The sequence below is a fragment of the Pantoea sp. X-Soil-YNGN-775 genome, assembly GCF_059730575.1.
The window spans coordinates 3,550,484-3,605,008 of record NZ_AP035945.1 but is presented as its reverse complement, the minus strand read 5'-3'; the positions used below and the strand labels follow the sequence as shown (position 1 = coordinate 3,605,008).

63 protein-coding genes, 1 tRNA gene and 1 riboswitch (2 of these 65 only partly in view) are annotated in these 54,525 nt (G+C 56.5%); of the genes, 45 read left to right on the top strand and 19 right to left on the bottom strand.

The window, feature by feature from the left end:
- The 4 genes from AC6I8I_RS16805 to AC6I8I_RS16790 form a co-directional block, all read left to right on the top strand.
- Positions 1-88, top strand: partial view of a hypothetical protein gene (locus AC6I8I_RS16805; protein ID WP_033755241.1) — the final stretch only. Its footprint begins 101 nt before the window's first position; only the last 88 of its 189 coding nucleotides appear in the window; its start codon lies off the left edge, out of view; the stop codon is at positions 86-88.
- A 14-nt stretch (positions 89-102) separates the two neighbouring features.
- Positions 103-336, top strand: a complete 234-nt coding sequence (locus AC6I8I_RS16800; RefSeq protein ID WP_497828114.1) for a DinI-like family protein — start codon at positions 103-105, stop codon at positions 334-336.
- Positions 337-1,102: 766 nt separating this feature from the next.
- Positions 1,103-1,339, top strand: a complete 237-nt coding sequence (locus tag AC6I8I_RS16795) for a hypothetical protein (RefSeq protein WP_497828113.1) — start codon at positions 1,103-1,105, stop codon at positions 1,337-1,339.
- A 3-nt stretch (positions 1,340-1,342) separates the two neighbouring features.
- Entirely contained in the window at positions 1,343-2,167 is an 825-nt protein-coding gene (locus AC6I8I_RS16790; RefSeq protein WP_497828112.1) for a hypothetical protein, read from the top strand.
- 35 nt (positions 2,168-2,202) lie between these two features.
- Here AC6I8I_RS16790 and AC6I8I_RS16785 read toward each other — a convergent pair whose 3' ends face one another.
- Positions 2,203-3,240 (bottom strand): phage portal protein, encoded by a 1,038-nt coding sequence (locus tag AC6I8I_RS16785; RefSeq protein WP_497828111.1) that lies wholly within the window; start codon positions 3,238-3,240, stop codon positions 2,203-2,205.
- Positions 3,240-5,006, bottom strand: a complete 1,767-nt coding sequence (locus tag AC6I8I_RS16780) for a terminase ATPase subunit family protein (protein WP_497828110.1) — start codon at positions 5,004-5,006, stop codon at positions 3,240-3,242. Before AC6I8I_RS16780 ends, AC6I8I_RS16785 begins: the two co-directional genes overlap by 1 nt.
- Before the next feature lie 142 nt (positions 5,007-5,148).
- Between AC6I8I_RS16780 and AC6I8I_RS16775 the strand changes: the two genes are divergently transcribed.
- The 11 genes from AC6I8I_RS16775 to AC6I8I_RS16725 all read left to right on the top strand — a co-directional run bounded on the left by AC6I8I_RS16775 (position 5,149) and on the right by AC6I8I_RS16725 (position 10,620).
- Positions 5,149-6,003, top strand: coding sequence for a GPO family capsid scaffolding protein (locus AC6I8I_RS16775; RefSeq protein ID WP_497828109.1), 855 nt, complete (start codon positions 5,149-5,151; stop codon positions 6,001-6,003).
- A gap of 15 nt (positions 6,004-6,018) precedes the next feature.
- Positions 6,019-7,080, top strand: a complete 1,062-nt coding sequence (locus AC6I8I_RS16770) for a phage major capsid protein, P2 family (protein WP_497828108.1) — start codon at positions 6,019-6,021, stop codon at positions 7,078-7,080.
- Between the two features lie 3 nt (positions 7,081-7,083).
- Complete coding sequence (locus tag AC6I8I_RS16765; protein ID WP_496177952.1) at positions 7,084-7,734, top strand: phage terminase small subunit; 651 nt, start codon at positions 7,084-7,086, stop codon at positions 7,732-7,734.
- A gap of 100 nt (positions 7,735-7,834) precedes the next feature.
- A complete protein-coding gene (locus AC6I8I_RS16760; protein ID WP_069728924.1) occupies positions 7,835-8,299 on the top strand; it encodes a head completion/stabilization protein in 465 nt (154 codons plus the stop codon).
- Positions 8,299-8,502, top strand: a complete 204-nt coding sequence (locus AC6I8I_RS16755; RefSeq protein ID WP_103794608.1) for a tail protein X — start codon at positions 8,299-8,301, stop codon at positions 8,500-8,502. Before AC6I8I_RS16760 ends, AC6I8I_RS16755 begins: the two co-directional genes overlap by 1 nt.
- A gap of 3 nt (positions 8,503-8,505) precedes the next feature.
- Complete coding sequence (locus tag AC6I8I_RS16750; protein WP_225322636.1) at positions 8,506-8,718, top strand: phage holin family protein; 213 nt, start codon at positions 8,506-8,508, stop codon at positions 8,716-8,718.
- Complete coding sequence (locus AC6I8I_RS16745) at positions 8,699-9,214, top strand: lysozyme (protein WP_497828107.1); 516 nt, start codon at positions 8,699-8,701, stop codon at positions 9,212-9,214. The genes AC6I8I_RS16750 and AC6I8I_RS16745 overlap by 20 nt, the downstream gene beginning before the upstream one ends.
- The gene (gene lysB, locus AC6I8I_RS16740; RefSeq protein ID WP_497828106.1) at positions 9,211-9,645 is read left to right on the top strand and encodes an Rz-like lysis system protein LysB; all 435 of its coding nucleotides are present in this window, start codon (positions 9,211-9,213) and stop codon (positions 9,643-9,645) included. The genes AC6I8I_RS16745 and lysB overlap by 4 nt, the downstream gene beginning before the upstream one ends.
- Positions 9,539-9,778: an Rz1-like lysis system protein LysC gene (lysC, locus tag AC6I8I_RS16735; RefSeq protein WP_497828105.1), complete on the top strand. Its 240-nt coding sequence runs from the start codon at positions 9,539-9,541 to the stop codon at positions 9,776-9,778. The genes lysB and lysC overlap by 107 nt, the downstream gene beginning before the upstream one ends.
- Positions 9,741-10,172, top strand: a complete 432-nt coding sequence (locus AC6I8I_RS16730; protein ID WP_497828104.1) for a phage tail protein — start codon at positions 9,741-9,743, stop codon at positions 10,170-10,172. Before lysC ends, AC6I8I_RS16730 begins: the two co-directional genes overlap by 38 nt.
- Positions 10,165-10,620: a phage virion morphogenesis protein gene (locus AC6I8I_RS16725; RefSeq protein WP_497828103.1), complete on the top strand. Its 456-nt coding sequence runs from the start codon at positions 10,165-10,167 to the stop codon at positions 10,618-10,620. The genes AC6I8I_RS16730 and AC6I8I_RS16725 overlap by 8 nt, the downstream gene beginning before the upstream one ends.
- 89 nt (positions 10,621-10,709) lie before the next feature.
- Here the strand turns inward: AC6I8I_RS16725 and AC6I8I_RS16720 are convergent, their stop codons facing one another.
- Complete coding sequence (locus AC6I8I_RS16720; RefSeq protein ID WP_497828102.1) at positions 10,710-11,633, bottom strand: hypothetical protein; 924 nt, start codon at positions 11,631-11,633, stop codon at positions 10,710-10,712.
- A 95-nt stretch (positions 11,634-11,728) separates the two neighbouring features.
- On the opposite strand from AC6I8I_RS16720, the gene AC6I8I_RS16715 reads away from it, so the two are divergent.
- Genes AC6I8I_RS16715 through AC6I8I_RS16690 form a run of 6 tightly spaced genes read left to right on the top strand, consistent with a single transcriptional unit; the run spans position 11,729 to position 15,913 of the window.
- Positions 11,729-12,307: a phage baseplate assembly protein V gene (locus AC6I8I_RS16715; protein WP_497828101.1), complete on the top strand. Its 579-nt coding sequence runs from the start codon at positions 11,729-11,731 to the stop codon at positions 12,305-12,307.
- Positions 12,304-12,660: a GPW/gp25 family protein gene (locus AC6I8I_RS16710; RefSeq protein WP_497828100.1), complete on the top strand. Its 357-nt coding sequence runs from the start codon at positions 12,304-12,306 to the stop codon at positions 12,658-12,660. Before AC6I8I_RS16715 ends, AC6I8I_RS16710 begins: the two co-directional genes overlap by 4 nt.
- The gene (locus tag AC6I8I_RS16705; protein ID WP_497828099.1) at positions 12,647-13,561 is read left to right on the top strand and encodes a baseplate J/gp47 family protein; all 915 of its coding nucleotides are present in this window, start codon (positions 12,647-12,649) and stop codon (positions 13,559-13,561) included. Before AC6I8I_RS16710 ends, AC6I8I_RS16705 begins: the two co-directional genes overlap by 14 nt.
- Positions 13,558-14,169, top strand: a complete 612-nt coding sequence (locus AC6I8I_RS16700; protein ID WP_497828098.1) for a phage tail protein I — start codon at positions 13,558-13,560, stop codon at positions 14,167-14,169. The genes AC6I8I_RS16705 and AC6I8I_RS16700 overlap by 4 nt, the downstream gene beginning before the upstream one ends.
- Positions 14,166-15,320 (top strand): phage tail protein, encoded by a 1,155-nt coding sequence (locus AC6I8I_RS16695; RefSeq protein WP_497828097.1) that lies wholly within the window; start codon positions 14,166-14,168, stop codon positions 15,318-15,320. Before AC6I8I_RS16700 ends, AC6I8I_RS16695 begins: the two co-directional genes overlap by 4 nt.
- Entirely contained in the window at positions 15,320-15,913 is a 594-nt protein-coding gene (locus AC6I8I_RS16690; RefSeq protein ID WP_497828096.1) for a tail fiber assembly protein, read from the top strand. Before AC6I8I_RS16695 ends, AC6I8I_RS16690 begins: the two co-directional genes overlap by 1 nt.
- A 74-nt stretch (positions 15,914-15,987) precedes the next feature.
- Here AC6I8I_RS16690 and AC6I8I_RS16685 read toward each other — a convergent pair whose 3' ends face one another.
- Complete coding sequence (locus AC6I8I_RS16685; protein ID WP_497828095.1) at positions 15,988-16,554, bottom strand: hypothetical protein; 567 nt, start codon at positions 16,552-16,554, stop codon at positions 15,988-15,990.
- Between the two features lie 145 nt (positions 16,555-16,699).
- Here AC6I8I_RS16685 and AC6I8I_RS16680 point away from each other — a divergent pair, with 145 nt between their 5' ends.
- From AC6I8I_RS16680 to AC6I8I_RS16645, 8 genes are all read left to right on the top strand, one after another.
- Positions 16,700-17,869 carry a phage tail sheath protein gene (locus tag AC6I8I_RS16680; protein WP_497828094.1) on the top strand — a complete coding sequence of 390 codons (1,170 nt, stop codon included), beginning with the start codon at positions 16,700-16,702 and terminating at the stop codon, positions 17,867-17,869.
- Positions 17,870-17,881: 12 nt separating this feature from the next.
- Entirely contained in the window at positions 17,882-18,397 is a 516-nt protein-coding gene (locus tag AC6I8I_RS16675; RefSeq protein WP_033752530.1) for a phage major tail tube protein, read from the top strand.
- 54 nt (positions 18,398-18,451) lie between these two features.
- Positions 18,452-18,754: a phage tail assembly protein gene (locus tag AC6I8I_RS16670; RefSeq protein ID WP_033752527.1), complete on the top strand. Its 303-nt coding sequence runs from the start codon at positions 18,452-18,454 to the stop codon at positions 18,752-18,754.
- Positions 18,751-18,891, top strand: coding sequence for a GpE family phage tail protein (locus tag AC6I8I_RS16665; RefSeq protein ID WP_072010443.1), 141 nt, complete (start codon positions 18,751-18,753; stop codon positions 18,889-18,891). The genes AC6I8I_RS16670 and AC6I8I_RS16665 overlap by 4 nt, the downstream gene beginning before the upstream one ends.
- Entirely contained in the window at positions 18,884-21,565 is a 2,682-nt protein-coding gene (locus AC6I8I_RS16660) for a phage tail tape measure protein (protein ID WP_497828093.1), read from the top strand. The genes AC6I8I_RS16665 and AC6I8I_RS16660 overlap by 8 nt, the downstream gene beginning before the upstream one ends.
- On the top strand, positions 21,565-22,050 hold the full coding sequence (locus AC6I8I_RS16655) for a phage tail protein (protein ID WP_293774513.1): 486 nt from the start codon (positions 21,565-21,567) through the stop codon (positions 22,048-22,050). The genes AC6I8I_RS16660 and AC6I8I_RS16655 overlap by 1 nt, the downstream gene beginning before the upstream one ends.
- Positions 22,047-23,144 carry a phage late control D family protein gene (locus AC6I8I_RS16650; RefSeq protein ID WP_497828092.1) on the top strand — a complete coding sequence of 366 codons (1,098 nt, stop codon included), beginning with the start codon at positions 22,047-22,049 and terminating at the stop codon, positions 23,142-23,144. Before AC6I8I_RS16655 ends, AC6I8I_RS16650 begins: the two co-directional genes overlap by 4 nt.
- A gap of 63 nt (positions 23,145-23,207) precedes the next feature.
- A complete protein-coding gene (locus AC6I8I_RS16645) occupies positions 23,208-23,426 on the top strand; it encodes an ogr/Delta-like zinc finger family protein (protein ID WP_072051019.1) in 219 nt (72 codons plus the stop codon).
- Between the two features lie 22 nt (positions 23,427-23,448).
- On the opposite strand, the gene AC6I8I_RS16640 is transcribed toward AC6I8I_RS16645, so the two are convergent.
- The 3 genes from AC6I8I_RS16640 to AC6I8I_RS16630 form a co-directional block, all read right to left on the bottom strand.
- Positions 23,449-23,823, bottom strand: a complete 375-nt coding sequence (locus AC6I8I_RS16640; protein WP_497828091.1) for a hypothetical protein — start codon at positions 23,821-23,823, stop codon at positions 23,449-23,451.
- Between the two features lie 125 nt (positions 23,824-23,948).
- A tRNA-Ile gene (locus AC6I8I_RS16635) sits at positions 23,949-24,024 on the bottom strand.
- Positions 24,025-24,226: 202 nt separating this feature from the next.
- The gene (locus tag AC6I8I_RS16630; RefSeq protein ID WP_497828090.1) at positions 24,227-25,018 is read right to left on the bottom strand and encodes an SDR family NAD(P)-dependent oxidoreductase; all 792 of its coding nucleotides are present in this window, start codon (positions 25,016-25,018) and stop codon (positions 24,227-24,229) included.
- A 138-nt stretch (positions 25,019-25,156) separates the two neighbouring features.
- Here AC6I8I_RS16630 and AC6I8I_RS16625 point away from each other — a divergent pair, with 138 nt between their 5' ends.
- Together AC6I8I_RS16625 and mug are read left to right on the top strand one after the other, a co-directional pair.
- The gene (locus AC6I8I_RS16625; RefSeq protein ID WP_312758599.1) at positions 25,157-25,741 is read left to right on the top strand and encodes a TetR/AcrR family transcriptional regulator; all 585 of its coding nucleotides are present in this window, start codon (positions 25,157-25,159) and stop codon (positions 25,739-25,741) included.
- Positions 25,738-26,250: a G/U mismatch-specific DNA glycosylase gene (mug, locus tag AC6I8I_RS16620; protein ID WP_312758597.1), complete on the top strand. Its 513-nt coding sequence runs from the start codon at positions 25,738-25,740 to the stop codon at positions 26,248-26,250. Before AC6I8I_RS16625 ends, mug begins: the two co-directional genes overlap by 4 nt.
- Positions 26,251-26,333: 83 nt before the next feature.
- On the opposite strand, the gene rpoD is transcribed toward mug, so the two are convergent.
- From rpoD to rpsU, 3 genes are all read right to left on the bottom strand, one after another.
- Positions 26,334-28,178, bottom strand: coding sequence for an RNA polymerase sigma factor RpoD (gene rpoD / locus AC6I8I_RS16615; protein ID WP_031376492.1), 1,845 nt, complete (start codon positions 28,176-28,178; stop codon positions 26,334-26,336).
- Positions 28,179-28,553: 375 nt separating this feature from the next.
- Positions 28,554-30,299 (bottom strand): DNA primase, encoded by a 1,746-nt coding sequence (gene dnaG, locus AC6I8I_RS16610; protein WP_312053138.1) that lies wholly within the window; start codon positions 30,297-30,299, stop codon positions 28,554-28,556.
- 118 nt (positions 30,300-30,417) lie between these two features.
- A complete protein-coding gene (rpsU, locus tag AC6I8I_RS16605; protein ID WP_001144069.1) occupies positions 30,418-30,633 on the bottom strand; it encodes a 30S ribosomal protein S21 in 216 nt (71 codons plus the stop codon).
- A gap of 278 nt (positions 30,634-30,911) precedes the next feature.
- Here rpsU and tsaD point away from each other — a divergent pair, with 278 nt between their 5' ends.
- Positions 30,912-31,925 (top strand): tRNA (adenosine(37)-N6)-threonylcarbamoyltransferase complex transferase subunit TsaD, encoded by a 1,014-nt coding sequence (gene tsaD, locus AC6I8I_RS16600; RefSeq protein WP_312053136.1) that lies wholly within the window; start codon positions 30,912-30,914, stop codon positions 31,923-31,925.
- Positions 31,926-31,955: 30 nt separating this feature from the next.
- Here tsaD and plsY read toward each other — a convergent pair whose 3' ends face one another.
- Positions 31,956-32,561 carry a glycerol-3-phosphate 1-O-acyltransferase PlsY gene (plsY, locus tag AC6I8I_RS16595; protein ID WP_046289254.1) on the bottom strand — a complete coding sequence of 202 codons (606 nt, stop codon included), beginning with the start codon at positions 32,559-32,561 and terminating at the stop codon, positions 31,956-31,958.
- Positions 32,562-32,669: 108 nt separating this feature from the next.
- Here plsY and folB point away from each other — a divergent pair, with 108 nt between their 5' ends.
- Positions 32,670-33,029, top strand: coding sequence for a bifunctional dihydroneopterin aldolase/7,8-dihydroneopterin epimerase (gene folB, locus AC6I8I_RS16590; protein ID WP_312053133.1), 360 nt, complete (start codon positions 32,670-32,672; stop codon positions 33,027-33,029).
- 193 nt (positions 33,030-33,222) lie between these two features.
- Complete coding sequence (gene bacA, locus AC6I8I_RS16585) at positions 33,223-34,041, top strand: undecaprenyl-diphosphate phosphatase (RefSeq protein WP_031376496.1); 819 nt, start codon at positions 33,223-33,225, stop codon at positions 34,039-34,041.
- Between the two features lie 15 nt (positions 34,042-34,056).
- Here the strand turns inward: bacA and AC6I8I_RS16580 are convergent, their stop codons facing one another.
- Positions 34,057-35,289 (bottom strand): multifunctional CCA addition/repair protein, encoded by a 1,233-nt coding sequence (locus AC6I8I_RS16580; RefSeq protein WP_497828089.1) that lies wholly within the window; start codon positions 35,287-35,289, stop codon positions 34,057-34,059.
- Positions 35,290-35,447: 158 nt separating this feature from the next.
- Entirely contained in the window at positions 35,448-36,068 is a 621-nt protein-coding gene (locus AC6I8I_RS16575) for a TIGR04211 family SH3 domain-containing protein (RefSeq protein ID WP_312053128.1), read from the bottom strand.
- Between the two features lie 272 nt (positions 36,069-36,340).
- Between AC6I8I_RS16575 and AC6I8I_RS16570 the strand changes: the two genes are divergently transcribed.
- The 3 genes from AC6I8I_RS16570 (at position 36,341) to hldE (ending at position 42,035) form a co-directional block, all read left to right on the top strand.
- On the top strand, positions 36,341-37,651 hold the full coding sequence (locus tag AC6I8I_RS16570) for a CYTH domain-containing protein (protein ID WP_312053126.1): 1,311 nt from the start codon (positions 36,341-36,343) through the stop codon (positions 37,649-37,651).
- A gap of 33 nt (positions 37,652-37,684) precedes the next feature.
- Positions 37,685-40,537 carry a bifunctional [glutamate--ammonia ligase]-adenylyl-L-tyrosine phosphorylase/[glutamate--ammonia-ligase] adenylyltransferase gene (glnE, locus tag AC6I8I_RS16565; protein WP_312053124.1) on the top strand — a complete coding sequence of 951 codons (2,853 nt, stop codon included), beginning with the start codon at positions 37,685-37,687 and terminating at the stop codon, positions 40,535-40,537.
- A gap of 70 nt (positions 40,538-40,607) precedes the next feature.
- The gene (gene hldE, locus AC6I8I_RS16560; RefSeq protein ID WP_312053122.1) at positions 40,608-42,035 is read left to right on the top strand and encodes a bifunctional D-glycero-beta-D-manno-heptose-7-phosphate kinase/D-glycero-beta-D-manno-heptose 1-phosphate adenylyltransferase HldE; all 1,428 of its coding nucleotides are present in this window, start codon (positions 40,608-40,610) and stop codon (positions 42,033-42,035) included.
- Positions 42,036-42,077: 42 nt separating this feature from the next.
- Here hldE and ubiK read toward each other — a convergent pair whose 3' ends face one another.
- Entirely contained in the window at positions 42,078-42,479 is a 402-nt protein-coding gene (ubiK, locus tag AC6I8I_RS16555) for a ubiquinone biosynthesis accessory factor UbiK (RefSeq protein ID WP_312053120.1), read from the bottom strand.
- A gap of 170 nt (positions 42,480-42,649) precedes the next feature.
- A riboswitch (FMN riboswitch) is annotated at positions 42,650-42,808 on the top strand.
- A 110-nt stretch (positions 42,809-42,918) separates the two neighbouring features.
- Here ubiK and ribB point away from each other — a divergent pair.
- Together ribB and ygiD are read left to right on the top strand one after the other, a co-directional pair.
- Entirely contained in the window at positions 42,919-43,575 is a 657-nt protein-coding gene (gene ribB, locus AC6I8I_RS16550) for a 3,4-dihydroxy-2-butanone-4-phosphate synthase (protein ID WP_046289251.1), read from the top strand.
- 250 nt (positions 43,576-43,825) lie between these two features.
- Positions 43,826-44,611 carry a 4,5-DOPA-extradiol-dioxygenase gene (gene ygiD, locus AC6I8I_RS16545; protein WP_312053117.1) on the top strand — a complete coding sequence of 262 codons (786 nt, stop codon included), beginning with the start codon at positions 43,826-43,828 and terminating at the stop codon, positions 44,609-44,611.
- 38 nt (positions 44,612-44,649) lie between these two features.
- Here the strand turns inward: ygiD and AC6I8I_RS16540 are convergent, their stop codons facing one another.
- The 3 genes from AC6I8I_RS16540 to tolC all read right to left on the bottom strand — a co-directional run bounded on the left by AC6I8I_RS16540 (position 44,650) and on the right by tolC (position 48,102).
- Positions 44,650-45,810, bottom strand: a complete 1,161-nt coding sequence (locus tag AC6I8I_RS16540) for a glutathionylspermidine synthase family protein (protein ID WP_312053115.1) — start codon at positions 45,808-45,810, stop codon at positions 44,650-44,652.
- Between the two features lie 7 nt (positions 45,811-45,817).
- Entirely contained in the window at positions 45,818-46,492 is a 675-nt protein-coding gene (locus AC6I8I_RS16535) for a DUF1190 family protein (protein WP_312053113.1), read from the bottom strand.
- Between the two features lie 143 nt (positions 46,493-46,635).
- Positions 46,636-48,102, bottom strand: coding sequence for an outer membrane channel protein TolC (gene tolC / locus AC6I8I_RS16530; RefSeq protein ID WP_312053111.1), 1,467 nt, complete (start codon positions 48,100-48,102; stop codon positions 46,636-46,638).
- A gap of 213 nt (positions 48,103-48,315) precedes the next feature.
- Between tolC and nudF the strand changes: the two genes are divergently transcribed.
- From nudF to AC6I8I_RS16500, 6 genes are all read left to right on the top strand, one after another.
- Positions 48,316-48,951, top strand: a complete 636-nt coding sequence (nudF, locus tag AC6I8I_RS16525) for an ADP-ribose diphosphatase (RefSeq protein WP_031376507.1) — start codon at positions 48,316-48,318, stop codon at positions 48,949-48,951.
- On the top strand, positions 48,948-49,373 hold the full coding sequence (locus AC6I8I_RS16520) for a DUF1249 family protein (protein ID WP_312053110.1): 426 nt from the start codon (positions 48,948-48,950) through the stop codon (positions 49,371-49,373). The genes nudF and AC6I8I_RS16520 overlap by 4 nt, the downstream gene beginning before the upstream one ends.
- A gap of 42 nt (positions 49,374-49,415) precedes the next feature.
- Complete coding sequence (gene cpdA / locus AC6I8I_RS16515; RefSeq protein ID WP_312053108.1) at positions 49,416-50,243, top strand: 3',5'-cyclic-AMP phosphodiesterase; 828 nt, start codon at positions 49,416-49,418, stop codon at positions 50,241-50,243.
- 3 nt (positions 50,244-50,246) lie between these two features.
- On the top strand, positions 50,247-50,828 hold the full coding sequence (gene yqiA, locus AC6I8I_RS16510; RefSeq protein ID WP_312053106.1) for an esterase YqiA: 582 nt from the start codon (positions 50,247-50,249) through the stop codon (positions 50,826-50,828).
- A gap of 49 nt (positions 50,829-50,877) precedes the next feature.
- A complete protein-coding gene (gene parE, locus AC6I8I_RS16505; RefSeq protein WP_031376511.1) occupies positions 50,878-52,773 on the top strand; it encodes a DNA topoisomerase IV subunit B in 1,896 nt (631 codons plus the stop codon).
- Positions 52,774-52,880: 107 nt separating this feature from the next.
- Entirely contained in the window at positions 52,881-53,780 is a 900-nt protein-coding gene (locus AC6I8I_RS16500) for a LysR substrate-binding domain-containing protein (RefSeq protein ID WP_497828088.1), read from the top strand.
- A 299-nt stretch (positions 53,781-54,079) separates the two neighbouring features.
- On the opposite strand, the gene AC6I8I_RS16495 is transcribed toward AC6I8I_RS16500, so the two are convergent.
- Together AC6I8I_RS16495 and AC6I8I_RS16490 are read right to left on the bottom strand one after the other, a co-directional pair.
- Positions 54,080-54,388 carry a putative quinol monooxygenase gene (locus AC6I8I_RS16495; protein WP_312053102.1) on the bottom strand — a complete coding sequence of 103 codons (309 nt, stop codon included), beginning with the start codon at positions 54,386-54,388 and terminating at the stop codon, positions 54,080-54,082.
- A 47-nt stretch (positions 54,389-54,435) separates the two neighbouring features.
- Positions 54,436-54,525 carry the 3' end of an NAD(P)H-dependent oxidoreductase gene (locus AC6I8I_RS16490; protein ID WP_497828087.1) on the bottom strand. 492 nt of this gene lie beyond the right edge of the window, so only the last 90 of its 582 coding nucleotides appear in the window; its start codon lies beyond the right edge, outside the window; its stop codon occupies positions 54,436-54,438.

Sequence of the window (54,525 nt, the reverse complement as noted above, 5' to 3'; positions counted from 1 at the left end):
GATTCAGTGGGTTTCAGAGCTGACTGATGAGCTGATGCGTAAGGTAAGAAGCCACGAATATTCACGATCTATACAAGTATCTGAATAATTAGGGGGGAGACTATGCGCGTTGAAATTATGCTTGATAAAAATCAAAAACTAAGCCAGTCAGTGATTGAAGCTTTTCATGACGAGATAAACAGGCGCGTAGTGGCGCTTTACCCCGAAGCAGTAGTGCGGGTACGGCAAGGAAGCCACACAAGAATAGAAATGCCTGGCTTTAAACTCGACGAGGACAGGCGGCGGCTAAATGATCTGCTTCAGAACGTCTGGGAAGATGACAGCTGGCTACACTGATAACCGTGCAGACGTCAAAAGCTTGATTTTGACGGCGGCAGGGTTGAACAACGAGCGAGCGAGGCGTTAGGTTATGGGGGGACGAGACTCTGAATTTCAGGTTGTTTACCGTGGTGAAACCCTCCCATATTTCCGTTCAGGTGGATGGGTTATGTTTCAACGGTCGCGCGAGTGTGGCGGCGGTTTCTGGCTAGGGCAGACTTTCGAAAATGCGTTTATTTTTGGCCGGCAGTTTCCCCTGACTTACCGGGAGGCTCTTCTGCTTGCCATGGATTTCACCAGGCGAAAAGTTGAAGTGCCAGAGTCAGAGCCTGATGACCAGTTGCCCCTGTTTTAATGTTGTCCGTCACTGCATGACTATGCCGCATGAATTCGCATGATCCCGAGAGGATCGTTTGTGCCCCGGCCCGCCAGTAATGCCGGGCTTTTGCTTATGCCATGCACCTGCATGAAAACCACTACATAAAGCGGGCAGGCGTGGCGGGGGTACGAGCGCGCGCTATAGTAGTGGATTGAAGCCATCAGCGATAAAATTTATCGGCTCGAGCAGGTTTGCAACTTGATAAAAAATGAGGTTGCAGCTTAAGTTAACAGACGGTTGAAGGAACCACTTGCATAAGAAACAGTCTATAAAAGTAGTAAGACAGCCAATTTCTTGAGGCAAATTCAGAAAGGTGGTAGTCTTCGCGGCCCCTTGTGGGCAGTACCTCTTGAGCTAGCGAGGTAAACTTCTCTTGCTCAGGCGGGAAGGTTCTAGGAGGTTAGTATGTCAGAATTAATGATGAGAATGTTTGGCCTGAAGAACTACGTGACTGGCGGCCAAGAAATGGCTGAGCGTCTTCGCGAGTCTGGTGTTGAAGACATTAGCGTTGTTGGTCGAGGTGGTTTGGTCGTTCGTAGTGTGAGTCGTAAAAAAGCGTCTCGTTACAGACAGGCAGCGAAGCGGATTGTTGCTCAAGATGCACCTGAAGTAGCAGCTGGAAACAAGGATGATGGCGAATAAGAAATGTTTGCATTGCTCATAATCCCATTACTGGTAAGTGGGCAAATTTTAATTTCCTCCCCCTACAGAATCAGCACCTACTACCGTTTGCATAGATATGATGGCCAGCTTCTTTATATGAAGGTGGCCACTTATGGCATATGGTGCCTTTTGATATCTTTACTCCTTTCTGCTGCTATCAAGTGGTGGCTGCCTGATCTAGGTGTCATATCATGGCTGACACACATGATTGAGCTGGCGCTTGAAATCGATTCTGCTCAGGCAGCAAAAGATAACCATCTGACTCCGTGGTTAGTGCTCATGTCCGTTACGATGGTTGGGGTTGCTGTGATATGGGTGCAGTTTGCAAGGCTAAGATTATATCTTGCCGCTCTTACTTTGAATCAATTTGGACGCGACAAAACGCAAATTGCTTATTACAAGCAAGTTATACGCCTGTCTGCACTTGAAGAACTTCTTGCAGAGGGAACGCTAGGACAACTTTTTTTCGACTCAGCTATTTCAGAGTCACCTGTTTTGGTTAGCCTTAAGAGTCGCAAGGTTTATGTAGGAACTGTAAACATGATTAGCGAACCTAACGAAAAACAGGGGCCAAATTTAGAAATCTCAATTGAGCCGATCATGTCTGGTTACAGAGATAAGGATAATCTGCGCGTTTTATTTTCTAACGACTACAACAACTTAGGGGACAATGACACAAGCGTTATTTTTCCGCTAAGTGAAGTGTCTCATGCATCTTGGTTTGATATGGATACCCATGAAAAAGTAGATAATAATCGTGAGAAAAAGCCGATGTCGAATAGAAAAGCAAAACGTCAGCGCCGTTAAAAGAAAAAGCCCAGTTAATCTGGGCTTTTTTGTTTCTATTGTTCAGCGTCTAGCACGTAAGGATTGAACCGGATCACCTCTTCACCCAGCCAGGCGTTCAGCTCTTCGAAGCGTTTTTGCAGCGGCATCAGTTCATTGCGTACGAACACGCGGCTGGCTTTCTCCACGTCACCGAAACCGCCGGTGTTGTTCGGGATAATGCCCATCATCTGCGGCGGCACCCGGTGCGCGGCCAGCATGTCATCCCGGCTCACGTTCTTGATGTTCAGAAACTCATCCTTTGCCGCTACCTCTGACAGTGGAATGATCTGGATACCGTCCTTTTTACCGCTCGGCGAGTACATAAACAGGTTGCGGAAGTTGCCAGGGCCTTTCGTGCTTTTCATAGCTTTGCGCATGGCGTCCACATCTTCCTGATTCTGCGCGGGGTCAGTAACGTACATGATGTAACCCGCGTGGCTGCCGTTAAGATAATACTTGCGGCGGAACAGCGTCGCCGACTCGTTCAGCAGCGTAGACGGGATGGCCGAAAGATATTCCGGCAGGCCGTACACCTCCTGATTAAGATCCGGCTCCATCAGGTGAAAGACGTTGCCTGGGGTGAACTGATAAGGCTGCGTGCTCAGGCCGTATTGCACAAACCAGTAGGTATCGAGATCGGTTCCGCGCCGCGTAAACTTCGCCAGGGCAGGCTCGAGCCCAATCACCCCGCCGAGGCGGTTGGTACGCTTCTCCAGATAGGCATTGCCGAATACCAGATAGTCCTGCACAAACCGGCTGAATGCCTGCTGGCTCAGCAGCGGGTGCGGGATAAACGAGCTGGTCAGAATGTTGCGCTTTACGTTGAGCGGCGAGCTGTGATGCACGGCCGCGCGGAACGTGCGCGCCAGCCCGTCAAAACTCACCGGCGGTTCATACCAGCGATCGTTAATGACGCACTCCACGTAGTCGAGCAGCTCGCGGCGGTCCAGTACCGGCACCGGGTCGCCGAAGGTAAAAGCCTCTGCCGCCGCGCCGCCGGTCATCTGCTGCTGCACGGGCTGGGTGCGCGTGCGGTTCCTGCGTTTGCTCATCAGTAAATCTCCATAATGTTGCGGCTGTGGGCGGATTCGCCCTGCAGCGGTTCGTTTGCCAGCGCGTGCATCGTCGCCCAGGCGAGATCGGCGTGGCTTGCCTCTTCGCTGCGGCTGGCTTCGTAGGTCGGTCGGTTGCCGCTGGCCGTGGTGGCGCGGCGGATTGCCATAAATGACTGTGCGATGTCGAGGTGCCCGGCATCGAACTCCAGGCGGCCGCTGCTGATGATGTCGAACGCCTTCAGCACCAGGGCGTTTTTCACGTTCGGGTTGTAGACGAACTCTTTCACCGCCGGGAAAAACATTTTCACGTTTTCATAGACGCCGAGGCCGACGCCGGTGGAGTCGATGCCGATATAGGTGACGTTATATTGCTGCGTGAGCTTTTTGATGGACTCGGCCTGCGCGCGGAAGTCCATACCGCGCCACTGGTGGCGCTCCAGAATGCGGAACTTACCGCCCGGCACGGCGGGCGGCGCGATAACCACGCACCCGGCGCTGTCACCATTCTGCGTGCCCTTCGCCGGGTCATAACCGATCCAGACCTCGCGCCAGCCGAACGGGCGCAGCGCCAGCGCCTCGAAGTCGTTCCAGACTTCCCAGCTGTCTACCATGCACTTCTGCAGCAGCTGCAGCGGGAACACGGACGCCAGGTCGTCCACGAATTCGCACATCAGCAGGTTCTGATATTCCGGCGGGCTGTACTCCAGGCGCAGCTGGTCGAGGTCGAACAGGTTACAGCCGCCGCGCACGGCGTCCTCAACCGTGACAATCTGGCGGAACTGGCCATCATCGCAGAAGCGGCCCGGCGACAGGTTGCCGTGGGTCAGGTCGATGTCCACGCGGTCCGCCTTAGCGCGCCCACGGTTGAAGAGCGCGCCGGACCAGAACGGATAGGCGCTGTGCGTCAGGCTGGACGGGGTGGAAAAGTAGGTCTGCCTCCATTTCTTGTGCAGGGCCATGCCGGACGCCACCTTGCGCAGCTCCTGAAACTTCGGGATCCAGAAATATTCATCCAGGTAGAGATTGCCGTGATAGCTCTGCGCGGTGCGGGCGTTGGTGCCGAGGAAGTACAGGCATGCGCCGTTGCTGAGCGTCATCGGGTCGCCTTTCAGCTCTACATCCACCTCTTTGGCGAACTCCATGATGTACTGCTTGAAGACGTGCGCCTGCGCCTTGCTGGCTGAGAGAAAAATCTGGTTGCGCCCGGTGGTCAGGGCATCGATCAGCGCCTCGCGGGCAAAATAAAACGTCGCGCCGATCTGACGGGATTTAAGCACGTTGCGGATGCGGTGCTTGTTGCCCGCATCCCACCACTGGCGCTGATAGCCGAACATTGAGCCGTGGAAAATCTCCTGCAGCTTTTCGATCTGCTCGTCGCTGAATACGTTCTTTTCCGGTGGCTTGCGTGGGCCGCTGTTTCGGTTTGCCACCTTCGGGTTAAGGTCCGCCTCGTTCCCGCCGTTGCTGAACTTGCCGATGCGGGCGTGGCGCTCGGACTGGCGCGCCAGCAGGTCAATTTCCTTGTAGTCCTTCCCTTCTTTCGTCTCCTTCATGACCAGCTGACAGTAGCGCGCGGCGGTGGTGAGCTGCATCTGGTCAAGCGGGCCGTAGTCGCCCCACTTGTCGCGCTTCTTCCAGCTGTGAACGGTTGCGGGTTTCTCTCCCAGCATTTCAGCAATGCGGGCGATACGGTATCCCTGAAAGTACAGGAGCAAGGCCTGCCTGCGGGGATCGAGGTCTTCGGGGGCGAGTGTCGTTGTCATGGCCCCAAAATACGGCCCCTGCGGTCCCTTTTCCGCCGCCCCTCATTGTGTGGTTTTCCGCACAATGGCCCCGCGTTGTTTCGATACCCCTCCCGCCGCAAACATAAGGCCTCACAGAGTTTTTCTAACCGGAGCCTGAACAATGGCAAAGAAAGCGAAGCGTTTCCGCATCGGGGTGGAAGGTGCCACCACAGACGGGCGCAACATCGAGCGCAGCTGGCTTGAGCAGATGGCGGCAAATTACGACCCGGCTGTGTATACCGCCGTCATCAACATGGAGCATATCAAGGGCTATACGCCTGACAGCCCGTTCCGTCGTTTCGGCGTTGTGGATGCGCTGGACACTGAAGAGGTCCAGGACGGGATGCTTAAGGGCAAGCTCGGTCTGTTCGCCACGATTACCCCGTCTGATGACCTGATCGATATGACCGGCAAAATGCAGAAGCTGTTTACCTCAATGGAGGTCAGCCTGAAGTTTGCCGACACCGATGCACCATATCTTGTTGGCCTAGCTGTCACTGACGATCCGGCGAGCCTCGGCACCGAAATGCTGGCGTTCAGCGCGTCGGCGGAAAAGAACCCGCTGGCAAACCGCAAGCAGCACCCGGACAACCTCTTTACCGCCGCCACCGAAACCGAGATCGAGCTGGAAGACGTGCCGGAGGAAAAGCCCGCCCTGTTTACCCGCATCAAGGCGATGTTTGCCAAACAAAAGCAGACCGATGACGACCGTTTCAGCGACGTGCATCAGGCGGTCGAGCTGATTGCCAGCGAGCAGCAGAACTATGGCACCCGCACCGATAGAACGCTGAGCGAGCAGGCCGAGCGCCTGAGCCAGCTGGAAAGCAGCCTGCAGTCGCAGCTGGATGATCTGTCGGCGCAGAAGGAAGCCTTTAACGAACTCAAAGGGCAGCTGGAGCGCGCAGACAGCCGCCCCGACTACCGCCAGCGCGCACCGGGCGGCGATGCGCCGGCCGCTCACCTGACCAACTGCTAAGGAGCAGTACACCCCATGAAAAAACAGACCCGTTTTGCCTTTAACGCCTACCTGAGCCAGCTGGCGCGCATCTATTCCGTGGAGATTGCGGAGCTTTCCAGCAAGTTCAGCGTGGAGCCGTCCGTGGCGCAGACGCTGGAGGACACCATCCAGCAGAGCACCGCGTTTCTGACGCTGGTTAACGTTATCGCCGTATCCGAACAGTCCGGCCAGCTGCTGGGCCTCGGCGTCGGCAGCACCATCGCGGGCACTACCGATACCAGCTCTAAGGACCGCGAGCCGACCGATCCAACGGCGATGACCGACACCGAGTACAAGTGCGAGCAGACCAACTTCGACACGGCCATTACCTACGCGAAGCTGGACATGTGGGCGAAGTTTCAGGACTTCCAGACCCGCATCCGCGACGCCATCGTGAAGCGCCAGGCGCTGGACCGCATCATGATCGGCTTCAACGGCGTGAAGCGCGCCAAAACCTCTAACCGCGCAGAGAACCCGCTGCTGCAGGACGTCAACAAAGGCTGGCTGCAGAAGCTGCGCGAAGACGCCCCGGACAACGTGATGGGCAGCACCACCAAAGACGGCGAAACCACCGCCGGATCGGTGAAGGTCGGCAAAGGCGGCGCATATCTCAACCTGGACGCGCTGGTCATGGATGCGGTTAACGAGCTTATCGATCCCATCTTCCAGGACGATGACGAAATGGTGGTTATCTGCGGGCGCGAGCTGCTGTCTGACAAGTATTTCCCGCTGGTCAACAACGAGCAGGCCAATACCGAAAAGCTTGCCGCCGATCTCATCATCAGCCAGAAACGTATGGGCGGCCTGCAGGCGGTGCGCGCGCCGTACTTCCCGGCTAATGCCCTGCTGATCACCCGTCTGGATAACCTGTCGATTTACTGGCAGGAGGACACCCGCCGCCGCTCGGTTATCGACAATCCGAAGCGCGACCGCATCGAGAACTACGAGTCGGTTAACGAGGCGTACGTGGTGGAGGATTACCGCTGCGCCGCGCTGATCGAAAACATCACCATCGGCGACTATAGCGCGCCCGCTGATGCCGGTGCCGGAGCGTAAACCATGAGCCTGAGTCCCGCACGGCAGCACCGCCTGCGCGTTCAGGCTGAGCAGGCCGCCCGCACGGGCGGCTCTGCCCGGCACGCGAACGGCTACGAGCTGATGCTGATGCAGCTGGGTGAAGACCGCCGCCGCCTCAAGGGCATTCAGTCCAACGTCAAAAAAGCCGAAATCAAGGTGGAAGTGCTGCCGAAATATGCCGCATGGGTAGACGGCGTGCTGGCCGCCGACGGCGCGCAGCAGGATGACGTGCTGATGTACGTGATGCTGTGGCGCATTGACGCCGGGGATTATGCCGGGGCGCTGGCCGTTGGCCGCCATGCCCTTAAGCACGGCTGGTCTATGCCGCAGGGGTTTAACCGCAACGTGCAGACCCTGCTGGCCGAAGAGATGGCCGACGCCGCTAAAAATGCCCTGATGGCAGAAAGCGACTTTGATCCTGCCCTGCTGATGCAGACGCTGGAGGCAACCGACGGGCTGGATATGCCGGACCAGTCGCGCGCCCGCCTGCACAAGTCTATCGGCTACGTGCTCACCGGCAGCCAGCCCGTGATGGCCCTGAATCACCTTAAGCAGGCGCTGCAGCTCGACGAGCGCTGCGGCGTGAAAAAAGACATTGAGCAGCTGGAGCGGAAAATCCGCAACGCCAGCTGATAACCGGACGTGCCCACGCGCGGGGCGGCACGGGGTGGCGACAGGCTGAGCCTTATCAAAACCCCGTCCACCGCCCAACCTTTTCAGGAGTATCAAGGCTATGGAATTTGTAGCGCCGCAAAAGGCGACGGGAACGCCGGAAATTATCCCCAACAACTCGTTCTGGCCGGACGTCGATCTGGCGAAGTTCAGAGCCGCAATGCGCGTAGACGGCACCGTGACGCCGGAGCGCTTAAAGCAGGTGGTGCTCACCGCGATGGCGGAGGTCAATACTGAGCTTTATTCATGGCGCGAGCGACAGGAGCTGCGCGGGTTTAACACCCTGGCCGACGTGCCGGCGGAAAAGCTGGCCGGTGAGAGCGTGCGCCTGCATCACTACTTTAACGCGGTGTGGTGCTGGACCCGTGCGGTGCTTAACGAGCGCTACCAGGACTTTGACGCGACCGCCGCTGCGGCGAAGCGCGGCGAGGAGCTGGCCGACACGACCGGCGACCTGTGGCGGGATGCGCGCTGGGCCATCAGCCGCGTGCAGAACCTGCCGCACAGCACCGTGGAGCTTATCTGATGAAAGTGCGTGCGCAGCAGTACGACACGGTGGACGCGATCTGCTGGCGTCACTACGGGCGCACGCAGGGCATGACCGAGCAGGTTATACGGGCTAATCCGGGGCTGTCTGAGCATGGCCCCATCCTGCCGCACGGGCTGGAAGTGGAGCTGCCGGACGTGACAACGACGGCAACCGTGCAGGCCGTCCAGCTTTGGGACTGAACTATGTGGGAAAAAATCAGCACCTTTATCACCTGGTGCGTGGCGGTAGTGATGGCGTGGCTGGGTGGCCTGGATCTGAAGGACGTTTCTACCGTGGCCGGTGTCTTCATCGGCCTGCTGATGGCGCTCATCAGCTGGTACTACAAGCACAAAACCTACCTGCTGCTGGCAAGCGGGCGCATCACGCGGGAGGAATATGAATCTGCAAACCGTTAAGCGCTGCGCCGTGGGCGTGGTGCTGGCTCTCGCCGCCACGCTGCCCGGCTTTCAGCAGCTGCACACCTCCGTGGGGGGGCTGAAGCTCATCGCGGATTATGAGGGCTGCCGCCTGCAGCCGTACCAGTGCAGCGCTGGCGTCTGGACCGACGGGATCGGCAACACGCGCGGCGTGGTGCCGGGGAAAACCATCACCGAGCGGCAGGCGGCGGGCAACTTCATCACCAACGTGTTACGCGTCGAGGCGGCACTGGCGCGCTGCGTGGCGGTATCAATGCCGCAGCAGGTTTATGACGCGCTGGTGTCGCTGGCGTTCAACGTCGGCACCGGCAACGCCTGCGGATCAACCATGGTGGCGCTGCTGAAACAGGGGCGATGGCGTGAGGCCTGCGGACAGCTGCCGCGCTGGGTGTACGTCAAAGGCGTGTTTAATCAGGGACTGGATAACCGCCGCCAGCGTGAAATGGCGTGGTGTCTCAGGGGAGCGGGCGCATGAAACGGGTGCTGCTGGCAGCAGCGCTTGCCCTTCTCATGCTGGCCGCGCTCGGCGTGCAGTCATGGCGGCTCAGCAATGCGCACCACACCATCAGCACGCAGCAGGCGGCGATTGCGGACCAGGGCAAAAAGCTGTCGCAGAAGAACGGCCAGCTGATTGCCCTGAACATTCTTACGCAGACGAACAGCCAGGCGCAGACGCAGCTTTATGCCGCCGCCGAGCAAAACGGCAGGCTGCTGCGCGACCGGCAACGCACCATTGAGGAGCTTAAACGTGAAAATGAAGACCTGCGCCGCTGGGCTGATTCCCCTCTGCCTGATCCTGTTGTCCGGCTGCGCCAGCGACCGGCCCTCGCCGGAGGTGAATCTTACCGTGAGTGGCTGTCCCAAAATCACCCGCTGCCAGCTGGACCCGGCCGCGCCGCGAAGTAACGGCGACCTGAACGCCCTGCTGGATGAAACCGAGGCCGCCTGGGCGGCGTGCGCGGACAAGGTCGATACCATTATCAGCTGTCAGGAAAAAGACTATGAACAAGCCGCAGTCCTTGCGAAGCGCCCTGAATAAATCGGTCCCTTACGTGGCGGACAATCCCGACCGGCTGCACCTGTTCGTGGATAACGGCGCATTGGTCGCCACGTCCGCCGCGTCGATCTCATGGGAATACCGCTACACCCTGAACGTGGTGATTACCGACTTTACCGGCGACCAGAACCTGCTGATGGCCCCGGTAATGTTCTGGCTGCGGGAAAATCAGCCGGACGCCCTGCAGAACCCCGGCGAGCGGGAAAAGCTCTTCACCTTTGAGGCCGACATCCTCGGCAATGACCGCTGCGACATCAGCATAAACCTGAAGCTGACCGAGCGGGTGCTGGCGCGGGAGGTAGACGGGAAAATGACGATTGAGGCCATACCGGAGCCGGACGTGCCGGACGAGTTCTGGACGGCGCGCCATGGCTGAGTTGCATGAGGTTGACGCCTGGCTGGATGCGCTACTGGCGCAGCTTGAACCGTCGGCCAGGACAAGGATGCTGCGCGAGGTCGCGCGCGACGTGCGCCGCATTCAGCAGGCGAACATCACGGCGCAGCGCGCCCCGGACGGCACCGCATGGGAACCCCGACGCGCCACGGCCCGCACGAAGCCGGGCCGGATACGGCGCAAAATGTTCGCGAAGCTCAAAACCGCAAAATACCTCAAGGCGAACGCGAACGGCGAGCAGGCTGAGGTTGCGTTTGCGCCTTCAGTGCAAAGACTGGCGCTGGTACATCACTATGGTCTAAGAGATCGGATAAATAGAATTGGATATAAAATAAAATATCCGAAAAGAATGTTAATAGGGATTAATGATATATCTAAAGAGATAATCTCTGAGATTATTGTGAAAGGATTAAATTTCGACAAGCACTAATGTACTTGGTGATGCTCGCATAACGAGCATGGGATTCAAACCGGTCAATTATCAGGGTAAGCATTGCATGCTTACCCATTTATACCCTATCAAGCCTGCTGATCCGACTTAGATTCTAAATTCCTAAGCGCATTGGGTATTAAGGTTTCACTAAACCCTGACAGTGCACATATAACATATAGTGAAAAAGATATATCACTGTTGGTATTGAGGAAGCCGAAAATCATATTGCCTTTAAACATAAAAAAAACCAAAACACCAGCAATAATAGAAAATAAAATCCTTTCCGCTCCGTAGAAAAAGTAATTCCACCAATTCAATTCTCTATCGGTGTGTAGACTCTTAATTTTAAGAGAAACAGATATAAACCCACCCATTGAAGCAAAAGCAGCAACATAAAAAACAATAGTCAGAAAATGGTTTTGCTTTGAAAACTCAGATTCGCGGCATAGATATGCAATAATGCTGGCAACAATAGTAATCAGTGAAAGTGTAATGGCACCTAACTGATAAATATTTCGGCCAAACATCGTATTATTATAGTCAGATTCTATTTCAGTTATAATCGTCTGAAAGGGATTGCTACTTAGATTTACTCGACCCAGAATAACTGAGGATAAAATTGTCGCGGCACGCTTTTTATAAATAGATGAGCAATTATATTTGTAGCAAGTAGAAATGAACTCATCAAAATAGACCTTACAGTCTTGAAATAAATGTATTTTTGTCAAGTCCTCTTCTATTGTGGAATCAATAATAACACGCATGGACTCATGGGGTGGGTGGTTAGCTATTTCATATATAACATATTCATCTCCACGCGAATACACTTTCGTAATGGTGTTGCCCGCCATATCCATTCCGCCAGTTTTATAAGATGCAATTCTCTCTTGCTGCTTTTTTTTATATTCACATTGCTGAAATAGTTCGGCTGTATTGCCGGCTGCGTCATTTGAGCCTTCCACATTAGCAAAACTGACTTCTTCTACGCTTCCTTCATTTACGTTTAGCATTTTTACCTGTAAAGCCTTTTTTAGGCATCATTGTGTGGTGCTTGCCACAAGCTAGGGGAAGATAAATATACGAACATAGCGTTTAAATTAAAAGCATGAAAACACAACTGACCGAAATCATGCGTCTTATTACCAACCTGATCCGCACCGGCACCGTGTCCGAGGTAGACCCGGTGAACTGGCTGTGCCGGGTGAAAACGGGCGACATCGAAACCAACTGGATTAACTGGCTCACCACGCGCGCCGGCAGCACCCGCACATGGTGGAAACCCACCGTTGGCGAGCAGGTTGTACTGCTGAGCCTGGGCGGCAACCTCGAAACCGCATTTGCGCTGCCCGCCGTCTATTCCGACGCCTTCCCGCCGCCGGACTATTCAGAAAACGGCGCGACAACCGTGTTTCAGGACGGCGGCTGGTTTCAGTACGAGCCGGAAACCGGCCAGCTGCTGATAAAGAACATCAAAAGTGTGCGGATTGAGGCGGCAGACGGGATTCAGCTCATCACTGAGCAGTTTGGCGTGGACGCTGACCAGACCCGGATCAACAGCGAAACCGTGATGAACGGCGCGGTGACGCAGGGCGGCGGCGGCATGAGTTCAAACGGCGTCGTGGTGCATACCCATCAGCACGGCGGCGTGAAGTCCGGCAGCGATATGTCAGGAGGTCCGCAATGATGTATCTCGGCATGAACCGCGACACCGGCGAGGCGATCACCGACATCGACCATATCCGCCAGAGCGTGCGCGACATCCTGATGACGCCGGAAGGCAGCCGACTGCAGCGCCGGGAATACGGCTCGCTGCTGTCGGTGCTGATTGACCAGCCACAAAACGACGTGATCCGCCTGCAGGTGATGGCGGCGGTGTATACCGCGCTCAGCCGCTGGGAGCCGCGCATCAGGCTGAACACCGTCAACATTACCAGCGCCTTTGACGGCTCAATAGTGGTTGAACTGACCTGCCAGCGGGATGATGGCTCGCCGGTTGCCATGTCTGTTTCAACGGGGGTGAACAGTGGCAGTAATTGACCTTTCCCAGCTGCCCGCGCCTGAAGTGATTGAGGTGCCGGACTTTGAAACCATGCTGGCCGAGCGCAAAGAGGCGCTGATCGCGCTCTACCCGGCGGAGGAGCAGGCGGCGGTGCGCCGCGTGCTGGCGCTGGAGTCCGATCCGATAGTGAAGACGCTGCAGGAAAACACTTACCGGGAAATCCTGCTGCGCCAGCGCATCAACGAAGCGGCTCAGGCGGTCATGGTGGCCTACGCGCTCGGCAGCGATCTGGACCAGCTGGCCGCAAACCATAACGTGCAGCGCCTGACCGTGACCCCGGCTGACCCTGACGCGGTGCCGCCGGTCGATGCCGTGATGGAAACCGACGATGCCCTGCGGGTGCGCGTGCCGGAGGCGTTTGAGGGGCTGAGCGTGGCCGGGCCGACGGCGGCCTATGAGTTTCACGCAAAGAGCGCGGACGGCCGCGTCCAGGACGTATCGGCAACCAGTCCGTCACCGGCCAGCGTGCTGATCACCGTCCTGAGCCGCGAAGGCAACGGCGAAGCGCCGGCGGATTTGCTGGCTACAGTGAACACCGCACTGAACGCCGAAAGCGTGCGGCCCGTAGCGGACCGCGTGACTGTGCAGGGCGCGACCATTCAAGACTACAGCGTGAAGGCAAAGCTGCACCTGTTTGATGGCGTGGCGGCCAGCCCCTGTCTTGAGGCGGCAAACGCGCAGCTGGCCGCTTACCTCATCGAGCAGAAAAAGCTGGGCCGCAGCGTGCGCCGCGAGTCCTACGGGGCGGTGCTGCGCGTGCCCGGCGTGGACTGGGTGGAGATGATCGAACCGGCGGCGGACATCATCCTGGACCGCACGGCAGCGGGCAACTGCACCGGCACGGACATTTCGGTGGCGGCTGACGAGGTGCTGACATGAGCAACAGCAGCCTGATGCCGTCCGGCTCGTCCGCGCTGGAGCGCCGCCTGGCGGAAGCCTGCAGCGGCATTACCGGTCTGAACGTGCCGCTGCGCGACCTGTGGAACCCGGCAACCTGCCCGGTCAGCTTTCTGCCGTATCTGGCCTGGGCGTTTTCGGTGGACCGATGGGACGAAGGCTGGGCGGAAAGCATCAAGCGGCAGGTAGTGCTCGATGCGTTTTATATCCATCAGCACAAGGGCACCATCAGCGCTATCCGGCGCGTGGTGGAGCCATTCGGGTTCCTGATCCGCGTTATTGAGTGGTGGAAAACCGGGGAAGCGCCCGGCACGTTTCGTCTGGATATCGGCGTGCAGGACCAGGGCATTACGGAAGAAACCTATCACGAGCTGGAACGGCTCATCAGTGACGCTAAACCCTGCAGCCGTCACCTGCTGGGCATGTCCATCAACCTGCAGGTAAGCGGTGAAACGCGCATTGCCGCCGCGAGCTATGACGGTGACGATCTCTCGATTTACCCGTACACCCCGGAAATTCTTTCCGTCAGCGGCCCGACGTATGCGGGCGCGGCGGTTCACGTTATCGACCTGATGGAAGTGGGACAATGACACAAAAATTTTATGCAATCGTGACCAACCTCGGCGCGGCCAAAATTGCCAACGCCGCCGCGCTCGGCACAAAGCTGAACATCACGCAGATGGCCGTGGGCGACGGCGGCGGCACGCTGCCCACGCCGAACGCCAGCCAGACAAAGCTGGTAAACGAGGTGCGCCGGGCTGCCATCAATATGCTGAGCGTTGACCCGGCCAACGCCAGCCAGGTGATTGCCGAACAGGTGATCCCGGAGAATGAGGGCGGTTTCTGGATCAGGGAGATGGGCCTGTTTGACGCAGACGGGACGCTGATTGCGGTCTGCAACACGCCGGAAACTTATAAGCCCGCGCTGCAGGAAGGCAGCGGCCGGACGCAGACCGTGCGCATGATCCTGATTGTTAACAGCACCGACGCCATCACCCTGAAGATTGATCCGTCTGTGGTGCTGGCAACGCGGAAATATGTGGATGACAGTATCCTGACGGTCCGCCAGTACGCCGATAAGCTGATGGCGGATCATCTGGCGGCTGAAAACCCGCATGACCAGTACATGCAGACAGCGAATGCGCTGGCAGAAATCAGGGACGCAGGCCTGATTGCTGAGGTTCTCAAAAACCTTGGTTTAGGCGAAGGCGCGCCCGTTATCGGTTCGCCGTTCCCCTGGCCTCACGCAAAAATGCCGAATGAACTGTTTACCTCAATGTCTGGCATGGTCTTTCTGAAAAGTAACGGGGCCAGTTTCAGCGGCACGCTATACCCCAAACTGGCGCTGGCTTATCCGGCGCTTAAGCTGCCCGATCTGCGCGGAGAATTCATCAGGGGCTGGGATGACGGGAGAGGCGCAGATGCAGCGCGCGCTATTCTGAGTGCGCAGGATTCAACTTATCTGCGCACAGGTACGATGGACTTTCTCGGCCGAGAAAACGAGGGCACTAGTGTCGGTATCGGCATTCCGTACTCAAACGCAGATTCTGTAACCCGAACCCTGACACCGCCTTCCGGCTCATTCAGGGCACCAAATAACACAAACATTGACGGAGCCACTCAGAGAGATAACGGCGTTAACGGCACGTCAATGAATAATGCATACGGTAGCGACGGTAATGTCTGGATTTCAGCGCGCCCGCGTAACGTGGCATTTAACTACATCGTGAGGGCTGCATAATGGCTAAGGTAACGCTTGATAAAAATGGCCTGGCAAAATCGGCCGGCACGCTGAAGATATATAATTTTGATGCGGAAAACGGAGAATTTATCGGCTCCAGCGATGAGTTTCTGCCACAGGGCGTCGGGCTGCCCGCTTATGCCTGCCTGACTGCGCCGCCTGACGCACAGGCGGGCAGCGTTGCCGTGTACCGAGACGGGAGCTGGCATAGCGTGCCGGACCATCGCGGCGAAACGGTCTACTCCGTTGCTGATGGTTCGGCAATCGTAATATCAGAGTTGGGCGACTATCCGGCAGATACAACGCCGCTTGCGCCTGCAACAGCCTGGGATAAGTGGGACGAGGAAAAGTGGGTAACTGATGCGGATGCGCAGCAGGCTGCCGATGTAAAGAGCGCAGCCAGGCAGAAATCTGCGCTCATCAGCGAGGCGAACAGCGTTACCCAAGCATGGCAGACGCAGCTGCTGCTCGGCATCGTTACGGACGAAGACAAATCCATACTACTCAGATGGATGAAATACATTCAGAGATTACAGGCAACAGATATTATAAATGCCCCAATGGTAAACTGGCCAGAAAAACCATCTATGTAAAAGCAGGCCGGATGGCCTGCTTTATATTTTCATTTGCAACAACTTTCCAAAAAGACAAAAATTCTTTAAAATAATTAAAAGCTCAGCCCTAACACCTCAAGTACCCACTGGCTTGCATCACTTATTTTTTGCGTCACCCCGAGCCTTTCGCTAAAAATTACAATTGAGAAGATAATGGCAGTTAAACCTAACGAGCCAAAAAAAGCCAAAATACCAGGCTTTTCTATAAATAAAGATATTGCGTAAAAGATTATCGCACATAAAACAAGAAAGGATAGAAGAATGATTAAATAAGACGCTGTGGAATTTGGGGGAGCATCATTTATACTGGAAACAAAAAGATGAGGTACTGTTATCAAGAAAAAGGCAAGTGTCGCCATATTCAACGCCCATCTGACAGGAATACATAGCTTCTCTGTCAACTTAAACCTGTCGAGAGTAAACGCTATAATTGCAAACGTAGCCGATCCGGTTTCAAGAAGTATTATTAGCTCTTTATTGCTTTTTTTAAAAGCTTCGCCATCATTCATATAAAACAATGAAAATGAAAGCAGTAGCGAGACCATAATTATATTTGCAATCACCTTAAATTCTTTAAGATCTTCAGCTTTTCTTTCTTGGGAGCCATTGTTCATCGTCATTTCTCATTAATTCCTAATTACGCGAATTGAACTTCGAGGGCTTTTTTACTCAGCCCTTGTGCCATTCCTTACACAATTAAGACATCATGAATTAAGGCCTTTATTATTTCAATATGGCGTTCATCTTTTACAGGAGAACCGCCCTATGGCACAGGATTATCATCACGGCGTGCGCGTTGAGGAAATCAACGAAGGCACGCGAAGCATCACCACCGTCAGCACCGCGATTGTGGGGCTTGTCTGTACCGGCGACGACGCCGACGCGGCCACCTTTCCGCTTAACCGCCCGGTGCTGCTGACCGACGTATTAACCGCCAGCGGCAAAGCGGGAGAATCCGGCACGCTGGCCCGCTCGCTGGATGCTATCGCCGACCAGTCCAAACCCGTTACCGTCGTTGTGCGCGTGCCGCAGGGCGAAACCGAGGCGGAAACCACCGCTAACATCATCGGCGGCGTGACCGACGGCCAGCGCACCGGGATGAAGGCGCTGCTGGCCGCGCAGGCCGTCTGTGGCGTCAAGCCGCGCATTCTTGGCGTACCGGGACATGACACGCAGGCCGTTGCGACCGAGCTGCTGAGCGTGGCGCAGAGCCTGCGCGGCTTTGCCTACCTGTCAGCCTACGGCTGCAAAAGCGCAGAGGAGGCCATCGCCTACCGCGCCAACTTCAGCCAGCGTGAAGGGATGCTTATCTGGCCTGACTTCATCAATTTTGACACCGTGCTGAAAGCGGACGCGACGGCCTACGCCACCGCCCGCGCGCTCGGACTGCGCGCCAAAATCGACGAGCAGACCGGCTGGCACAAGTCCCTCTCAAACGTCGGGGTGAACGGCGTCACCGGCATTTCCAAAGACGTATTCTGGGACCTGCAGGATCCGGCAACGGACGCGGGCCTGCTGAACCAGAACGACGTCACCACGCTGATCCGCAAAGACGGCTTCCGCTTCTGGGGTTCCCGCTGCCTGAGCGACGACGCGCTGTTTCCGTTTGAGTGTTACACCCGCACCGCGCAGGTGCTGATGGACACCATGGCCGAGGCGCAGATGTGGTCCGTTGACGGCCCGCTGAACCCGTCGCTGGCCCGCGACATCATCGAGAGCATCCGCGCGAAGCTGCGCAGCCTGGTTAATCAGGGCTACCTCATCGGGGCGGACTGCTGGCTGGATGAAAGCGTGAACGACAAGGACACGCTGAAGGCGGGCAAGCTGACCATCGACTACGACTACACGCCGGTGCCACCGCTGGAAAACCTGCTGCTGCGCCAGCGCATCACCGACCAGTACCTGGTCGATTTCAGCAGCCGCGTGAGTGCATAAGGAGACTGAAACATGGCATTACCCCGCAAGCTCAAGCACCTGAACGTATTTAACGCAGGCAACAACTGGCAGGGGCTGGTTGAGTCCATCACGCTGCCGAAAGTCACCCGCAAGTTTGAGAAGTACCGCGGCGGCGGCATGGCCGGTGCAGTAGACATCGACATGGGCCTGGACGACGGCGCGCTGGATACGGAATTCACTGTAGGCGGCACCGAGGCGCTGCTGTTCAAGCAGCTGGGCACCGCCACTGTGGACGGCGTGCAGCTGCGCTTTACCGGCTCTATCCAGCGCGACGACACCGGCGAAGTGCAGGCGGTCGAGCTGGTCACGCGCGGCCGCTACAAAGAGCTGGATTCCGGCGAGTGGAAGACCGGCGATTCAAGCACCACCAAGGTGTCCGCGACCAACAGCTACGCCAAGCTGACCATTAACAACGAAGTGGTTTACGAGATTGACCTCGTGAACATGATCCACATCGTGGACGGCACCGACCTGATGGAAGCGCACCGTAACGCGCTCGGCCTCTGATAAACCCGGCAGGGGCAGCCCTGCCGCTCTGAAACGTATAAACGGAAAATAATCATGACCGACAAAACTACCGAAAAAGCTGTTGAGCTGGACACCCCCATCCTGCGCGGCAAAACCGAAGTTACCAGCGTGACCGTCCGCAAGCCGCAGGCCGGGGCGCTGCGCGGCATCCGCCTGCAGGCGCTGATGGACATGGACGTGAACGCGATGATGGCCGTGCTGCCGCGCGTCACGAACCCGGCGCTGACCGTGCAGGAAATTAACGAAATGGACCCCGCCGATCTGCTGTCCCTGTCGGTCGAGGTGATCACTTTTTTGTTGCCGAAGTCGGCGCTGTCAGCTTTCCCGACAGCCTGACGGTAGAAGATCTGGTAGCGGACATCGCTACCGTTTTTCACTGGCCGCCGCCGGTGATGTACGCGGAGTCTCTGACGGACGTGCTGGAGTGGCGGCATAAAGCGATGCAGCGTAGCGGAGCCGGTGACGATGAGTGACACAAACCTGCGGCTGCAGGTGGTATTAAGCGCGGTTGATAAAATCACGCGCCCCTTTCGCAGCGCGCGCGACGGCTCTAAGGAGCTGTCCGCCGCGCTGAAGGCCAGCAAAGACGGCCTGAAATCCCTTAACGAGCAGGCGGGCCGCATTGACGGTTTCCGCAAAACCCGCTCACAGCTTGCCGTTACCGCCAACAACCTGAAGGCCGCCCGCGAGGAAGCGGCGCGCCTTGCCGTGCAGTTTACCGAAACGAACAGGCCCACGGCGCAGCAGGCCAGGCTGCTTGAGCAGGCAAAGAACCGCGCCAGCCAGCTGCAGCAGACATACAACGGCCTGCGCCTGTCGGTGCAGCGCCAGCGTGAGGCGCTGAACGCGGCGGGCATTGACACAAAACAGCTGAGCGAGGCGCAGCGCCGGCTAAAAACGGACGCGCAGGCTGCAACCGGGGCCATCGAGCGCCAGCAGGCAGAGTTGCGCAAGCTCGGCGAGCGGCAGCAGAAGATTCGCGACATCCAGGCGCGGCATGAAAAGCTGACCGAGACGCGCAATAAGCTGGCCGGTAACGGCGCGGGCATGGTGGCAACCGGCGTTGCTACCGGCGCAACCCTGATGGCCCCGGTGCGCGCCTATGCGGATTCGGAGAACGCCGCGACGCAGCTGGCCGCCTCCATGATGGGGCCGGGCGCTAAGGTGCTGCCGGAGTATGAAAAAATCAACAGGCTGGCAGTGAGCCTGGGCGACAAGCTGCCCGGCACCACGGCGGACTTTCAGAACATGATGACCATGCTTCGCCGCCAGGGCATGAGCGCGCAGGCGATCCTGGGCGGGCTGGGTGAGGCGACGGCCTATCTCGGCGTGCAGCTGCAAATGGCCCCGACCGACGCGGCGGAGTTTGCGGCGAAGCTGCAGGACGCCACGCAGACCAGCGAAAAGGACATGATGGCGCTCACCGACATCATTCAGAAGGGATTTTATGCGGGCGTGGATTCGGAAAACATGCTGCAGGGATTTTCCAAAATCGGCAGCGCCATGGACATCATCAAAAAGAAAGGGATCGATGCGGCGAGAGAATTTGCGCCCCTGCTTGTGATGGCTGATCAGCAGGGTATGGACGGCGGCTCGGCAGGTAACGCTTACCGCAAGGTGCTGCAGGCCATGATGGACAACAAGAAAATCAAAGGGGTGAATGAGGACCTGAAAGGCACGGGGGTGAAATTTGATTTCACCAACGGCAAAGGAGAATTTGCCGGTATTAAGAAAATGTATGTGCAGCTGGATCAGCTAAAGGCGCTTAGCACCGAGAAGCGGCTGCGGACGCTCAAAGATATGTTTGGCGACGATGCGGAAACGCTGCAGGTGCTAAACAACATGATTGCTAAAGGGCTTGCCGGGTACAGGGAAACCGCTGCGAAGCTCGACAACCAGGCGTCTCTGCGGGAGCGCGTTGACGCCTCGTTAAAGACATTGTCAAACCGCTGGGATGCGGCGAGCGGCTCGTTTACTAATGCAATGGCTGCAATTGGTGAGACGGTCGCGCCAGTGCTTAAACAGGTAGCCGACTGGCTGGGAAATCTCGCTGGCGCATTAGGCACGTTTGTAAAACAGCACCCGCAACTGACGGCGGCGCTGTTCAAGATAGCGGCGGGATTTGCCATCGTGACAGCAGGGGTAGGGGCGGCATTGCTGGTCTTTGCGTCAACAATCGGTCCCATGCTGCTAATGCGTATGCTTATGAACAAGACGGGCCTTCAGGCGTTTACCTCGTTTGGACTCATGCGTAAGGCTATTGGCCTTGTTGGTAATGGCGTGCTGTGGCTGGGGCGGCTGATGATGGCGAACCCCATTCTGGCCGTGGTCGGGCTGATTGCTATGGCTGCCATATATATCTGGCAGAACTGGGACACGCTAGGGCCGAAATTTGCCGCGCTGTGGGATGGCATCAGCACCAAAGTCAGCAATGTATGGACGGCGATCCGCACCTACATCAGCATCAAATGGGATGAAATCGTGGCCGACGTGAAGGCGCTGCCCGCGCGCTTTCAGGAAGCTGGCTCGCAGATGATTGACGGCCTGATGGCAGGCATCAGCCAGAAATGGGATGCGCTTAAAAGCAAACTGTCCTCGCTGACTGATTACCTGCCGGACTTTCTAAAGCCCGGCAACGACAAGCCAGGCACACCGGCGCAGGCAGCACGACCACGCCCGGCGCAGGTCACGGCAGACGGGAAAGTGGCGCTGCCGCCGGGCGGCTTTCCGGCTTTTCCGAGAATGTACGACACCGGCGGGCATATTCCGTCCGGGCAGTTCGGCATCGTCGGAGAAAACGGGCCTGAAATTGTGAACGGCCCGGCCAACATAACCAGCCGCCGCCGCACTGCCGCGCTGGCCGCCTCTGCCGCGCTGGCTATGGGCATGGCCGCAACGCCAGCGGCTGCGCGTCCGTTGCATCCGATGAGCCAGCCTGCGCAGACATACCGGCAGGAAGCGGCACGACCGCAACCGGCGGCCAGTATGTCGCCCGTGACCGTTAATGCCTCTATCACGATCATGCAGCAGCAAGGGCAGAGCGCGCAGGACGTAGCGGACGAAGTTATGCGCAGACTTGAGGCAAAAGAGCGACAGGCGAAAGCCCGCGCCCGCAGCAGCTACCACGACAGAGAAGGAATTGAATAATGATGATGACGCTGGGGATGTTCGTTTTCATGCTGCAGACGGTCCCTTATCAGGAGCTGCAGATCCAGCGCAGCTGGCGGTTTCCGTCAAACAGCCGCGTCGGCGTGCGCTCGTCCCTCCAGTTTCTGGGGCCGGATAATGAAACTCTGACGCTTTCGGGCGTCCTGCTGCCGGAGATTACCGGCGGCAGGCTGTCACTGCTGGCGCTGGAGCAGATAGCAGAGCTGGGGCGCGCGTGGCCGCTGATAGAAGGAAGCGGCACCATTTACGGCATGTTTGTGATCGAGAGCCTGAGCCAGACCAAAGCGGAGTTTTTCAGCAGTGGCGTCTGCCGGCGCATAGAGTTCACGCTCACCCTGAAGCGCACCGACGAAACGCTGGGCGAAATGTTCGGCAGTCTGAGCGATCAGCTCTCAGCCATGAAGGGCGCGGCGACGGACGCCGCAGGTAAAGTTACCAGCATGATTGGGGGGCTGCTTTCATGAGCGCCACGAAATGGATAAACGGCCAGGCAAATTCCCCATCCTTCAGGCTGACGCTTGAGGGCGCGGACATCACGCAAAAGATTGAGAAGCGGCTTATAAGCCTGACGCTCACGGATAACCGGGGATTTGAGGCTGACCAGCTGGACATCGAGCTGGACGACGCAGACTGCCAGCTGCTACTGCCTCGCCGGGGCGTCTCTCTGTCGCTGGCGCTCGGCTGGCAGGGTGAGGCACTTTTTCCGAAAGGCACCTTTATCGTGGACGAAATAGAGCATTCCGGCACGCCTGACCGGCTGACCCTGCGTGCCCGCAGCGCCGACTTCAGGCAGACGCTCAATACTAAGCGTGAAAAATCATGGCACCAGACTACCGTGGGCGACATCGTGAAAGACATCGCAGGCCGCCACAAGCTGAAGATCGCCCTGGGTGATGATGTGGCAAAGATGGCCGTAGATCACCTTGACCAGACCAACGAGTCTGACGCCAGCTTTCTGATGCGCCTGGCGAAACAGTCAGGCGCGATAGCCTCTATCAAAAACGGCAATCTGCTGTTCATACGTCAGGGGCAGGGTAAAACGGCCAGCGGTAAGGCGCTGCCGGTGATCACCATTCAACGCAAGGACGGCGACAGCCACCGCTTTACCATGGCTGACCGCGACGCCTACACCGGCGTGATTGCCAGCTGGCTGCATACCCGCGAACCGACAAAAAAACCGGTGGCGAAAGTAAAGCGCAGGCGGAAAAAGACGACAAAGAAAAAAGAGCCGGAAGCCAAACAGGGCGATTACCTGATCGGAACGGATGAAAACGTCCTGGTGCTGAGCCGTACCTATGCAAACCGGGCTAATGCAGAGCGCGCGGCCAAAATGCGTTGGGAGCGCCTGCAGCGCGGGGTTGCGTCATTTTCTATACAGCTGGCTCGCGGCCGGGCAGATCTCTACACCGAGATGCCGGTAAAGGTGAGCGGCTTCAAGCAGCAGATAGATGCGGGCGAATGGATTGTTACGACGCTTACGCACAGCCTCAGCGCGGACAGTGGCTATACAACAAGCATTGATCTTGAGGTAAAAATCGACTCATTAGAAATGGAATAAGAAGTATCCCAATTGGGGTTTTTTGTGTATTATCCACCCAAAATGAGATTCGGGGGCTGGGTTATGATGAATTGTCCATTGTGTGGGAATGCGGCCCATACGCGTAGTAGCTTTCAAGTTTCTAAGACAACGAAGGAGCGCTATAACCAGTGCCAAAACATCAATTGTGGTTGCACCTTCAAGTCCCATGAAACAGTGGCAGAAATTATAATGAATCCGGGCAAGGTCAAGCCTGCCCCTCCGCATCCTGACAGAACACTTCAGGGCGCGCTCTGGTTATAAATAAGAACCCGCTAATGCGGGTTTATTTTTGAATCAGAGACTTTATATACCCTTCAGACTCATTCATATTCATTGGCGCTAACTTCTTGCATTCAGCGCCGCCTCCGTTCATTACCACTTCCTGATCCTGAGAAGAGTTTAAAACTACAACTTTCTTAATCAGGGAAGGTTGCCAGCTTTTCCCAACATATTGCGTATCGCATATCCCGCGAAAAAATGAGGTAGCAATTTCTTCATTAACGGTAGGTTTTGTGATGGTCATTGAAAGCACACCGTTCTCCAGGGAGGACGAAGAGTGTTGATAGACGTTAATCACTTCTTGTACTGGCTTCGGCACCTCTTCAGCCAGGGCGCTGAGGGAAGCGAACAGGGTAAGCGCTAAAGCGGTTTTTTTCATGTTATGAGCCTCAGACTAGGGATTAGGCAAAAAATCTGCTGCCATTTTGCTGCCAATGGCCTCGCGGCAAACAAAAAAGCCACCGATAAAAGGTGGCTTAACTCAATGATTTTAAAGCTAAAATTTGGTGGCCCCTGCTGGGTTTGAACCAGCGACCAAGCGATTATGAGTCGCCTGCTCTAACCACTGAGCTAAGGGGCCAGCGGAGCGGGGATTATAAAGTATCTCTTCTGAGCGATCCAGCACTCCGCCACCGGTTGCTGAAATAAGCAGCAGGCTTTTACCTGCTGATTTCTATAACAAATATCCCGATGAACCGTAACAGGGTGTCAAACTGCTACGGCAGGATGCCGCCATACCATTAGCAAAACCGCTGCCGGTTGTGCCCTGGCGGATGTCGGGATCAGCTCTGGTGGTAGCGCGTAGCGGATTTATTACGCGACAGGTGAGGCACCATCGTGCCGCGCGCCCGATCGTAATCCTGCCACATCTGCAGATCTTCCAGCGGCGGAATCGTTACCGCTTCTTTGTTGTCGAGACCGGCCAGCGCCGCATCGACCATTTCATCGACTTCCATCAGCATTTCGGCCGGGATGGTGTTGATCGGCTGGCCGGCACGGTCAAATATCTCAGTACGGGTTGCGCCAGGGAGCACCGCCTGTACATGTACACCACTGTCAGCAAGCTCACGCTGCATCGCACGCGTTAGCGTCAGCACGTAAGATTTAGTGGCATTGTAGGCGCCGTTGAACATCTCATGCACCAGAGCCAGCACCGAAGCGATATTAATGATGATGCCGTTGCCTCGCGCTTTAAAAGCCCGGCCAGCGGCCTGCGCCAGTCGGGTTGGCGTAACGATATTTAACGTCAGCATGCTGTTGATGCGGTTAATATCCGCCTCCAGGAACTCTCCTTCCACGCTCATACCCGCGTTATTCAGCAGCAGGGTGATATTGGCATTGGTTGCCAGTTCAGACTCAACCCGTTGCACATCCTGTTCATCGGTTAAATCAGCAGCCAGTACCTTAACCTGAACAGTGTGCTGCTCACTCAGTAACGCCGCCAGCTGGTTCAGACGCGATTCGTCGCGTGCCACCAGAATCAGATCGTAACCGCGTGCAGCCAGTCGTTTCGCATAAGTTGCGCCGATGCCGCTGGACGCACCGGTTATTAACGCCGTACCTGATGTTGACATAGTTTACTCCTCGTATGATGGTCGTCATAATTCACACCAATATGACGATCATCATATGCGCCGTCAAGCTGGAATATGATGAGCGTAATAATTACTATAATAGCCAGAAGCAACGCATCTGAAACCGCAGGAGAGGATATGGAGAAGCAGACCAGCAAAGCGCATACGCGGCAGCGTATCCTGAGTGAGGCTGCGCGAGTCATGCGTGAGACCGGCACCGAGGGCATTGGCGTGGCGGCCCTGATGAAGCGGGTTGGCCTGACGCACGGCGGCTTTTATGCGCATTTTGCCTCACGCGAGGAACTGGTGCAGGAGGTGCTTAAGCATATGTTTGCCGAGGCGGGCAGTTTTGCGCCAGCGGATCAGGTGACGCAGCCAGGCCAGCAGTTAGCCGGATTTATTGATACCTACCTTTCCGAGGCGCATCGCAATACCCCAGCGGAAGGGTGCCCAATCGCTGCGCTGGTAAGTGAAGTTGCGCATCTGCCTGAGCAGACCCGCTCTATCTTTGCACAAGGTATCGATGCGCTGCATGACGGCCTGGCGCAAATGCTGCGTGAGCTGGAGCGTGAAGATGCAGATGCGCTGGCCTCCAGCATGCAGGCCGAGATGGTCGGGGCGCTGGCGCTGGCGCGTGCCTGTCCGGATGCAGAGGATGCCCGTCAGATACTCCAGCGCAGCCGCGAGGCTCTGAAGCAGCGCGCCGGACTGGTGGCCGCATGATTGAGCACAGCATCCGCGACATCATCAGCGCCAACCTCAACGTGCTGTTCTGCGGCATCAATCCTGGCCAGTCAACCGCCCATCAGGGCTATCACTTTGCCCATCCCGGTAATCGCTTCTGGAAAGTGATCCACCTGGCTGGTTTTACTCAGCAACAGCTTAAACCGGAAGAGGAACAGCGTTTAACCGAGACAGGATGTGGCATCACTATGCTGGTTGAGCGGCCCACCGTGCAGGCGAGTGAGTTAGCGCCGGATGAATTACGCGATGGCGGAAAACGCCTGATTGAAAAGGTGCTGCATTATCAGCCCGCAGCTTTAGCCATCCTCGGCAAGGATGCGTTCCGGCGTGCCTTTCAGCAGAACAAGGTGACGTGGGGCAAACAGCCGATAGCGATCGGTAAAACAGAGCTCTGGGTACTGCCGAATCCCAGTGGACTGAATCGCGCGTCACTGGATGAGATGGTTGAAGCCTATCGACAGCTGCATGACGCATTGCAGGCGGGTTAAAACAGCGGTTAAGCGCAGGGCAGGGCGGTTATTGCTAAACGACAGGCATAAAAAACCCCGGCGTACCGGGGTTTTTGTCTGACTTAATCGTCGAGGAAGCTGCGCAGCACTTCCGAACGGCTCGGATGGCGCAGTTTACGCAGTGCTTTGGCTTCAATCTGACGAATACGCTCACGCGTCACGTCGAACTGTTTGCCCACTTCTTCCAGCGTATGGTCAGTGTTCATGTCGATGCCGAAACGCATGCGCAGCACTTTCGCTTCACGCGCGGTCAGGCCAGCCAGCACGTCGTGGGTCGCAGAACGCAGGCTTTCTGAAGTAGCCGAATCCAGCGGCAGCTCCAGCGTGGTGTCTTCGATAAAATCGCCCAGATGCGAATCTTCATCATCACCAATCGGCGTCTCCATTGAGATCGGCTCTTTAGCGATTTTCAGCACCTTACGAATCTTATCTTCTGGCATCAGCATGCGCTCAGCCAGCTCTTCCGGCGTCGGTTCACGGCCCATCTCCTGCAGCATCTGGCGCGAAATACGGTTGAGCTTGTTGATGGTCTCAATCATATGCACCGGAATACGGATGGTACGCGCCTGGTCGGCGATAGAGCGGGTGATAGCCTGACGGATCCACCAGGTCGCATAGGTCGAGAATTTGTAACCACGGCGATATTCAAACTTATCCACCGCTTTCATCAGGCCGATGTTACCTTCCTGAATCAGGTCGAGGAACTGCAGACCACGGTTGGTGTATTTCTTGGCAATCGAAATAACCAGACGCAGGTTTGCTTCCACCATCTCTTTCTTCGCGCGACGCGCTTTCGCTTCACCGATCGACATGCGACGGTTGATATCTTTTACCTGCTCAATGGTCAGGCCGGTCTCTTCTTCGATCTGCGCCAGTTTCTGCAGGGAACGCATCACGTCATCCTGCACTTCCAGCAGCTTCTCAGACCACGGCTTGTTCATGGCCAGCGCCGCTTTGAACCAGCTTTCGTTGGTTTCGTTGCCGGTGAACAGGGTAATGAAGTTTTTCTTCGGCATTTTGCACAGTTCGATACACAGCTTCATGATCAAACGTTCCTGAGTACGGACACGTTCCATCATTTCGCGCATATTGTTCACCAGGTAATCGAACTGCTTCGGTACCAGGCGGAACTGTTTGAAGACGTCAGAGAGGTTCTGGATTTCGGCAACGGCATCAGCGTGGCTGCGGCCTTTGCTCTTAATCACATTGCGGGTGGTTTCATACTGCTTACGCAGGTCAGAAAACTTCTCGCGCGCCAGTTCCGGGTCGATAGAGTTATCGTCGTCGGAGCTGTCATCGTCGCTCTCTTCATCTTCTTCTTCATCGTCAACACGATCGGCTTCAGAAAGCTCAGAGCCCACGTGCGTTGCCGTAGGGGCCAGATCTTCTTCCGCGTTAGGATCGACGAAACCGGTGATCAGATCGGACAGGCGTGATTCGCCTGCTTCAACTTTGTCGTACTGATCCAGCAGGTAAGTAATCGCCTCAGGGTATTCAGCAACGGAACATTGAACCTGATTGATACCGTCTTCAATACGCTTCGCGATGTCGATTTCGCCTTCGCGCGTCAGCAGTTCGACGGTACCCATTTCACGCATATACATGCGGACCGGGTCGGTAGTACGCCCAATTTCAGATTCAACGCTGGATAACACCTGAGCTGCAGCTTCCGCGGCATCTTCGTCAGTATCGGAGCTGTTTTCGTTCAGCATCAGATCGTCGGCATCCGGGGCTTCTTCAACCACCTGAATACCCATGTCGTTAATCATCTGGATGATGTCTTCGATCTGATCTGAGTCGACGATATCTTCCGGCAGATGGTCATTGACCTCAGCATAGGTCAGATAGCCTTGCTCCTTACCACGGGTGACAAGAAGCTTAAGCTGTGACTGCGGGTTTTGCTCCATAAGACGGTATCCACACTTCTGTTAATTAGATTGGTGTCGGTCGGCAGCGAGCCAACAATAGCAGTGAAGGCGTTTAGTTCTTGCCGCTGCCCTCGTCGCGGCGTGGGCTTTGCCCATCAGTATTCGGCACTTAAGCCGCTTGTATAAACTTGGTGCTAATGGCCTGGCTTACTCGCCATTCCGGTCCCCGGCAGTGCTCGCCTTCCTCACGTACTTCAGTACGCTGCGGAGGCTGTGCGCTGGCGGTAACCCGACTGGCAGCGATGCCGACGGCCGTTAAAATTTGTGCTAATGGCCTGGCTTACTCGCCATTCCGGCCATAAAACGCTTAATTTGCCCTTTCATACATCAGAACGGGCAAATCATTAAAAATGGTTATTTTCTGGCAAAAGCCTGGCTCAGTGTCCAGAGTTCGCGGCGCTCATCGGCGCTCAATCCCTGGGTGCGCTCGCGCGCAATCAAAAATTCCAGACGCTCTTCCAGAGCAGAATCGTAGATACTGGCCAGCGAGTCCTGAAACACCGCTTCGGCTTCCTCATCTACTATCATGTGGTTCCAGATCGCCAGAGTTTCAAGCGTCTGACTAAAATTTGTCCCGCGATATAACTCTAGTAGCTGTCCGGTGGTCAATCCAGGATTCTCATTACAACGGCCCACTAATTCGATAAATAGCGGTAATCCCGGCATTTTTGACTCAGAAAGCCCATCCAGCGACGGCACCATAGAAGCCAGCTGCGGGTTCTGAATCAGCAACGCGACCAGCACCCGCATGGTGGTTCGCTTAAGTGGTGGCGCAACCGGCACCGTTCCGCTTGCGGCCAGCTTCGGCATCAGCTTTTCAAGCTGATTGTCATCCAGAATACCCAGCTTGTTACCCAGCTCCTGACGCATATAAATACGCAGGGTTTCGCCAGGAATCTGCGAAATCAGCGGCAAAGCCAGCGTACTCAGGCGGGCTTTACCGTCGCGTGAACTCAGATCGACCTGCGGCAGCAGACTGTCGAATAAAAACGAAGAGAGCGGCATTGCCTGCTCCATCCTCGCTTCGAAAGCCGCTTTGCCTTCTTTGCGCACCAGCGTATCCGGGTCTTCGCCATCCGGTAAAAACATAAAGCGTAGCTGACGACCATCATTCATGTAAGGTAATGCGGTCTCAAGTGCACGCCAGGCGGCTTCACGGCCAGCGCGATCGCCGTCGTAACAGCAAATCACGTTGTCGGTACTGCGAAACAGCAGCTGAATATGCTCAGCCGTGGTTGAGGTGCCCAGCGAGGCGACGGCGTAATCAATGCCATACTGCGCCAGTGCCACCACATCCATGTATCCCTCGACCACCAGTAAACGGGCGGGTTCCGGATGGTTTTTTAGTGCTTCATACAGGCCATAAAGCTGGCGACCTTTATGAAAAATAGGTGTTTCCGGCGAGTTCAGATACTTAGGCGTATCGTTGCCTAATACCCGTCCGCCAAAACCAATGACGCGGCCACGCTTATCGCGAATCGGAAACATGACGCGGTCGCGAAACCGGTCATAGGTGCGACCCTTATCATTGCTGACCAGCATGCCAGCTTCCATCAACGACTCACGGTCTTCCGACTGCTTACCAAACCGTTTGAGAACGTTATCCCAGCCGGCAGGTGCGTAACCAATGGCGAAATGATTGATGATATCGGCGCTCAGACCACGACGATCGAGATAGTCGCGTGCTGGCTGCGCACTGGATTGCTGCAGGCCCTGCTGATAAAAACCGTTCAGGTTCTCCATCAGCTGATACAGGCTCTGGCGCTGATGGCGTTCCATCTGGCTGGGCCCGCTGCCTGCTTCATAAGGCACGTCTAAACCGTGGGAGGTGGCGAGCTCTTCGATACTTTCAACAAACTCGAGACGATCGTAGTTCATTAAAAAGTCGATAGCGTTGCCGTGTGCGCCACAGCCGAAACAGTGATAGAACTGTTTTTCGCCGTTTACGGTGAAAGAGGGCGTTTTTTCATTATGGAAAGGACAGCACGCGTGGAAATTCTTACCCTGCTTTTTCAGCTTAACGCGGGCATCGATCAGATCCACGATATCCGTGCGGGCAAGTAAATCATTAATAAATACGCGTGGAATTCGTCCAGCCATACGCCCCAGATTTTCAGCTCATAAACGGCAACAAGCCGCGCTTCCTTTCGGAAAGCACGGCCTTTTACTTGACTCTGTCTGCGTTTAACACGCGGTGGAGGCGGACCTCCAAAAGAAATTAGTACAGACGAGTGCGGCGTGCGTTTTCGCGAGCCAGTTTCTTGGCGTGACGCTTAACTGCAGACGCTTTAGCGCGCTTACGTTCGGTAGTCGGTTTTTCATAGAACTCACGACGACGAACTTCAGCCAGAACGCCTGCTTTCTCGCAGGAACGCTTGAAGCGACGCAATGCTACGTCAAATGGCTCGTTTTCACGTACTTTAATTACCGGCATGTAACTCTCACCTCGATAAAATTCGGTTTTTGCTGCTGACTGCGGCGCCAGCACATTTCAAAATGGTGCAGCATTTTACTCCAACTCGCGTTGGTTTGTAAAGCACCATGGATAATTTGAAACCAACAGGAGCGTTTGCCTGTGCGGCTGCCGGTTTTTCCAGGGGCGGGAGTATAGCGTACTCTTTAGCCGACAGAAAATGACTTTTTGCGAGGATTGCCCGCTCTGCCCGCACAATTGCTGTGCTAAACTGCGCGCCGCGAGAAAGAGGTGATGCAATGCGAATTCTGGGTATTGAAACGTCATGCGATGAAACCGGCATCGCAATTTATGATGATGAGACCGGGTTACTGGCGAATCAGCTGTACAGCCAGGTAAAACTGCACGCCGACTATGGCGGTGTGGTGCCGGAACTGGCATCACGCGACCACGTGCGTAAAACCGTGCCGTTAATTCAGGCAGCGCTGAAACAGGCTGGGTTAGCGCCGAATCAAATCGATGCGGTGGCTTATACGGCCGGTCCGGGACTGGTCGGCGCACTGCTGGTCGGTGCCACCATTGGCCGCGCGCTGGCCTTTGCCTGGAAAGTGCCCGCGGTGCCGGTTCATCATATGGAAGGCCACCTGCTGGCACCGATGCTGGAAGACAATCCGCCCGCGTTTCCGTTTGTAGCGCTGCTGGTGTCGGGCGGCCATACCCAGCTGATTAGCGTCACCGGTATCGGTGAATATACCTTGCTGGGCGAATCGATTGATGATGCGGCCGGTGAAGCGTTCGATAAAACCGCCAAGCTGCTCGGACTGGATTATCCCGGCGGACCGATGCTGTCGAAGATGGCGCAGCAGGGAACGGCAGGGCGCTTTACCTTCCCGCGTCCGATGACCGACCGTCCGGGGCTGGACTTTAGCTTCTCGGGCCTGAAAACCTTTGCCGCTAATACCATTCGCGCCAATGATGATGACGCGCAGACCCGCGCCGATATCGCCCGGGCCTTTGAAGATGCGGTAGTCGACACGCTGGCGATCAAATGCAAACGCGCGCTGGATCAAACCGGCTTCAGACGTCTGGTGATTGCCGGCGGCGTCAGCGCCAACCGAACGCTGCGCGAGCAGATGGCGGTGATGATGCAGAAGCGTGGCGGAGAAGTCTTTTACGCGCGTCCTGAGTTCTGTACCGATAACGGTGCGATGATCGCGTATGCGGGCATGGTGCGGTTGAAAGGCGGAACGCGCGGGGGATTAGGCGTCAGCGTACGGCCGCGCTGGCCGTTGGCGGAACTGCCCGCCATCTGAGGGTAAAAAAGCCGGCTTAGCCGGCTTTTTTTATTCCTGCGATTTCTTCTTACGCTTCCAGATCTTCCCTTCCTGACCGCGCCACAAACGCTGGATATTATCGTGATGGCGTAACAGGATCAGGCAGGAGAGCATCGAAACCGGAAAGGTGAACTGGGGTTTAAACCACCAGACGTAGAACGGCGCAATCAGCGCGCTGACAATCGCGCCGAGTGATGAGTAGCCGCTAAGCAGCACGGTGAGTAGCCAGGTGCCGGTCACCAGTCCGGTTAAGTCCCAGCCAATCGGCGCAATCGCCCCGAAAGCCGTCGCCACACCTTTGCCACCACGGAACTGGAAGAATACCGGATAGATATGACCGAGGCAGGCCGCGATCGCCGTCAGGCCCAGAAACAGCGGCGTCACATGCAGCAGATATGCCAGCCAGACCGGTACCATCCCTTTCAGTACATCAAACACCAGCACGCAGGCTGCGGCCGCTTTACCACCCAGCCGTAACACATTGGTAGCGCCAGGATTACCTGAGCCGTGCGTACGGGGATCGGGCAGGCCAGCGAGTTTGCAGACCAGAATCGCACTGGAAATCGAACCGCAGAGATACGCGAAAATAATCATACCAGGCGCGAAAGCACTCATAACACCGTACCGTTACCTTTTGGGTCGTTTTGATCTCATCAACCGTGGATAATACGCATAATCCGCCGGAAGTGGTATCCGGCTTAGCCAAAAACAGAGACCATCATCATGGATATCGTATTTATAGAACAACTCACGGTGTTCACCACCATTGGCGTTTACGACTGGGAACAGGGGATGCAGCAGAAGCTGGTGCTCGATGTCGAAATGGCGTGGGATAACCGTCTGGCGGCGCGCAGTGACGATGTGAACGACTGTCTCAGCTATGCCGACGTCTCTGAAGCGATTCTGACGCACCTGACCGGCAGTCGTTTTGCGCTGGTTGAGCGGGTTGCTGAAGAAATCGCGGATCTGTTGATGAACCGTTTCAATTCGCCTGGCGTACGCATAAAGGTAAGCAAACCGGGCGCTATCGCCCAGGCAGCGCAGGTTGGCGTGCGAATTGAGCGCGGGACTATTCCTAAATAAATGCGATGTGATTGCCATCACAATGAAACCAAACCAAATTACTGTCTGTCATAGCGAGTGCCGTTTCGTTGGAGCCAGCGAAATGGCCTAAGACCTTAAGGTTTTACTCAGGCTGATGCAGGCATGATTTCAGGCGATAGCCTTTGCGCTAGCGCCTTTTTAATGGTTTTGAAACGGATAGAGGAAAAATTTGATGGCAGATATTCATCAGCTTTGGGTAGCTGCAATCCTGGGCGTTGTGGAAGGGCTGACCGAATTTTTACCGGTCTCATCCACAGGGCACATGATTATAGTGGGTCACCTGCTGGGCTTTGAGGGCGAGAAAGCGGAGACCTTTGAGGTGGTTATCCAGCTAGGCTCGATTCTGGCGGTGGTCGTGATGTTCTGGCGGCGTCTGTTTGGCCTGATCGGTATCCACTTCGGCGAAGTCAAACATGAAGGTGTCGGTAGCGGACGTTTATCGCTGATCCACATTCTGCTGGGCATGGTGCCAGCGGTAGTCGTGGGGCTGGTACTGCACGATCAGATCAAAACGCTGTTTAACCCGATCAACGTGATGTATGCGCTGGTGGTGGGTGGTGTGCTGCTGCTGGCGGCAGAATACCTCAAACCGAAGCAGCCGAAAGCGGTCGGCGTCGATGATATTACCTATCGTCAGGCGTTTATGATTGGCTGCTTTCAGTGCTTAGCGCTGTGGCCGGGCTTCTCTCGTTCAGGCGCGACCATTTCCGGCGGCATGCTGATGGGCGTGAGCCGCTATGCGGCCTCTGAGTTCTCTTTCATCCTGGCGGTGCCAATGATGATGGGCGCGACGGTGCTGGATATGTACAAGAGCATCGGCTTCCTGACCATGGCTGACTTTCCGATGTTCGCCGTGGGCTTCGTAACCGCCTTCGTGGTGGCGCTGATCGCGATTAAAGCCTTCCTGGAGCTGATTAAGCGTATCTCGTTCGTCTCTTTCGCCATCTACCGCTTTATCGTGGCGGCAGCGGTTTACATGGTTTTCATGTAAACCAATCGCCGCCTGCTAGTCAGGCTGCGGTATAGCCAGACCCTGCGCGACGGCGTCAATCCGTCGTCGCGTTAACTCTTCCCGCACCTCTGCGCCTTTAAAGCCCGCCTCGATCACCGCTTTGGTCGGCACCGCCTGCGCCAGCGCAAACGCCCGCCGCAGATAGTCACCCTGTGGATACGCCATACTTTCCAGACCGGCACGCCCGCGCGCATCGGCTTCGCTGGTCAGCGCCATCTGCTCGACGCGTTGCGGTTTGCGCCAGGCATCGATCCGATCAAACAGCGCCACCAGCGAGGTGGCCGACTGGCGCTCAATGGTATGCACGATGTCGTGAAATTCGGTGACGATCAGCGCCAGATCGCGAATCGCATTAGGCACCCGCAGCCGCTGACAAATCGCCTCCACCAGCGGCACGCCCGCCAGGCCATGACCGTGATGGCTGGGCCATTTTTCAGGTGGCGTCAGCGCCTTGCCGACGTCGTGGAACAACGTCGCGAAGCGCACATCGACTGATTCAGAGAGCGCGGCTGCCATGGTCAGCGTCATCAGGGTATGCACCCCGGTGTCGATCTCCGGATGCCACTTCGCCGGTGCCGGAATACCAAACAGATTATCGAGTTCCGGGAACAGCACCTGCAACGCGCCGCAGTCGCGCAGCACCTGAAAATAGACCTGAGGATTGCGGCTGGTCAGCGCTTTTTCCGTCTCTTTCCACACCCGCTCAGCGGTCAGATGGGCCAGTTCGCCGCTGCTGACCATCTGCTGCATCAGCTGCTGCGTCTCGGCGGCAATACGGAAGTTGAGATGGGCGAAACGCGCCGCGAAACGCGCCACGCGTAACACCCGCAGCGGATCTTCATGGAAAGCGTCAGAAACATGGCGCAACTGGCGCTGGGCAATATCGCGCTGGCCGTGGTAAGGGTCAATCAGCTCGCCGTTTTCATCCTGCGCAATCGCATTGATGGTCAGATCGCGGCGCTGTAAGTCCTGTTCCAGCGTTACTTCGGGCGCGGACCAGGTCACGAATCCGGTATAGCCTTTCCCGTTTTTCCGCTCGGTACGCGCCAGCGCATACTCTTCGCGGCTGTCAGGATGCAGGAAAACGGGAAAGTCGCGACCGACCTGTTGATAGCCCTGCTCAAGCATGGCCTCGGGCGTGGCACCGACCACCACCCAATCTTTGTCTTTAACCGGCAGCTTTAGCAGTGCATCACGCACTGCGCCGCCCACAAGAAACGTCTTCACGCAAAACTCCAGAGAAAAAGAAATGACCTGCACGCCGGGCGCATCCCGCGCGACACTTCAGCAGTGCATGTTGCTCTATTGTTGCACAGATTCAGCAGATTGCAGGCATGCCAAAAGGGGGATCTGGCGATCCCCTGATGAAAAACGGCAGAGACGGGTCAGTTCATCCAGCGATCGTTTTTCTTGCGGCGCGGCAGCATGTGCGGCAACAGTAAACCTAACAGCAGGCCAACACCCAGCACGCCGCCGCCATACATAAACCACTGCATGATGATGGTACGCTGCTTGTCATCAAGCTGGACGTTAGCGGCGCTGACTTTCTTCTGCGCAACGATTAGCTCGTTTTTCAGCTTCTGGTTTTCGCCCTTCAGTCCGTTGATCACGCCGTCGCTGCTGGCGACTTTGTTCTGCATTTCAGCGGTGCGCTGATTCCAGCTGTTGTCGATATTATCCAGCTTGGCGGTAAGATCTTTAACCTGTTGTTCCAGCTGCGGCACCCGGGTACGCAGGCTGGGACTGGCGCTCAGCTGCGACAGGGGTATCCAGGTGGTGCGGCCTTCCGAGTCACGGATCTGGCCATAATGGGTATCATTGTTGGTCTGAAGCAACTGCACCTCTTCCCCGGCATTCAGCTTACCGAGCAGGCGAAACTGATCGCCCGGTCCGCTGCGAACCCAGGTCGATAATTCATCAGACACGTAGCGTTTTTCTTCGGCGTGGGCAGGTGCAAGGGTGCTGAGGGCCAGCAAAGTGAGTCCAGCGAGTGTAATTTTTTTCATTCGATTTCGTTTTGCTTAGTCTGACTAAAAATTTACCGGCACAGTCTGGAGAGGCCTCGCATAAATCACTATGAGAACTATCCTGGTCTCATGAGAGTGCGAAAAGGTCTGCGAAAGCACAAAGAAAGCAGAGACAGCGCGGCTTCTGTGCATTAATCTTCGCCTGATAACCCCTTGCCCTCCAGGCGACAGCATGAGTAACCTGCTGATTATCGCCTGAAATATGCAGGAAACATCCTCTTAAGTGCCAGCGGCGTAGTGAATAAAAAATTATGACCATCGAAATCGAACTAAAGTTCATTGCAACTCCTCAGGCGGCCGGAAAACTGGCTGACCTTGTCGCGGCGTGGCCGCATCAGCATCAGCCTGCGCGTGAGCTGACCAACATCTATTTTGAAACCGACGATAACCAGCTGCGACGCTGGGATATGGGATTGCGCATCCGTGGCGTCGATAAGCGTTATGAAATGACGCTGAAAGCGGCCGGTAAAACGCTTGGCGGGCTGCATCAGCGCCCGGAATATAACGTCGATCTGAGCGAGCCGACGCTGGATATTGCGCAACTGCCGGCCGACATCTGGCCGCAGGGCACCGACATTGCGGCGTTACAGTCACGTTTACAGCCGCTGTTCACTACCCATTTCCAGCGTGAAACCTGGCTGATTACCGTGGGCGACAGCGAGATTGAGCTGGCGTTTGATCAGGGCGACGTCACGGCGGGAACCCTGAGCGAACCGCTGTGCGAAATCGAACTGGAATTAAAGCGCGGTGAGCGAAAAGATATGCTGACCTTTGCCCGGCAGCTGGTGGCGATGGGCGGCTTACGGATGGGCAGCCTGAGTAAAGCCGCCCGCGGTTATCAGCTGGCGCAGGGCAATCCGCCGCGTCAGCTGCGGCCTTTCCCACTGTTGAAAGCCGGCAACAAAGCCACGGTAGAAGAGGGCATGGTGGCAGCCATGTCGGCCGGTCTCAGCCACTGGCAGTATCACGAAGAAGTCTGGCTGCGCGGCAATGCGGCGGCCCAGGATGCGGTGCGTGAAGCGCTGGATGTGCTGCGTCAGGCGTTTACCCTGTTTGGTGCGCTGGTGCCACGCAAGGCCAGCAGTGCTTTGCGTCAGCAGCTGACCACACTGGAAGAGACGCTGGTCAATGATGAAGTGGACGCAACCAGCTTCTGCCTCTCGTCGCTGGCGGTGGAAACCCAGCTGGCGCTGACGCACTGGCTGGTGGAATCGCACTGGCAGCAGTGGGTGGATGCCAAAGGCCAGGCCAAATTACAAGGCTCGTTTAAACGCTTTGGCGACATCATGCTGAGCCGCATCAATGCCGATCTCAGAGAGACTTTCAGCACGGTTAAACAGCCTAATGAGTATCGGGATAAAGCGACGCGCCTGGCGCGTCAGCTGCTGGCGGTGCATTTGCTGGCCGGCGCCTATCCGCAGGAAGAGGTGGCGGTCTGGCTGGCACCGTGGCAACAGCTGCTGTCTGCGATTCATGAACAACAGGAAGCCGGATTAGCCTGGCTGACCACGCAGGCGCTGAAACAGCCACCGTTCTGGCTCACCAGCGGTTCTGCCCGCTAACCTGAGCTGTGCCACGCCATCATGGAGGGATATATGTTGTCAGCACTTCCCGCGTTGTTACGCGAACAGGCGGCACGCGCCGCAGAGCAGCTTGAGGTTCCCCTTGCTTCACTGAGCGCGGAGCAGGCGGCCGGGCTGGCTTTCAGTGATTTTGTGCTGGAAAACCTGCAACAGCATCCCGACTGGTGGCAGGCTATTTGCCATGCGCCGCCGCAGGCTGACGAGTGGCAACACTACGCTGACTGGCTAAATCAGGTGATGGTGACGGTTGATAGCGAAGCCAGCCTGATGCGGGAACTGCGACTGTTTCGCCGCCGGATGCTGGTGCGTATCGCCTGGATGCAGTGCCTGCAACACGCCAGTACGGAACAGAGCCTGCAGCAGCTCAGCGTGCTGGCGGAAGTGTTAATCAGCCGGGCGCGCGACTGGGTTTATCAGGATTGCTGTCGCGATTTTGGTACTCCCTGCAACGTTGACGGCGAAGCGCAACCGATGCTGATCCTCGGCATGGGCAAGCTGGGCGGTGGCGAGCTGAATTTCTCATCCGATATCGACCTGATTTTTGCCTGGCCGGAAAACGGCAGCACCCGCGGCGGAAGGCGTGAACTGGATAACGCCCAGTTCTTTACCCGCATGGGACAGCGGCTAATCAAGGTGCTCGATCAGCCGACCATGGATGGTTTTGTCTACCGGGTTGATATGCGTCTGCGTCCGTTTGGCGACAGCGGCCCGCTGGTGATGAGCTTCGCCGCTCTGGAAGATTATTACCAGGAGCAGGGGCGCGACTGGGAACGCTACGCGATGGTCAAAGCGCGCCTGATGGGAGACGAACACGATCGCTGGAGCCTGGAGCTGCAACAGATGCTGCGGCCGTTCGTCTACCGGCGTTATATCGACTTCAGCGTGATCCAGTCGCTGCGTAACATGAAAGGGATGATCAGCCGGGAAGTGCGGCGGCGCGGCCTGAAAAACAACATCAAACTGGGCGCAGGCGGGATTCGTGAAACCGAATTTATCGTCCAGGTATTTCAGCTGATTCGTGGCGGGCGTGAGCGCTCACTTCAACTGCGCGCCTTACTGCCGACGCTGGAAGCGATAAAAGCGCTGGCGTTATTAACGGCAGACCAGGTCGATGCGCTGCGTGAAGCCTATCTGTTTCTGCGGCGGCTGGAAAATCTGCTGCAAAGCCTTGGAGATGAGCAGACCCAGACGTTACCTGAAGATGAGCTGCATCGCGCCCGGCTGGCGTGGGCGATGGGCAGCGCGGACTGGCCCGCCCTGATGGCGGCGCTCGAAAGCCAGATGGCGGCGGTTCGCGCTATTTTTGATGAGCTGATTGGCGAAGATACGCCAGAGATTGGCGATCAGCGCGAACTGGCTGAGTACCAGATGCTGTGGCAGGACCCGCTGGAAGAGAGCGAACTGGCGCCGCTGGTGCCACAACTCAGCGATGAACAGTGCCGCACGCTGCACCAGACGCTGGAGGCGTTTCGCCAGGATATCAGCCGGCGCACTATCGGCCCGCGCGGTCGTCAGGCGCTGGACCAGCTGATGCCGCGTCTGTTAAGCGAAGTCTGTCCGCGCGACGATGCTGCCGTCACCCTCAGCCGCCTGACGCCGTTACTGCTTGGCGTGCTGACCCGCAGTACCTACCTCGAATTATTAACCGAATACCACGGCGCACTGCGGCATTTGATCCGTCTGTGCGCCGCCTCGCCGATGGTGGCCAGCCAGCTGGCCCGGCACCCGCTGTTGCTGGACGAACTGCTCGATCCCGCCACGCTCTACCAGCCAACCGCCACCGACGCCTACCGTGATGAGCTGCGTCAGTATCTGATGCGCATTCCCACCGATGATGAGGAACAGCAGCTTGAGGCGGTGCGGCAGTTCAAGCAGGCGCAGCATCTGCGTATTGCCGCTGCCGACATCGCTGGCACGCTACCGGTGATGAAAGTGAGCGATCACCTCACCTGGCTGGCCGAGGCGATCATCGAATCGGTGGTGCGCCAGGCCTGGCATATGATGGTGCAGCGCTACGGCCGGCCATCGCACCTGAGTAATGAGCATGAACGCGGTTTTGCGGTGCTGGGCTACGGCAAACTGGGAGGCTGGGAGCTGGGATACAGTTCCGATCTCGATTTAGTTTTTCTGCACGATTGCCCGGCGGATGCGGTGACCGAAGGCGAACGCAGCATTGATGGCCGCCAGTTCTATCTGCGCCTCGCCCAGCGCATTATGCATCTGTTCAGTACCCGCACCTCATCCGGCATTCTGTATGAGGTGGACGCGCGGCTACGTCCTTCCGGCGCGGCGGGCATGCTGGTCAGCACCTTTGAAGCGTATGAGGAGTATCAGCGCAGGGAGGCCTGGACCTGGGAGCATCAGGCGCTGGTGCGGGCGCGGGTGGTGTTTGGCGAACCTGCGCTTGGCGAACGTTTTAACACCATCCGCCAGGCGATCCTCTGTTTGCCGCGCCCCGCCGAGGCGTTACAGACTGAAGTGCGTGAGATGCGGGAAAAGATGCGCGCTCACCTCAGTAACAAGCATAAAGGACGCTGGGAGATTAAAACCGATCAGGGTGGAATCACCGACATTGAATTCATCGCCCAATATCTTGTCTTACGCTACGCCGCTGAACAACCTGAGCTGACACGCTGGTCCGACAATGTGCGTATTTTTGAACTGATGGCGAAATACCATAAAATGCCCGCCGATGAAGCACAGGCGCTGACGCAGGCGTACGTTACCCTGCGTGATGCCTTGCACCATCGGGCATTGCAGGAGCTGCCCGGCCATGTGGAGCCGGATGCTTTCGCCGCCGAACGGCAAACGGTTGTTGCCAGCTGGCAGCGCTGGCTGAACTCGCCCGCGTCTCTCCCGGCGTGATGCTGATAGCACAAATCGCAACTGTGCTATCATCCGCGCACTTTTTTTAATGCAGTCTGGAGTGTCTGGAATGAAAGTTACTCTGCCCGCGTTCGGCCAAGCCTCAGTGCTGGTCGTTGGCGATGTGATGTTGGATCGTTACTGGTATGGCCCTACCAGCCGTATCTCCCCTGAAGCGCCGGTTCCGGTGGTGAAAGTGGACACCGTTGAGGAGCGTCCTGGCGGCGCAGCAAACGTGGCGATGAACATTGCAGCACTCGGTGCCGCCTCACGGCTGATTGGCCTGACCGGTGAAGATGATGCGGCGCGCGTGTTGAGTAACACGCTGAAAGACGTCAACGTACAGTGCGATTTCGTGGCGGTGAAAAGCCATCCGACCATCACCAAGCTGCGCGTGCTGTCACGTAATCAGCAGCTGATTCGCCTCGACTTTGAAGAGGGATTCGAGCAGGTCGATCCGGAACCGATCCACCAGAAAATGCGTGCTTCGCTGGCGGCTGCGGGCGCACTGGTGCTGTCTGACTACGCCAAAGGCGCGCTCTGCAGCGTGCAGACCATGATCGCCCTGGCGCGCGAAGCAAACGTCCCGGTGCTGATCGATCCGAAAGGCACCGACTTTGCCCGCTACCGTGGCGCAACGCTGCTGACACCTAATCTGTCTGAATTCGAAGCGGTGGTCGGTAAGTGTAAAAACGAAGAGGAGATCGTGGCGCGCGGTATGCAGCTGATCGCCGATTTCGATCTCTCCGCGCTGCTGGTGACCCGTTCAGAAAATGGCATGACGCTGCTACAACCCGGCAAAGCGCCGTTGCATCTGCCGACTCAGGCCCAGGAAGTTTATGACGTGACGGGTGCGGGCGACACGGTTATCGGCGTGCTGGCTGCGGCGTTAGCGGCAGGTGACTCGCTGGAAGAGGCCTGTTTCCTCGCCAATGCCGCCGCTGGCGTGGTGGTGGGTAAACTTGGGACCTCCACCGTCAGCACCGTTGAGCTGGAAAATGCGATTCATGCCCGTCCGGAGCAGGGCTTCGGCATCATGACCGAAGCGGAACTGAAAGCCGCAGTGGAGATGGCGCGTCGGCGCGGCGAAAAGGTGGTGATGACCAACGGTGTTTTCGACATTTTGCATGCCGGCCACGTCTCTTATCTGGCCAATGCGCGTAAGCTGGGCGATCGCCTGATCGTGGCCGTGAACAGCGATGCATCGACCAAACGGCTGAAAGGCCCGAGCCGCCCGGTAAATCCGCAGGAAAATCGCATGATCGTACTCGGTGCGCTGGAAGCGGTTGATTGGGTAGTGGTGTTTGAAGAGGATACGCCGCAGCGGCTGATCGCCAGCATTCTGCCGGACCTGCTGGTGAAAGGCGGTGATTACAAACCGGAAGATATCGCCGGCAGTAAAGAAGTGTGGGCCAACGGTGGGGACGTGCAGGTGCTTAATTTTGAAGATGGCATCTCAACCACCAATATTATTAAAACCATTCGCGGCGACAGCTAAAACCGGTAGTCAGCGGGAGGCGTGCTCCCGCTAAACCAGTGATTAACTGTTGCTGTCAGTATCAGGTTTGGCCACATCCGGCGTGGTGATGACTGACGGTGCGGGTGAGGCGGCAGGAGAGGTCGCTGCGCCCGCCGCTGTGGTGTTTGCCGTGGCAACAGGTGCGCTGGCGGTTGGCGCTGTCGGCGCTGTCGGCGTTGCGCCGCTCTGGCTTTCCAGCTGAGCCAGACGCTGTTCCAGCGCCGCCAGTTTTTCCCGCGTACGCAGCAATACCTGCGTCTGCACATCAAACTCTTCACGGTTGACCAGATCCATACGCGTCAGCTGCGCCTGAAGAACCTGACGAATTTTCTTTTCGACATCATCACCAAACTCACGTACCCCTTTCGGCATCGCTTCGTGAACCTGACGTGCAAGTTGTTCAATTTTTTTCGTGTCGATCATGATGATTTCCTGGTTTCGGGGAGCTGTGTCAGCATTTTACTAACCTGATAACGGTTAAGTGTAATGCCAGAAATGAAAAGGATAAACCTCAAATCGGCAACGCAGGAAATGCAAAAGCAATTGCGCTATTGATGATTGCCGCTCCAGATAAACGGCGCTATAGTAAAAACGCTTATTCTCAGGGCGGGGCGCAATTCCCCACCGGCGGTAAATCAGCCTTGGCTGAAAGCCCGCGAGCGCTTCATGATGATGAAAATTCGCTATGAAGGTCAGCAGATCCGGTGTAATTCCGGGGCCGACGGTTACAGTCCGGATGGGAGAGGGTAACGACATCTGTCGGACAATTGTGTCTGCTTCACGTTATTGCCACGTCTTTTTGACGTCACTCCTAAGCTCGCCCTGATTCTGGTAACCCATACATTTAAAGGTTTTTATTACCATGAATCAGACGCTACTTTCTGAATTTGGCACGCCTGAACAGCGTGTAGAACGTGCTATCGCCGCCCTTCGTGAGGGACGCGGTGTAATGGTGCTCGACGATGAGAATCGTGAAAACGAAGGCGATATGATCTTCGCCGCGGAAACCATGACCGTTGAACAGATGGCGCTGACCATTCGCCACGGCAGCGGCATTGTCTGCCTGTGCCTGACCGAAGAGCGTCGTCAGCAGTTAGATCTGCCGATGATGGTGGAGAACAACACCAGCTCCTACGGCACCGGTTTTACCGTGACGATTGAAGCAGCCGAAGGCGTGACCACCGGTGTTTCTGCCCAGGATCGCATTACCACTATTCGTGCCGCGATTGCTGATAACGCCAAACCCAGCGATCTCAATCGCCCTGGACATGTCTTCCCGCTGCGTGCGCGCGAAGGCGGTGTGCTGACCCGTGGCGGCCACACCGAAGCGACCATCGACCTGGTGACTCTGGCGGGCTTCAAGCCGGCAGGGGTACTGTGTGAACTGACCAACGATGACGGCACCATGGCCCATGCGCCGGAAGCCATTACGTTTGCCAGACAGCACAATATGCCGGTGGTGACGATTGAGGATTTAGTGGCCTGGCGTCGCAGCCACGAAACGCGTCACGCCAGCTAATCAGCGTGCTGACGCGGTAAAACAGGCCAGCGCGGCCTGTTTTACCGGTGGTTAATTCGCACGTCCGCTTCGGGGACGGTAATCTGAGCCGTCAGCCCGACTTCGCCTGGCGTTATCCCCGTTCGATCATTCCCTTCGTTGCCTATCTTATTCAATTTTTCTGAGCATCTTCATCAGGCTTATCCGCGTGATATAGCGGGTAAAGCGCGTATCGTAGTGGCTATCAAACATTCAATTCTGAGAATCCGTTATGAGCCAGTCACGTATGCCAGCGCTGTTTTTGGGCCATGGCAGCCCGATGAACGCCCTGGATGAAAACCGCTATACCACCGCGTGGCGTCACGCGGGCGATACGCTGCCGCGGCCCCGCGCCATAATTGCAGTCTCGGCCCACTGGTATACGCGTGGCACTGCGGTAACGGCGATGGCAGCTCCCCGCACGCTGCATGATTTTGGCGGTTTTCCGCAGGCGCTGTTTGATACCCGCTATCCGGCGCCGGGATCGCCCGAACTGGCTGAACAACTTGTCACTCTGTTAGCACCGATTCAGGTACAGCGGGATTACGACTGGGGCTTCGATCACGGCTCGTGGGGCGTTTTGATCAAGATGTATCCGCAGGCGGATATTCCGGTGGTGCAGTTAAGTATCGACAGCACCCAATCACCGGCCTGGCATTTTGAACTGGGCCAGAAGCTGGCGGCGCTGCGTGACCAGGGCGTGATGATCGTTGCCAGTGGTAACGTGGTGCATAACCTGAGAAAGGTACGCTGGGACGGCGGCGATGAGGTCTATCCGTGGGCCAGCAGTTTTGAGCAGTTTGTGCGTGACAACCTGACGGCAGAGAGTGACGCGGCTTTGCATCCGCTGGTCAACTTTATGCAGCATCCTGGTGCTGCGCTCTCAAACCCGACGCCGGAACATTTTCTGCCACTGTTGTATGTGCTGGGCGCACGTCAGAAGGGGGAAGCGATCACGATTCCGGTGGACGGCATGGAGATGGGCGCGATCAGCATGTTGTCAGTGCAGGTCGGCTGAATGCAAACAGACCCGAAACGGGTCTGTTTATCAGGGCGTTACCCGATGAAGGCGTGCGGATAGAAGCGCGAAAGATCCTGAGTGATCAGATCGCGATCCTCACGCAGGCCAATACCGGCTGGCTGATCGTCAATCAGCCAGCTGCCGATCAGCGTGTAGCTGTCGCCAAATTTTGGCAGCGGATGGAACTGCTGGACGATCATGCCCTCTTCGCCATACGGGCCGTCGACGCGGGCAATCTCCTGACCATTTTCAACAATGCGGATATTAGCGCCTTCGCGGGAGAACAGCGGCTTCACCACATATTTGTCCATCGGCGGCACCTCATCTTCGGCAAAGAAGGCGGGCAGCAGGTTAGGATGATTCGGGAACATCTGCCACAGCATCGGCAGCAGCGCTTTGTTCGACAAAATGCTTTTCCAGGCTGGCTCCAGCCAGCGTACACCGGCATCGCCCAGCTTGGTGGAAAACATCTCACGCAGCATGAATTCCCACGGATAGAGCTTAAACAGGTTGCTGATGACCTGGTCGTGGACGTCGGTAAACTCACCTTTTTCACCCAGACCAATTTCATCCATATAGAGAAATTCGCTCGGCAGGCCTGCTTCAGTGGCGCAATCCTGCAGATACTGCACCGTGCCGCGATCTTCGTCAGTATCGCGGCAGCAGGCGAAATGCAGCCAGTTAAAACCGTGCTGCTGATGCAGCGCCGCAAAGCGCGCGATCAGCTTTTCCTGCAAACTGTTGAACTGGTCACTGCCTGTCGGCAACTGCCCGGCGCTGAGCTGATCTTCCAGCCATAGCCACTGGAAAAATGCCGCTTCATACAGCGAGGTCGGCGTATCCGCGTTGTTCTCGAGTAATTTGGCGTCGCCTTTGCCATCCCAGGCGAGATCAAGACGGGAATAGAGCGAAGGCTGACGCTGGTGCCAGGAATCACGCACAAAATCCCAGGTATGTTTGGGAATGCGGAATTTGGTCAGCAACGCTTCATCGTTAACGACTTTGTCGACCACCTGCAGGCACATCTGATGCAGCTCAGCGGTGACATCCTCAAGCTGCTCTATTTGTGCCAGCGTAAACTGGTAGTAAGCATCTTCACACCAGTACGGCTCGCCGTGCATGGTATGAAAACGAAAACCAAACTCGGTGGCTTTTTCCCGCCAGCCTGGGCGTTCTGAAATGGCAATGCGTTGCATCGGGGCGTTAGCCTCCCATTGAACGGCTGGAGGTGCCGGTAGCGCTGCTGCGCTGCATGCTGTTCTGTTTGGCTACCGTCTCGCCAAAGCCGCCACGGGTGATGGTCGAGGTGGTGGCAGGCTTCGGTGCCAGCGCCGTCTTCGGCACGTTCATGGTTTTACCTGAGGTGGCTGCACCATAGTTACGACCGGACGCATCAACAAACTGACCGTTTGCCGGACTGTTAGGCGTTTTGGGGGAAAACAGCGGCTGCTGAGCGAAGCCTGCGCCGCCGCCCATCATCCGGCCCATCATGTAACCGGCCATCAGTGGCATCCAGAAGCTGCCGCCGCTCTGTTGCGCTTCCGCATTGTTGGTGCTGCCGACGCCAGCCTGAGCCGGGGTCTGCTGACACTGATTCTCGCCGAATTCGGCGACGCAATCTTCGCGGGTCGCATATTTAGGCGCGGTGCGTTCTGCCTCTTTTTTGGCTTCATTGAACGCGGTGGTGCACTGTGCGCTCTGGCCTGGATTGGCTTTCGAACAGTCATCCGCGTTCTGATACATCGAAACGGATTCATCGTTTTGTTCACAGCCTGCCAGCATAAATACCGCTGAAACGGCGATCGCGACGGGCGTTAAATGGCGTGCCTGCCAGCTCTTACGAAAAGCGGCATAGCGAATAGATTTTGTGCGTTTCATTATGATTATCCTGTGCCCAAAGGTAGCGCATAGAATAGGGGATGAGGGGTCAAAATTGAAGCTGAGGGCCTGATACTGTAGGGATCTTTACTTAGCTATACGTTCGATAGAGAGACGGGCCGCAAAGCGACCCGTCATCGTCATCAGTTACCGAAAGGATTGCTGCTGCTATTGCGAGCCGCAGGGCGTGCTGCGGCGGCAGAGCCGTTGGCAGACGGGCCATTATCCACGCGCGCGGTCTGCTGTGCGTTTTCCGGTGCCACCGTTTCTGGTGAGGTTGGGATCTCTTTACCCAGCTGGCTGTTCAGCGCCTGCAGGTTCTGCTCGTTGAGCGTTCCCAGTGCATAGCTGATGTTGAGTTGGTTGATCAGGTAGCTGTAGCGCGCATCAGAAAGCTGCTGCTTGGCGTTATACAGCGCGGTGGTCGCATCCAGCACATCGACGATGGTACGCGTACCGACCTGATAACCGGCTTCAGACGCATCCAGTGAGCTTTGCGCTGAGACCACCGCCTGTTTGTAGGCGTTGATGGTACTGATCGATGCATTCACGTTGTTAAACGATGAGCGCACGGTCTGCACCGCTGAGCGGTGCGCACTTTCCAGCTGCTCGCTGGCGCTGACAAAATTATACTGCGCCTGTTTCACCTGCGAGGTCACGCTGCCGCCGCTGTAGAGTGGCAGAGAGAAGCTCAGGCCAACCTGGTTAGAACCGGTAATCGAATCGGTTGAACCGGCGCTCTGGTTAGCACGGCTGCCGCCATATTTGCTGTTAGACATGCCGGTTGAGGCAGTCAGATCCAGCGTCGGCATGTGGCCGGTTTCTGCTGAACGAATCTGCTCACGTGCCAGATCCTGATTCAGACGGGCAGACAACAACGTCAGATTACGACTTTCAGCCTGCTTGAGCAGGGCGCTGACCGCATCCGGCTTATCGGTTTTGAAGCGGTCGATATTAAGCGACGCCAGAGCCTGATAATCCATGCCGGTAATCTGGCGCAGTGATTCAACCGCGTTATCCAGATTGTTGCGCGCGGTGACTTCGTTAGCTAATACGCTGTCATACTGCGCACGGGCGTTTTGCACGTCAGTGATCGCCACCAGGCCGACGTTAAAACGTTGGGTGGTTTGATCGAGTTCGCGATAGATCGACTGTTTCTGCGCTTCGGTGTAAGAAAGGGTATCAATCGCTTTCAGTACGTTGAAGTAAGCGGTCGCGGTGTTCAGAATCAAATCCTGCTGCGCAACCTGATAGGTAACGTCCTGGATGCCGGCGGCTTTTTCCTGCAGGGTCAGGGCGCGCCATTTCGACATGTCGAAAATTGTCTGGGTTAATTGCAGCGTGCCGCTGGTCGTGTTGGAATGAAGCCCGCTGCTGTCACGGTAGCCGTTGTTATAGGTGTAATCCGCACCCAGACCGAGCTGCGGTAATAATGGGCTACGCGCTTCGTTGATTTTCTCAAAGGCAGAATCGCGATCGGCAGCGGCGCTGCGCAGATCCGGGTTGCTCAGACGCGCTTGTTGATAAACCTGAAGCAGGTCTTCGGCCTGGCTGGCGAAGCTGAAACCGCCCAGGCTCAGCCCAATAAAAAATGGGAGCAGTTTTTTCATTTGCATTCCTTTTGTTGCAGCAAATTGCAGTGGTAGCGCTGCCGGGTAAGCCAAAAAATTATCGCCGATTCTAGCAGAGGGCAACTGTGAGATAAGTTGGCTGAACGTGCCTTCTTCCCCTAATTTACGTAAATAATTCAGAAAGAACCACTCAGATGGAGCACTGTGCCAGGCTTTTTTCGCTCCACCCCAATCTGCATAAGGAACCAGATGATGTCGGAAGAAAAAAAATCCCCTGTGACTTTTACAAAAAACGATGTAGAAATTATTGCACGCGAAACCGTCTACGATGGTTTTTTTTCAGTTGTACGCTATCGCTTCCGTCACCGCCGTTTTAATGGCGAAATGAGTGCCGAAGTGCAGCGCGAAGTTTTTGAGCGCGGACATGCTGCCGTGCTGCTACCTTATGATCCCTTACGCGACGAAGTGGTGCTGATCGAACAGATCCGCATCCCGGCCTATGACAGCAGTGCATCACCCTGGCTGCTGGAGATGGTGGCCGGCATTATCGATCCCGGTGAAACCGTTGAGCAGGTGGTGCGTCGCGAAGCGGTTGAAGAAGCAGGATTACAGGTCGGACGGATTAAGCCAATGCTTAATTACCTGGCCAGCCCCGGCGGTACCAGTGAACGTTTATCGGTGCTGATTGGGGAAGTGGATGCCAGCCAGGCAACAGGATGCCATGGTCTGGAGGAAGAGAATGAGGATATTCTTGTCCATGTGGTGAGCCGCGAACAGGCTTATCGCTGGGTGGAAGAGGGGATTATTGATAATGCGGCGTCTGTCATCGCCTTGCAATGGCTGGCACTGCACCATGAGAAACTACGAGAAGAGTGGATACCACAATGAAACAGCGCTATACCCCTGACTTTCCCGAAATGATGCGGCTGTGCGAAACCAATTTCGCCCAGTTACGCCGCCTGCTGCCACGCGACGATCAAGCGGGTGCATCGGTGATCTATCAGGTGAGTGGCGCCCGTTATCAGTTGACGATTCAGGAGTCGACGCGCTACACCACGCTGGTGGAGATCCGCCAGGTGGCGCCCGCCGTGAGCTACTGGAGCCTGCCTTCAATGTCGGTGCGGCTCTATCACGATGCGATGGTCGCCGAAGTGTGTTCAACGCAACAGATCTATCGTTTCAAAGCGCGCTATGATTATCCTAATAAAAAACTGCATCAGCGTGATGAAAAACATCAGATAAACCAGTTTCTCGCTGACTGGTTGCGCTACTGCCTGGCGCACGGCGCGATGGCAGTTCCGGTCTGCTGATGCGTATAATGCGTTAAATGGCGTGGAGACGAAGGAAACGCTTTGGATAGCCTGCTAACTCTTCCTGCAGCGAACGGTTCCGCAATCAGGATTCTGCAAATCACGGACACCCACCTGTTCGCAGGAAAACATGAATCGCTACTTGGGGTGAACACCTGGTCGAGCTATAAGGCGGTCCTGGATGCGATTATTGCGCAGCATCGGGACTATGACCTGATCATCGCCACCGGCGATCTGGCCCAGGACCACTCTGTTGAAGCCTATCAGCATTTTGCTGAGGGTATTTCACGTTTGCCCAGACCCTGCGTCTGGCTGCCCGGCAACCACGATTTCCAGCCTGCAATGGTCGATACCTTAGCTGACGCCCACATTAATCCGCACAAACAGGTGCTGATCGGCGAGCAGTGGCAGATTGTCCTGCTCGACAGCCAGGTGTTCGGCGTACCGCACGGCATGCTGAGCGACTATCAGCTGGAGTGGCTGGAAAATGCGCTGGCGCGCTATCCGCAACGGCACACTCTGGTGTTGCTGCATCACCATCCGCTGGCGTCCGGCTGCACCTGGCTTGACCAGCACAGCCTGCGTAATTCGCATCAGCTGGATGCGGTGCTGCAACAGTTTCCGCTGGCGAAAACGCTGGTCTGTGGCCATATCCATCAGGAGCTGGACGTCGAGTGGCACGGCCGCCGGGTCCTGGCCACGCCTTCCACCTGCGTGCAGTTCAAACCGCACTGCACCAGCTTCGCGATTGATACCGTGGCACCGGGCTGGCGCTGGTTTACCCTGCACCCGGACGGTCAGCTTGAAACCGAGGTTAACCGTCTGGATACCGACATCTTCCGTCCCGATTTAGACTCTGAAGGATACTGACCGATGGCGGCGCTGCTTTATCTGCACGGTTTCAACAGTTCACCCCAGTCGGCGAAAGCGACGCAGTTCCGTCAGTGGCTACAGGCAACGCATCCGGCGATCGAGATGATCGTGCCGCAGCTGCCAACCTTTCCGGCCGATGCCGCCGCGATGCTGGAAGAGTTAGTGCTGAGCCGCAGCGGTGAAACTCTGGGTCTGGTTGGCTCTTCTCTCGGCGGTTATTATGCCACCTGGCTGTCGCAATGTTTTATGCTGCCCGCCGTGGTGGTCAATCCTGCGGTACGGCCTTTTGAGTTGCTGGCGGATTACCTTGGCGACAATCAGAATCCCTACACCGGCCAGCAATATGTGTTAGAGTCACGCCACATTTACGATCTGAAAGTAATGCAGATTGAACCGCTGGAAGCGCCCGATTTACTCTGGCTGCTGCAACAAACCGGCGATGAAGTTCTCGATTACCGTCAGGCGCTCGACTATTACAGCGCGTGCCGCCATACGGTTGAAGAGGGCGGAAACCATACATTTACTGGATTCGAGCGCCATTTCCCGCAGATTCTGGACTTTCTCGGTCTGAATCATCCCTGAGTAATGCGGAAATCGCACCCCATTTCACCCTTCTAATCAGACATTTACGATGAGTCAATCAAACTATAACGCGGATGCCATTGAGGTCCTGACTGGCCTTGAGCCTGTTCGCCGTCGCCCGGGCATGTACACCGACACGACGCGGCCCAACCATTTGGGTCAGGAAGTGATTGATAACAGCGTCGATGAGGCGCTGGGCGGCCACGCGAAGCGGGTTGAAGTGATTCTGCACGCCGATCAATCACTGGAAGTTATTGATGATGGTCGCGGCATGCCGGTGGATATTCACCCGGAAGAGGGCGTGCCTGCGGTGGAACTGATCCTCTGTCGTCTGCACGCAGGCGGCAAGTTCTCCAACAAAAACTATCAGTTCTCGGGCGGCCTGCACGGCGTCGGCATTTCGGTGGTGAACGCCCTGTCAAAACGGGTGGAAGTCACGGTACGCCGTAATGGCGAAGTGTATGACATCGCCTTTGAAAATGGCGAAAAGGTGCAGGAACTGACGGTCACCGGCACGGTGGCTAAGCGCAATACCGGCACCCGCGTGCACTTCTGGCCGGATGAAAGTTTCTTCGACAGCCCGCGCTTCTCGGTATCGCGCCTGTCGCACCTGCTGAAAGCCAAAGCGGTGCTCTGTCCGGGCGTCGAAATCGTCTTTAAAGACAAGCTGAATAACACCGAGCAGCGCTGGTGCTACGAAGATGGCCTGACTGACTATCTGTGCGAAGCGGTTAACGGGCTGCCAACGCTGCCGGAAAAACCGTTCGTCGGCAGTTTTGCCGGTGACGTTGAAGCGGTCGACTGGGCACTGTTGTGGCTGCCGGAAGGCGGCGAACTGCTCACCGAAAGCTACGTTAACCTGATCCCGACTATGCAGGGCGGTACCCACGTTAACGGTCTGCGTCAGGGCCTGCTGGATGCGATGCGTGAATTCTGTGAATACCGCAACATCCTGCCGCGCGGCGTAAAACTCTCCGCAGAAGATATCTGGGATCGCTGCGCCTACGTGCTGTCAGTGAAGATGCAGGATCCGCAGTTTGCCGGTCAAACCAAAGAGCGCCTTTCTTCACGTCAGTGCGCGGCCTTTGTGTCGGGCGTGGTAAAAGATGCCTTCAGCCTGTGGCTCAACCAGAACGTGCAGGCGGCTGAGCAGCTGGCCGAACTGGCAATTTCCAGCGCCCAGCGTCGCCTGCGCGCGGCGAAGAAAGTGGTGCGTAAAAAGCTCACCAGCGGCCCGGCGTTGCCTGGCAAACTGGCGGACTGTACCGCGCAGGATCTGAATAAGACCGAACTGTTCCTGGTCGAAGGGGATTCAGCCGGTGGATCGGCTAAGCAGGCGCGCGATCGTGAATATCAGGCGATCATGCCGCTGAAAGGTAAGATCCTTAACACCTGGGAAGTCTCTTCGGATGAAGTGCTGGCCTCGCAGGAAGTGCACGATATTTCCGTGGCGATCGGTATCGATCCCGACAGTGAAGATCTTTCGCAGCTGCGCTACGGCAAAGTCTGCATTCTGGCGGATGCGGACTCCGATGGTCTGCATATCGCGACCTTACTCTGCGCGCTGTTTGTGAAGCATTTCCGTTCGCTGGTTAAAGGCGGTCACGTCTATGTGGCGATGCCGCCGCTCTACCGCATCGATCTGGGCAAAGAGGTTTACTACGCGCTGGATGAAGATGAGAAAGAGGGCGTGCTGGAGCAGCTGAAGCGTAAAAAGGGCAAACCTAACGTCCAGCGCTTTAAAGGGCTGGGTGAGATGAACCCGCTGCAGCTGCGTGAAACCACTCTGGATCCCAATACCCGCCGGCTGGTGCAGCTGACCATCAGTGATGAAGACGTCGACCAGACGTTACGTATGATGGATATGCTGTTGGCGAAAAAACGTTCCGAAGACCGGCGAAACTGGTTGCAGGAAAAAGGCGACATGGCCGACATCGAAGTATAAAAAAACAGGACGCGCCAGCGTCCTGTTTTACAGGTGGCGCGCGTCAATCCTGACCGGTGGGCAACAAGCCGCCCGCGAAGGCCTACACAGCAGAGACAGCAGCAATTGTGAAAATTACACTGGAAGAGTTACGTGCCTGGGTCGCGGTAGTGGATAGCGGATCGATTACCGCCGCAGCCGACCAGCTGGCGCAGACCAGTTCAGGCATCAGTCGCGCCTTAAGTCGGCTGGAAAGCAAACTGCAAACCACCCTGCTTCATCGCACCACCCGACGGCTGGCACTGACAGAGGAAGGGCAGGTATTTCTGGAGCATGCGCGTCAGATTCTGGCGTCGGTAGAGCAGGCGGAAGAGCAGATTGCCCAGCGGCGCGAGATGCCTTCAGGACGGCTGCGGGTCAATGCCGCCACCCCGTTTATGCTGCACGTGATTGTGCCGCTGGTGGATGCGTTTCGCGCGCAATATCCGCTGATTCAGCTGGAACTCAATACCGACGATATTCTGATCGATCTGCTGGAGCAGCAAACCGATATTGCCATTCGCATCGGCGAACTGCGCGATTCCACGCTGCGGGCGCGGATGCTGGGCAGCAGTGCCATTCGTCTGATGGCCAGCCCGGCCTACCTGGCGAAAGCCGGCACGCCGCAAACTGTCGCCGATCTTGAACAGCATCAGATCATCGGTTTCAGTCATCTTGATAATCACAACGTCTGGCCGGTCTGGCAGCCCGACGGCGAGTTTATGCGGATCAAGCCAACGCTCTCCGCCTCCAGTGGCGAAACCATCCGACAGCTGGTGCTGGCCGGGCAGGGCATTGCGCGCCTCTCCGACTTTGTCAGCCGGGAAGATTGCGCCGCCGGACGGCTGGTGCCGGTATTGCCCGATGAAACCCGCGAACTGCGGCTGCCGGTTCACGCGGTCTACTATCGCAACACCACGCTCTCCTCACGTATTGGCTGCTTTCTCGATTTTCTTCGCACCGAGATCGACCGTCGCCAGCTGCTATAAGCTTTGATGTCATCATAAAAAACCCCTGCCACGAGGCAGAGGTTTGAGGAGGCTGATAAGGTCTGGCTGGATTCGCTGTGGGAGGGTGCATGCGCAGGGAACAGGGTCAGATCCGAAAGGCCCAGCAACCGCCATCCATGGTACGCTCGACCCGCGCCGTCTCTGGCGCGGGACGCTTTCCTCTTCTGACCATACTCTCTGCGCGTTGAGCTAATGTATCGCTGCGAGAGGCACCCTGCTTCAGGCTTATCGCCAGACTCTGCCCGGTTACAGAACAGGGGGCAGGGCTTCAGCAATCATCAGGCACTGGGTTCCAGCACCAGGATTTTCACATCCACTACATCATCTTTAATGATGGCGCGATGCGCATCCATGTGCGGCATCTGCTGATGCTGCTCCAGATGACGCAGCGTTTCCCACTGTTCCAGCATAAAAATGGAGTCCGGCGAGTTCTGTTTCCACGGCACCTGTGCCTGATGGTCCAGCAGCGCATCATACTGGTGGCATCCCTCTTCCTGCAGCACGGTCGGGATCAGCGCTTTCACGGCCTCAAGCACCGCCTGACGGCGGCCGGGTTTTACACAAATTTCAGCAACGACTGTTAACATTAGCGGATTCCTCTTTCGCGGGAGATAAAGCTTAACGGCAGCCTGACTCAGGCAAAAACGCGCGTCAGATGGGCGCGATAGGCCGCAATGTCACGCGGTACATCAGGCTGCTTGATCACGTCATTACAGATAAAGGT

Coding starts and splice junctions, on each gene's coding strand:
- AC6I8I_RS16520 (WP_312053110.1), top strand. CDS start 48,948: ATGAAACAGCGCTATACCCCTGACTTTCCCGAAATGATGCGGCTGTGC.
- AC6I8I_RS16575 (WP_312053128.1), bottom strand. CDS start 36,068: ATGAAAAAAATTACACTCGCTGGACTCACTTTGCTGGCCCTCAGCACC.
- parE (WP_031376511.1), top strand. CDS start 50,878: ATGAGTCAATCAAACTATAACGCGGATGCCATTGAGGTCCTGACTGGC.
- ygiD (WP_312053117.1), top strand. CDS start 43,826: ATGAGCCAGTCACGTATGCCAGCGCTGTTTTTGGGCCATGGCAGCCCG.
- hldE (WP_312053122.1), top strand. CDS start 40,608: ATGAAAGTTACTCTGCCCGCGTTCGGCCAAGCCTCAGTGCTGGTCGTT.
- nudF (WP_031376507.1), top strand. CDS start 48,316: ATGTCGGAAGAAAAAAAATCCCCTGTGACTTTTACAAAAAACGATGTA.
- mug (WP_312758597.1), top strand. CDS start 25,738: ATGATTGAGCACAGCATCCGCGACATCATCAGCGCCAACCTCAACGTG.
- folB (WP_312053133.1), top strand. CDS start 32,670: ATGGATATCGTATTTATAGAACAACTCACGGTGTTCACCACCATTGGC.
- rpsU (WP_001144069.1), bottom strand. CDS start 30,633: ATGCCGGTAATTAAAGTACGTGAAAACGAGCCATTTGACGTAGCATTG.
- AC6I8I_RS16645 (WP_072051019.1), top strand. CDS start 23,208: ATGATGAATTGTCCATTGTGTGGGAATGCGGCCCATACGCGTAGTAGC.
- AC6I8I_RS16715 (WP_497828101.1), top strand. CDS start 11,729: ATGAAAACACAACTGACCGAAATCATGCGTCTTATTACCAACCTGATC.
- AC6I8I_RS16690 (WP_497828096.1), top strand. CDS start 15,320: ATGGCTAAGGTAACGCTTGATAAAAATGGCCTGGCAAAATCGGCCGGC.
- AC6I8I_RS16785 (WP_497828111.1), bottom strand. CDS start 3,240: ATGAGCAAACGCAGGAACCGCACGCGCACCCAGCCCGTGCAGCAGCAG.
- ubiK (WP_312053120.1), bottom strand. CDS start 42,479: ATGATCGACACGAAAAAAATTGAACAACTTGCACGTCAGGTTCACGAA.
- AC6I8I_RS16775 (WP_497828109.1), top strand. CDS start 5,149: ATGGCAAAGAAAGCGAAGCGTTTCCGCATCGGGGTGGAAGGTGCCACC.
- yqiA (WP_312053106.1), top strand. CDS start 50,247: ATGGCGGCGCTGCTTTATCTGCACGGTTTCAACAGTTCACCCCAGTCG.
- glnE (WP_312053124.1), top strand. CDS start 37,685: ATGTTGTCAGCACTTCCCGCGTTGTTACGCGAACAGGCGGCACGCGCC.
- AC6I8I_RS16660 (WP_497828093.1), top strand. CDS start 18,884: ATGAGTGACACAAACCTGCGGCTGCAGGTGGTATTAAGCGCGGTTGAT.
- AC6I8I_RS16535 (WP_312053113.1), bottom strand. CDS start 46,492: ATGAAACGCACAAAATCTATTCGCTATGCCGCTTTTCGTAAGAGCTGG.
- AC6I8I_RS16745 (WP_497828107.1), top strand. CDS start 8,699: ATGAATCTGCAAACCGTTAAGCGCTGCGCCGTGGGCGTGGTGCTGGCT.
- AC6I8I_RS16640 (WP_497828091.1), bottom strand. CDS start 23,823: ATGAAAAAAACCGCTTTAGCGCTTACCCTGTTCGCTTCCCTCAGCGCC.
- AC6I8I_RS16625 (WP_312758599.1), top strand. CDS start 25,157: ATGGAGAAGCAGACCAGCAAAGCGCATACGCGGCAGCGTATCCTGAGT.
- AC6I8I_RS16700 (WP_497828098.1), top strand. CDS start 13,558: ATGAGCAACAGCAGCCTGATGCCGTCCGGCTCGTCCGCGCTGGAGCGC.
- AC6I8I_RS16675 (WP_033752530.1), top strand. CDS start 17,882: ATGGCATTACCCCGCAAGCTCAAGCACCTGAACGTATTTAACGCAGGC.
- plsY (WP_046289254.1), bottom strand. CDS start 32,561: ATGAGTGCTTTCGCGCCTGGTATGATTATTTTCGCGTATCTCTGCGGT.
- AC6I8I_RS16670 (WP_033752527.1), top strand. CDS start 18,452: ATGACCGACAAAACTACCGAAAAAGCTGTTGAGCTGGACACCCCCATC.
- AC6I8I_RS16720 (WP_497828102.1), bottom strand. CDS start 11,633: ATGCTAAACGTAAATGAAGGAAGCGTAGAAGAAGTCAGTTTTGCTAAT.
- AC6I8I_RS16630 (WP_497828090.1), bottom strand. CDS start 25,018: ATGTCAACATCAGGTACGGCGTTAATAACCGGTGCGTCCAGCGGCATC.
- AC6I8I_RS16685 (WP_497828095.1), bottom strand. CDS start 16,554: ATGACGATGAACAATGGCTCCCAAGAAAGAAAAGCTGAAGATCTTAAA.
- tolC (WP_312053111.1), bottom strand. CDS start 48,102: ATGAAAAAACTGCTCCCATTTTTTATTGGGCTGAGCCTGGGCGGTTTC.
- bacA (WP_031376496.1), top strand. CDS start 33,223: ATGGCAGATATTCATCAGCTTTGGGTAGCTGCAATCCTGGGCGTTGTG.
- AC6I8I_RS16770 (WP_497828108.1), top strand. CDS start 6,019: ATGAAAAAACAGACCCGTTTTGCCTTTAACGCCTACCTGAGCCAGCTG.
- ribB (WP_046289251.1), top strand. CDS start 42,919: ATGAATCAGACGCTACTTTCTGAATTTGGCACGCCTGAACAGCGTGTA.
- AC6I8I_RS16765 (WP_496177952.1), top strand. CDS start 7,084: ATGAGCCTGAGTCCCGCACGGCAGCACCGCCTGCGCGTTCAGGCTGAG.
- AC6I8I_RS16655 (WP_293774513.1), top strand. CDS start 21,565: ATGATGATGACGCTGGGGATGTTCGTTTTCATGCTGCAGACGGTCCCT.
- AC6I8I_RS16695 (WP_497828097.1), top strand. CDS start 14,166: ATGACACAAAAATTTTATGCAATCGTGACCAACCTCGGCGCGGCCAAA.
- AC6I8I_RS16650 (WP_497828092.1), top strand. CDS start 22,047: ATGAGCGCCACGAAATGGATAAACGGCCAGGCAAATTCCCCATCCTTC.
- AC6I8I_RS16795 (WP_497828113.1), top strand. CDS start 1,103: ATGTCAGAATTAATGATGAGAATGTTTGGCCTGAAGAACTACGTGACT.
- AC6I8I_RS16710 (WP_497828100.1), top strand. CDS start 12,304: ATGATGTATCTCGGCATGAACCGCGACACCGGCGAGGCGATCACCGAC.
- AC6I8I_RS16680 (WP_497828094.1), top strand. CDS start 16,700: ATGGCACAGGATTATCATCACGGCGTGCGCGTTGAGGAAATCAACGAA.
- AC6I8I_RS16495 (WP_312053102.1), bottom strand. CDS start 54,388: ATGTTAACAGTCGTTGCTGAAATTTGTGTAAAACCCGGCCGCCGTCAG.
- AC6I8I_RS16760 (WP_069728924.1), top strand. CDS start 7,835: ATGGAATTTGTAGCGCCGCAAAAGGCGACGGGAACGCCGGAAATTATC.
- dnaG (WP_312053138.1), bottom strand. CDS start 30,299: ATGGCTGGACGAATTCCACGCGTATTTATTAATGATTTACTTGCCCGC.
- AC6I8I_RS16730 (WP_497828104.1), top strand. CDS start 9,741: ATGAACAAGCCGCAGTCCTTGCGAAGCGCCCTGAATAAATCGGTCCCT.
- tsaD (WP_312053136.1), top strand. CDS start 30,912: ATGCGAATTCTGGGTATTGAAACGTCATGCGATGAAACCGGCATCGCA.
- AC6I8I_RS16755 (WP_103794608.1), top strand. CDS start 8,299: ATGAAAGTGCGTGCGCAGCAGTACGACACGGTGGACGCGATCTGCTGG.
- AC6I8I_RS16790 (WP_497828112.1), top strand. CDS start 1,343: ATGTTTGCATTGCTCATAATCCCATTACTGGTAAGTGGGCAAATTTTA.
- rpoD (WP_031376492.1), bottom strand. CDS start 28,178: ATGGAGCAAAACCCGCAGTCACAGCTTAAGCTTCTTGTCACCCGTGGT.
- lysB (WP_497828106.1), top strand. CDS start 9,211: ATGAAACGGGTGCTGCTGGCAGCAGCGCTTGCCCTTCTCATGCTGGCC.
- AC6I8I_RS16800 (WP_497828114.1), top strand. CDS start 103: ATGCGCGTTGAAATTATGCTTGATAAAAATCAAAAACTAAGCCAGTCA.
- AC6I8I_RS16570 (WP_312053126.1), top strand. CDS start 36,341: ATGACCATCGAAATCGAACTAAAGTTCATTGCAACTCCTCAGGCGGCC.
- AC6I8I_RS16725 (WP_497828103.1), top strand. CDS start 10,165: ATGGCTGAGTTGCATGAGGTTGACGCCTGGCTGGATGCGCTACTGGCG.
- AC6I8I_RS16780 (WP_497828110.1), bottom strand. CDS start 5,006: ATGACAACGACACTCGCCCCCGAAGACCTCGATCCCCGCAGGCAGGCC.
- AC6I8I_RS16750 (WP_225322636.1), top strand. CDS start 8,506: ATGTGGGAAAAAATCAGCACCTTTATCACCTGGTGCGTGGCGGTAGTG.
- AC6I8I_RS16540 (WP_312053115.1), bottom strand. CDS start 45,810: ATGCAACGCATTGCCATTTCAGAACGCCCAGGCTGGCGGGAAAAAGCC.